This window comes from Streptomyces sp. NPDC001020, assembly GCF_053599115.1.
Map to the genome: position 1 here is coordinate 1 of NZ_JBSFLQ010000042.1, position 56992 is coordinate 56992.

The window sequence follows — 56992 nt, forward strand, 5'->3', positions numbered from 1 at the left end:
GAACGTGAAATCGGCCGCCGGACTGGCGGTGACAGCCTGCGGAGCGCCGGTAAGACCAGAACCCGTTCTGGCGCAGCGTGAAGAAACAGGAAGCCAGGGAATCCCACACGGGAACCGTGCCGCGTAGCGGCACGGCAACCCGTGGGACGGCCAGAATCCTCGGGCTTCAGCCCGAGGAGCATGTCAAGCGCTCTTCGGTGCCGCCTGCTGCACGACCTCGAAGGACCACAGGGTGGACCCGCTCGCGGCCGGCTTCGGGTGCTCGCCGCTCGCCGGGCCACCACCCTGGTGGGCCGCCTTCATGGGGCCCTCCATCCACGCGTGGAAGGACTCCTCGTCACGCCACCGCGTGTACACAAGGTAGTTGTCGGTGCCCTCGAGGGGCCTCAGGAGTTCGAACCACTCGAATCCGTCGGAGCTCTCCACGGCATGGGCGCGGGAGGCGAACCGCTTTTCGAGTGTCTCCCGGTGCTCGGCGGGGACGGTCAGTACATTGATCTTGACTACGCTCATGGCCCTATCCTGCCGCACGGCGGTCGGCGGACGGGGAGCGGCTCGTCCGTGACGTGGCCGCTCGGACGCCCGGCCCGGGCCACGACGAACTCAGTTGTGGCATGTCACGTGCAGCCGGGCCCAGGAGGTGTTGGCGTACCCCTTGGGGTTCCACACGGTCGCCGGTGATTCCGGCTGGACGGCTGCGGTGGAGTCCCAGGCCCGGGCGACCAGTTCCGTCCGGCCCGCGGGCAGGGTGAGGGTGGCACGCCAGTGCTGCCACGTCCATGGATTCTCCGGTGCGTCCAGATCGGCGCGGATCCAGGTGGTGCCGCCGTCGCCGGACACGTCCACGCGGGTCACTGTCCGGTCGTCCCCGGCGAAGGCGAAGCCGGTGACGTGGGCGGCCCCTGCCGGCAACTGCGTGCCGTTCTCGGGTTGCAGGATGGCGCAGTGGATGGCGATCGGGCCGAGAGGGATGCCGTCGCCGGGTGTCCTGTTGTGCGGATCGGCGTCGGGGGGCAGGACGCTGTAACCGGTTTGGAAGTAGTTGTCGCTCGGTTGCGCCTGGGCGGTGATGCGCTGGAGCCATTTGACGCTGCGGGCACCGATCCAGCCCGGGACGACCAGGCGAAGGGGGGCACCGTGTGCGGTGGGCAGTGCCTGGTCGTTCATGGCCCAGGCCAGGAGTACCTCTTCGGAGGTGGCTTTCGCCGTCGGGAGGGAGGCGCCGAACGGTTGCGGAGGGTCGGCCTCCTGTGACACGTCGGCGCCGGTGAAGGCGATGTGCGCGGCCCGGTCCTGCAGCCCGGCCTCGGCCAGCACCTTGGCCAGACTCACTCCGCTCCAGCGTGCGGTGGAGGTGGCTCCCGGGCCCCAGGGCTGCTGGCCTGGGATGTCGCGGAACCGCATCAGATCGGCGCGCCGATTGCCTGCGCACTGCAGTGTCGCCACCACGGTCCGCTGGGGGAAGCAACGCTGCAGATCGTCCATCGACAGCTCGAGGGGGCGGTCGACCAGGCCGTCCACCCGCAGCCGCCAACTCGCGGCGTCGATACGGGGGATCGGCCCGTGATTGCGGCCGTAGAAGGTGTCCAGGGGGGTGATGTGGTCCAGGAGCGCGCCCGGAGGTGGTTCGGCGTTGAAGGGATCCACTTCATGGACCACCATGTCGCCTCGTTTTTCCCACATATTCATGAGGCTACTATCTTCGAACTCGCCCGGATCGGCAGTTCTGTCGGCCCGTCATGACACGGCGGGTGGGGACCTCACCCCTCCTCAGCTCTCGGGAACGGTGAGTGCATCGGCAGCAAGAACCTCTTCGTTCGCCTCGTCGACCAGCGAGACGCGAACTGCCGGGCTGGGTGTGGTGTCGATGCTCGCCCTGGGGTCCAGGGCGAACAGCACGCTCACGGGATGGGTGCCGCGAGCGTCCGCGTACGCGCCCGAATAGCGCAGTACACGCCATCCCTCGTCGTCCCAGTGGTCGAGCAGTGCCGAGCGGACCACCGGTCGCGCGGCCTGCCAGGCCAGAGAGTGCTCCAGCAGTTCCACGGTCGCGTCGACCGGCACGTGTGCGGCGGCCGACGACGGCAGTGGGTTGCCGAACACCCTGAGCCTGGCCTTGCGCAAGGGCAGCAGCCACAGGTGGTCCAGGTCGGAGGAGACGGCGAGCAGCAGTGCCGCCGTGGCCAGAAGGAAGACCGAGGATGCGGCCGGGTGTCCCGAGGCCTCCGACCACCAGGCGGTGTCCGCGGTGGCCGCCGCCAGACCGCCGACCACGACGAGCCCGGCCCGGCCGAAGGAGCGCACGCCGATGGGTCCCTCGGTGCGGGCGCTGCACCCGCAGGACGACTCGGGTGCGGTGGTCTTGGCGTAGGCCAGGTAGCCGGTGAATCCGAGGCCGAGCGCCGCGGTGGCGGCTCCGGGAACGGCCGCGGTGGGGGTGACCAGCAGCGCGGTGGCAAGGACGAGTTCGATCCCGCCCAGGATTCGCAGAGCGCGTGTGGCCCGCCGACCGTCGTGGAGCACCCGTACGAGCACTGTGTCCGCGGCCAGCCGGGCGGTATGCCGTCCGAAGAGCTTGCCCGCGCCGGCCGGTGCCAGCAGCAGCCCGCAGACCAACGGCGCGAGGTCGGAGACGACCCGGATCATGGTGGCGCCTCCTTCAGTGCCCGAGGGTCACGCGAGCGACGTCGATGTGGTTGTCCGCGGGTCGCCAGGCGCCGAGTACCTGCGCGGTCTGGCCGATCCGCATCCGCGACAGGTCCGAGGTCAGCGCGCCGCCGTGGTAGGAGGCGGTGGTGATGGCGGGTACGATCCGGCCCACCAGTTCGTGGTCGTTGTGGGCGAGGTGCAGCCGGTCCTTGGCGATGCCACGGATCGTGCAGTAGACGTTCACGATGTTGACCCACACCGCGTCAGCGGCGATCGTTCCGTCGGGCATCGTCACACCGCGGGCGTAGAGCCCGTCACCCACCTCGACCGCCTCAGCGGTGGTGGTGTGCAGCTTCCAGACGCTGGTGGCGTTGGTCAGCTGGATGAGGTGCCGTTCCCCGTGCGAGCCGGCGACGTCCAGCGTGCTGCGGTTGATGGCGACAACGCGTCCCTCGGCGAACGCGGCGGGGATCGCCGGGTCGAGCGAGGGCATCGGCTCGGCGAAGGCCGCGTCGGCGTCGAGGCCGCCCAGTGCGGTCGCGCCGACGATGGTGGCGCCGCCGATGGCGGCCGTGGTGAGGAAACGTCTCCGGTCCAGACGGCGTTCACCGGACTCCTGGCTGTGGTTCATGTTGCCCCTCCTGCTGTGTCTTCTCTCTCTGCGGAGCTGTTCCTGATCCGTTGTGAGGTGCGGGCCGGGATCACTCGTAGATGTAGACGGGCAACTTGCCGGAGCTGAGGCTGCCGATCGCGGAGAACGCGGCCGGGGTCAGGTCGATGACTCGGTTGGTGCGACACGTGCCGTTGCAGCATGCCGCCTCACCGCAGAAGCTCTGGGTGCGCGGACCGCAGTCGGCGAGTGTGACGCAGACCGTGGCGCCGGAGCACTGGTGACGGACGTTCATCACCGAGCCGCATCCGCGGCGCGGCATGTTCTCCCCGCACAGGTCGGGCCGGGTGATGTTCCAGCAGGCCGAGGACAGGTTGGGCCAGGCGGCCATGTTCTTGGCGGACTGGCACGTACTGCACGCGCCGGTGCCGGCGCTGCCGCACGAGCCCCAGGCGTTGCCGCAGCAGAACCAGGTGGCTTCGCCCGCCCAGAGGGAGGTGGATCCGCAAGCCATAACTGTTCCCTTCGCGTTGGCCAGGTCGCTCATGATGGACCTGTGCATGACAATTCAATGTTGTGCGACGGCGCTCACGGCGCTCGAATGTCGCACCGGGTGTCGGGGTGTGGGGGAGTCGCGGCGGTGTCGGGGAGCGACTCCATTTTGCGCGCACATGACAAGCATGTAGCCGTGCCTTTATGGATGGAGCGAGATCGTTCCGTGCTGTGCCATGCCGATGATGCGGTGGACCTTGCGCTGGCGGACAGCCCGGACGGGCCTCTTGCAGCGCCGTGTGCGTCGGAGGAAACGGCAATGCAGGTGGAACACAGCCATGATGCCGTGTCTCTCCACGCGTCCGGAAGTAGGCGTACGAAGCCAATCCGCTCCGGCCGCCGGATCCGTGAACGGCCCAGCACGCGATTGCCCTGCTGCGAGCCTTCGGGTGGCCGGTGATCAGCCCGGCCACCCGCAGACTCCTCACGGTACGTCAGTCGGCTCCCACGGTCGCCTGCGCGTGTGCTCAGCGAAAGGCCGGCTGCCCGGTGACCGCCTGGCCGACGACGAGCGTGTGCATCTCGACGGTTCCCTCGTAGGTCAGCACGGACTCCAGGTTGTTCATGTGCCGGATCACCGGGTACTCCAGGGAGATGCCGTTGGCCCCGAGGACGGTACGCGCGGTGCGGCAGATGTCCAGCGCCTCGCGGACGTTGTTGAGCTTGCCCAGGCTCACCTGCTCGGGCCGCAGCGTACCGGCGTCCTTGCGCCGACCCAGGTGGAGAGCCAGCAGCACACCCTTGGTGTACTCGAGATACATGTCGGCGAGTTTCTGCTGGGTCAGCTGGAACGCCCCGATCGGCTTGCCGAACTGGGTTCGCTCGACGGCGTAGGACTGGGCGGCGTACAGCGACGACCGGGCCGCGCCCATCGCTCCCCAGACGATGCCGTAACGGGCCTCGTTGAGGCAGCTGAGAGGGCCCTTGAGGCCGCGGACCTCGGGAAGGGCGGCGTCCGCGGGAAGGCGTACCGCGTCGAGGACCAACTCGCTGGTGACGGACGCGCGCAGGGACAGCTTGTGCTTGATCTCCGGGGCCGAGAAGCCCGGAGTGTCGGTGGGTACCACGAAGCCACGTACGCCCTCATCGGTCTGTGCCCACACCACGGCAACGTCGGCCACACTGCCGTTGGTGATCCACATCTTGCGGCCGTCGAGGACCCAGTCGTCGCCGTCGCGCCGCGCGCGGGTGCGCATGCTGCCAGGATCGGAGCCGACGTCGGGCTCGGTGAGGCCGAAGCAACCGATCGCCTCGCCGGCGGCCATGGACGGAAGCCAGCGCTGCTTGTGCTCCTCGCTGCCCCACTTCCAGATCGCGAACATCGCCAGCGATCCCTGCACCGAGACCAGGGAGCGGATGCCGGAGTCGGAGGCCTCCAGTTCCAGGCAGGCCACCCCGTATTCGGTGGCCGACATGCCGGCACAGCCGTAGCCCTCCAGGTGCATACCGAACACGCCCAGCGCCCCGAGCTCCTTGGCCAGACCGCGGATGTCGGGGATGGTTCCCCGTTCGAACCAGTCGGCCACGTAGGGGTCGATCGACTGGGCGCACAGTTGCCGTACCGAGGCGGCGACGGCCTTCTCGTCAGGGGTGAGCAGGTCGTCCAGGCCTGCGGGGTCGCGGGGGTCGAGCGGGGGGAGTGCGGCCGGGGAATTCATGAGGTCTCCTCCTGTGACGGCTCGGCGAGCCAGCGGCGGACGTCGGCGCTGTGTTCTCCGAGACGAGGTGGTGGTCGGTAGCTGGTGACCGGGGTTGCCGAATAGGTGATGGGGTGCCGGATCTGACGGGGCGAGGAAGACCCGACCGAGACGGTCGGTTCAAGGCCGAGCGCCTCGGCCAGCGCGATGCCGGAAGCGAGGTCACCGACCCTCCCCGCCGGAACACCGACGGCGGTGAGCCGCTCGGCCCATGCCTCGGCGGTGTCGCGCACGAGGCGTTCCTCGAGCGCTTGGACGAGCTCGCGGCGGTTGGCCACCCGGGCCGGATTGGTCGCGAAGCGTTCGTCATCGGCCAGGCCCGGCGACCCCACCACCTCGGCGAGTCGACCGAACTGCCCGTCGTTCCCGCAGGCGACGGCGAGCAGGTCGTCCTTGCAGCGCAGTGTTTCGTACGGCGCTATCGACGGGTGCCTGTTACCCATCCGCCCGGGGGCCCGACCGGTGGCGAGGTAGGCCGAAGCCTGGTTGGCGAGCGAACCGAGCAGACTGGACAGCAGGTTGACCTCGACACGTTGGCCCTCCCCGGTGCGCTCACGGGCCTGGAGCGCCGCGAGGATGCCGATGGTGGCGTCCTTGGCGGTCAGTACGTCGACCAAGGCCACGCCGGCCTTCGTCGGCTCGGAGCCCTCATCGCCGGTGATGCTCATCAGCCCACCCACGGCCTGGACGAGGAAGTCGTAGCCCGCCAGCGCCGCACCGCCGCGGCTGCCGAATCCGGTCACCGAGCAGTACACGACGCGCGGATTGGTCCGGCGGACGGATTCGTAGCCCAGGCCCCGGCCGGCGAGCGCTCCGTCCTTGAAGTTCTCCACCAGGACGTCGGCACGGTCGGCCAGCGTCCGGGCCAGCCGGAGGTCCCCGGCGTCGTTCAGGTCGAGGGTCACCGACCGCTTCGACCGGTTGGCGCACTCGAAGTAACTGCTGGAGTCGGTGGTCCACGGCGGACCCCACGCGCGGGTGTCGTCGCCGGAACCAGGGCGCTCCACCTTGATGACGGTGGCCCCCAGGTCCGCCAGCATCACTGAGGCGAGCGGGCCGGCCAGAACGCGGCTGAAGTCGGCGACGACGACGCCGTCGAGCGGCAGCGGCATCATCGTCCTCCCCGCTGGTCCTCACGTCGTCCGTCGACGCGTCGCGGTAGGTTCCACGGGTTGTCGGCACGCACCGCGAGGGGCAACCACGCGTCCGGTGCGGACTGGTAGGTCACGGGTCTGACGAAGCGGTCCAGGGCGGCCGCGCCCACGGAGGTGGCCGCGGCGTTCGACGTGGCGGGCCAGGGACCACCGTGGTGCTGGGCCCAGGTGTAGGAGACACCGGTCGGCCAGTCGTTCACGGTCACCCGCCCCACGGTCCTGGTGAGCGCCTCCACCAGCCAGGGGGCGTCGGGGTCGGCGTCGTCGCCGGTCACGACGGTGCCCGCCAGACTGCCCTGGAGCGCGCCGAGCGCTGAGCGCAGTTCCTGGTCGTCGGCGTACTCGACGACCACCGCGACGGCTCCGAAGCACTCCTCCAGGAGCCGACTGCCCGTGCGCAGTGCCGTGATCGGCGCCGAAAGGACCGCGGCCGGCGCGCCCCAGCCAGGTCCCGTGCCGGCGACGCTGCGTACGACAAAGGCGCCTGCCGTCACCATGTCGAGGAGACCACGCTCGACCGAGGCGGCGATCTCCTCGGTCAGCATCAGCGGTTGCGGGGCCGCCTGCGCCAGTGCGTCACCGACGACCCGTGCGGCATCGTGCCCCGCGGGAACCAGCAGCAGACCCGGCTTGGTGCAGAACTGTCCGGAGCCCATCGTGAACGACCCCACGAAGCCGCCCGCGACGTCCTCGATGCGTGCGGCGGCGGCTGGGGTGACCACGACGGGGTTCACCGTGCCCATCTCGGCGTAGACAGGGATCACTCGCTCGCGTTCGTTCGCCAGCCGCCACAGTGCCAGTCCGCCTGCCTGTGAGCCGGTGAACGCCACCGCGGCGATGCCCTCCGCGCGCACCAGGTCCACCCCCGCCTGGCGCCCGGCTACCAGTGCGAAGGTGCCCTCGGGAGCGCCGGCCTCGAGGAGCGCCTGCTCAGCGATCTGCGCCAGTCGCACGCTGAGCGTCACGTGTGCCGGGTGCGCCTTCACCACGACCGGGCAGCCCGCCGCGAGAGCGGAGGCGGTGTCGTTGCCGAGTACGGAGAAGGCGAACGGGAAGTTGCTCGCCCCGAACACGGCGACCGACCCGACCGGGTGGTTGACCCGGACGAGACGAGGGGACGTCGCGGTGGCCTCGTCGACGGCGACCCCCAGATACGATCCCTCCGCCGCCACGTCGCCGTAGAAGCGAAGCTGGCCTGCGGTGCGCGCCACCTCCGATGTCAGCCGGGCCGCCCCGAGTCCGGTCTCCTCGTCGGCAAGCGCCACCAGTTCCTCGGCGTGGCTCTCCAAACCGTCCGCGACAGCACGCAACCATGTGCGCCGCCGAGCAGGCGCCGCACCGGCCACCGCCGGTGCCGCTCCGGCCGCTTGATCCACCACGGCGCGTACGACCTCCGGGGGCGTGTCCGCGACCGTGCCGACCGGCCGGCCGTCGTAGGGCCGAAAGCTCGTGGTCGTGTTCATCGCACGTCCTTCCCTTCCTGCTCGAGGACGGCCAGCGCGCCGCCCGGTCCTGAGGGTGCGCCCTTGCCCGACGGCATGATCTTCTCCGTTCGCTCGGGACGGCACGACGGTACGGAGAACGCACGCATCCCTCACTGGATAAAATGCACTTTCACAGTCCTCGATTGGATAGATTGCACAGGAGGGGGTCATGGCGGTCCCGACGGTTGCCTCGCTGTGCCGGACTCTGGGAACGGACCTCACTGCGGCTCCCGGATTCACCGTGTCAGCGCGGGAGGTGTCCGCCGTCCACATCAGCGAGCTGCTCGACCCGGCCGGCTACCTGACGGGCGGAGAGCTGCTGCTGACAACGGGCCTGTCGCTTCCCAAGAACAAGCTCGGCTGCGAACGCTATGTCGGCCGTCTGGTGCAGGCGGGACTGAGCGCGCTGGCCCTCGGGCTGGGCCCCGTGCACACCGAGATTCCGGCGCCTCTCCTGGCCGCCTGCCGAAAGCTCGGTCTCCCTCTGCTCATGGTCCCGGCGCCCACGCCGTTTCTTCGCATCACGAAGGCCTACTGGGCCGCCGTGTCCCGCTCGGCCGAGCAACGTCTCAAGGACGTCCTGGCGACACAGCGCGCGCTCGTCGACGCGGCTGCGTCCGCGGATCCGGTCACCACGGTGCTGCGCACCCTGAGCCGTTCCCTCGACGCGTGGGCAGCGGCGTTCTCGTCGACCGGTGAGGTCGACCAGGTGGTCCCCGCCTCAGCCGCTGCGGAGGCCGAGCGGGTGAGGAGGGAGATCGTGCGGCTGGAGGGCGCGAGTGCGCACTCCGCGGCCTCGTTCTCCACCGGCTCGGCGGCAGTGATCGTGTTCCCGCTGGCTGTGCAGGAGCGAGCCGCCGGGTTCCTCGCGGTCGGCACCTCCGCACCGCTGGATCCCGCGCGGCGAAGGGCCGTGCTGACGGCGTCGGCCCTGCTGAGCCTGGATGCCGTGCGACGCTCCCGCGCCGAGTCCGTGGCCGACGAAGGGCAGCGCTGCGTCGGACTGCTGGTCGACTTCGGATTCGTGGAGGCGGCGCGGCGGCTCGCTGCCGCGGTGCGGGCACCGAGCCCACCGGACCACGTGCGTCTCCTCGCACTGCGCGGCCGGGAGAGCGACATCCTCACCAGTGTGGTGCGCAATTGGTGTTCCGAGACGATCGCCCTCCAGACCGACCGTCACACCGCCTGGTTCCTGATCCCCGCGGACCACCCGCCGACCACGCGCCTGGAGAAGGCCGTGGGGCGGGCCGATCCCGAGACGGCGGCTGTCCTGTCGGAAGTGGTCCCGGTCGAGCAGACATCAGCGGTCCGAGCCGTCGTCGCCACGACGTTGGGAGGCCTCGCATCGGGGACGCGGCTGCTGGCGTCCGTGTCCGCGGGACCGTACAACGCCGATCTCGCCGCACGCCTGGCCGACGCCTCCGACCGACTGACCGATGTCCTGCGCCAGACCCTCATCGGTTACCTGCGTCACCACGGCCAGTGGGAGGCGGCCTCCCGCTCGCTCGGCGTCCATCGCAACACGCTCCGGCATCGCATCGCCCGGTGCGAAGCCCTGCTGGAGGCAGATCTCACCAACCCGGACGTCACAGCCGAGTTGTGGCTGCTGCTTCGCCGGCGCGGGGTGGCGTAGAGGGCCCGATCTCGCCCGAGGTCGTCAGGAACACCGTGCTCGGCGGGCGGCAGCCGGGTGCGCCAGGAGCTGCACGTCGACGCACACGTGGTCGGCATCCCCCTCTCGTACCGGCGTGGGCGCCGCCGTGCCGACGCCGGGCCACCTCGGTCGCGTCAGGAAGGCCTGACCGAGTCGAGATGGGCGAACACCACCACGTTGGCCTCGTAGTCGTGGACGCTGCGGTTGTAGTTTCCGCCGCAAGTGATCAACCGCAGTTGAGGGGTGCGAGCGTTGCCGTAGACCCGAGCGTCGGGGAAGGAGGCCTTGTTGAAGGTTTCGACGGAATCGACGATGAAACCGGCGACGGAGCCGTCCGCGCGGGTGATGTCCACCTTGCTGCCCGGCCTGAGGGTGCGGAGGAAAACGAACACCGCTGGTCCGGTCTTGGTGTCGACATGACCCACCACGATGGACGTCCCCGGCTCACCGGGGGAGGCACCGTCCTTGTACCAGCCCACCAGGTTGGCGTTTTTCACGGGCGGCGCGTTCAACTGCCCCGAGGCGCTCAGAGAGAGTGGGGTGAACGGCGCATTCACCGCGATCTGTGGAATAACGATCCTCTTCGGTGCAGACCGCGGCAGACGCTTTCTCGTAGCGGGTTCCGGCGTGTTCGACCCTGGCTTCGACGGAGCGACGGCCGCGGGAGGTACGAAGGCTGCGGGCGGGGCCGGTGGCGTGGGATCCGCCGGGCCTGCCAGCGAGTTGTGGATGAGCAGAGCACCCAGCCCAACGGCTGCGGCCGGCCATACCAGAGCACGGCTGACAACACGGAACACCGGTCTGCTCGGGGGCTGATTCGGTGGGACCGGTTGTGAGAGGGCCATCGGACAACGCCTTTCATCGACTGGGCGGCGGTCAGACTTCAGCGGGTTGAGAAACAGCCGGCGCCGGCTGCGCGGTCGCGGCCGCCGGCGCCCTTTCCAGGGCGACAGCGGCCGCGACCGCACAGCAACCGGCGAGCGTCGACCGATCAGGCGGTCGCACCCTTCGACGTGCTCCGGCGGCGCAACATGTAGGCACCCGCCCCGAGACCGCCGAGCAACAGCACCGAACCCGCGGCCAGCCCGTTGCCGGACTCCGCCAGCCCGCCGCCGCCGGCGTGCACGCCACCGTGGGGGTGGTTGTGCCTCTTCCCGTGGTGCTCTCGGTGGTGACGGCCGTGTCCTTCCTCGCCGCCTGCCTGCTCGTCTTCGTCGGCGCGCTCCTGGCTGTCCTCCTCGCTCGAGTCATCGCCGTCTTCGGTCTTGGCCATGGCCAGGGCGCCGCCGCCGGCGTGCACGCCACCGTGGGGGTGGTTGTGCCTCTTCCCGTGGTGCTCTCGGTGGTGACGGCCGTGTCCTTCCTCGCCGCCGGACTGCTCCTCCTGGGCGGCGCTCTCCTGGCTGTCCTCCTCGCTCGACTCGTCGCCGTCTTCGGTCTTGGCCATGGCCAGGGCGCCGCCGCCGGCGTGCACGCCACCGTGGGGGTGGTGCCTCTTCCCGTGGTGCTCGTGACGGCCGTGCTCTTCCTCGCTGACGGATCGCTGGTCGTGGTCGGCGTGCTGCCCACCCTTGTGCCTGTCGTGCCCTTCGTTGACGTAGGAAGTACCGCCGTTCGAAGCCCGAAGCTCAGCCACCGACAGGGCGTGCGCGGCGGGAGCGGAAAGCGCGACGGCCGCGGCAACCGCCGCGGAGGCGAAAATGGTCCGGGTCACTCGCATCAGAGGTAGTCCTTTCGCCGCCGCCGCGAAGGCCGGCACCACGCCGGCACAGCGGAATCGCGGCAGCAACGTCATTACTTCAACCTGATCATCAGCTCAAACCACCGTAAGACACGACATATGCCTCAGCTCGTACTCCCTCCGAGTGCCTCCAGGCCGAAAAGTAACCCGGTCGGCAGCACCCCATCCGCACCAGCGGCACGAGGTCCGTCGCCTTACAAGCGTGCTCTCGTGAAAGGCCGCGTGACGCGCCCAAACGTGGACATGACGAGGCGTCAGGTCTGCTCTGCTCCTGCTATCGGCCTCGTGTGACACAGGTTGGCGAGCCTTGCGCAAGGCGGGTGGCAACCAGCTGCCGTCTGAGCCCTAGTGACTGTGCGTCTGCTCCGCAGTTCGCATCCCATCGCCGCACACGAGCTACGCGGTGATTGCAGGGGAGTTGATGCAGCGCGCGCATGGCTGCCACGAGTGGAGAGTGACCGACGAGCCGGTGGATGGGTGGCGCAGGGGCGGTCCGCGCGTAGTGGCGGTGCAAGGTATGCCCACGCATGGCTGACGTCAGCCTCTGCTGGGGAGTTGACGGTGAGCGCAAAGCGTCACGTGATGGCGAGCGTCAATTTCTGCGGGAAAACCAGCATTACGTGTGCGGCCCCCACTGCCCCTACGAGCTCAATGCCGAGTGCTCGCCCTCGTCACCATCGACGCGACCCTCATCGGCTACCGGAGGCTCCGCAGCCGAGCCGGCGTCCGATGCGACGGGAACGAGTTTCACCATGGGGAACTTGCGTGACGTCTTGCTCTCGTACTGCGCACTGGCAGGCCAGTACTCCGACCAGATCCCGTAGAGACGCTCCCACTCGGGCGATGTGTGCGTCACGACGGTAGGCGTCGCGCTGAGGACGCGCTCGCCCACCTCGATCGTCACCTCGGACATCTCGGCGACATTGCTCACCCACGCCGGATCCTTCTCCGCGCCGCGCGAGGAGCCGCAGACGAGAAAACTCTCACCGTCGGCCGCATACACCAGAGGGTTCACCCTCTGCTGGCCGGTGCGGCGGCCGACCGTGTGCAGGAGCAGCAGTTGCTTGCCTTCGAAGTGGCCACCCACGACCCCGCCCTGTGCCCGGAACTGGCCGATGACCCGCGCGTTCACCTCGTTCACGTCGCCCATGTCCGCCTCGTTCCGCCGAAGACCTGAATGCCTATTAGCTAACCAGTGAGTCACGCGGCTGCGCCGAGCCACGCCGGACCAGTGCGAAGGACGTCCTTCTGACTGGCGTACGGCACCAGGGCGTGCTCTCGGGGTTCCAGGGTGTCAACCCAGGCGGCTCGGGTCACCCGCAGGACCGCACCGCTGGATCCTGGCCGGTCCTACGGCACCTTGTACGTCTCCCCGTAGACCTTCCACACGAGGGGCGTCTTGAGGTCCATGTTGCCGTCGTACAGCCACTGCCGCTGGGCAGTGTCGACACGGGTGGTGTCGATGTCCGGCTTCTTCTCCCGCATCGCCTTGAGACGGATGTCGAGGAAGAGGTCCAGGTACTTCTTCTCGCTGCCGCCCTGGGACGGGCTGTGCGCCTCGTTCAGTGTGCGTTCACGCAGACCGTAGAAGCCTTCCGCGTCGGTGCCGGGACCATGGAAGACCATCGCGTCGTAGTAGATGAACTGGCCGAGTGTGCCTAGGCCGTCGAGCTTGGCGAGGCGGACCGCAGGGTTGAAATAGACGCGGTCGCGCTCCTCGACCTGCGCCTTGCGGAAGGCCGGCACCTTCGCCTCCGCCTTCCAGGCTGCCGGGAAGCCGCCCAGGCCCTCGTGGGAGTCGGTGCCGTCCACTTTGCGCAGCGCGGGCAGATAGCGGGCCAGGCCGTTGTCCGGGTGGGCCTTCGTATAGCGCTCGACCAGGGTGAGCAGGTCGTGGGTGCCGGTGCAGAAGCCGACGATGCCGGCGGTGTAGCCCTGGCCGTCGCCGATGTCCTCGATGTAGCCGAATGCGCTGCTCCAGTCGAGGGTGGAGTTCTCGGCGCTGGCCACGATCTGCTGCGCCAACTCCTTCTTGGCGGGGGCCGCGAGGCCTGGAGGCAGGTCAGCGATCACCTTGTCGTCCTCGGCCCGCTCGGCCCGTACCTTGGCCTCCTCGCGGGAGAGCCGGGAGGCGGACGTGGGCTGCTTGCCGTCCGAACCGTCCTCATGGGCGGGCGCGAAGACATAGAACGCCGCGGTGACGACGACGGGAATGGCCGCGAATGAGAGACAACCGGCTCGGTTCATGCCGCACAGAGTACGGTCGTGACCAAGGCCGATGTGGCGGGTTTGCCGTCTGATGCCCGCCGATGCCGGCCCGTGCCGGAATTTTCAGGGCTTGACGGCGATCGCCCGAACCTCAGAGCAGCCCTGGTGCGTCGCTCCCGGCCCCTTCCCTGCCGACCGGGCCCGCGTCACGGTCGGTGGGGGCTGTGGCGGAAGGTCTCGGCCACCGCTGTGTTCACCACGATGACGACCGCCATGACCCGCGCCGCGATGGGGTGCCCGACTCCGTACAGAGCAGCAGCACCACCGCCGAGCACGACCGCCTTGACGACGAGCACGAGCGGTAGGCTCGGCCTGTACTTCGCCTTCGGTGCGGCGAACAGCGCCCACAGCACGATGGCCAGGAGAGGCGTTCCGGCGGCCGGCAGTATGCGGAGGACATCGTTGTGGCCTACGGTAGACCCCCACCACCCCAGGCACACGAGCGCGGCGAGCTCAAGCAGGAACGCCAGGACCTCGTTGGCGGCATACCAAGGCCGATCACTGTCCAAGGCCGTGCTGTTGGCATCCCCCACCATGACACCTCCCGCTGTGTGGGGCGCCAATCATGGCACAGGGCCATTGGTGTGATCGGGCGCCAGGTGAACTCACGCAGGAGGAACGTGATCCGGCAGCCGCTGCCGGCCGACAGCGGCTGCCGGACGGTCCAACAACGTGAGGACCGGACCGGCTGCCGCCGCAAGGGCAGCGCGCTGCTCAACGGTCCTACTCGCCCTGCCCCGACTGCGACTCGCCCTTGGCCGATGCAGCCGTGCGACCGGCCGCGTCGGAGGCGGCGTAGAAGACGGCCGCGCCCTGCTTGGTGCGCTGAGCCTTGTTCTTGGCCACGAGACCTTCGAGGGTGTTGCGCACGACGGTGGTCTTGATGCCGCGCTCGGGATGAGCCGTGCCGAGCACGGTCGCGACTTCCGCGGCGGAGCGCGGTTCACCCTGCTCGATGAGGTGGTCGCGGACCAGTTCGACCAGCGTGGGCTTGGTGTTCTTCGCGGCTGCGACCTTGGCCGCGGGCTTCTTGCCGACCGGCTTCTTGCCGGCCGGCTTCCGGGCTGCCGAGCGCCCCTGCGCGGTAGCGGCCTTCTTCACTCGCGTCCGCTTGCCCGTGCCGGTCTCGGCGACGGCCTCCTTACGGGGAGCGGGCACGGTGGCGCCGTCCGGGGCCGGTACGGGTGAAGCACCCAGTGCCTGTTGCACGTTGACGAGCACGGAGTGGTCGTGCCGCAGGGCTGCGAGCCGTTCCTGCAGTGCGGCGATCTCCGCGCTGACGCGGTCCTGCTCCTTGGCGTTGCGTTCGAGGTCGCTGATCACCTGGGCGGCGTACTGCGATGTCAGTTCAGTGGTGGCGGTCGTGCTCTGCGACATGGTGTCGTCCTCTCTTCGGTTTCGTGGCCGCTGTACAGCGGCTTGGCACAGGCATGAGATATCCGGGCGCATGCCTTCTCGGGCTCGACGGAGTGGCGGATTTGGTGACCACCGCGAGCGGCCCGGGATAAAGATGGTACGGATGTGTGGAGTCTGTTGCTCTTCTCGAGTTATGTCTTGCGCTCAACCGGAGCTTTAGAGTGTTGATGTGCCAGGCACCTGTGACGCACTTCGGAGTGGGTTGGTGTGCACTCGTGGGGAGCTGCCACAGGGCGTCGTCGGTGTCTCGATTGCGCTGACCGGCGGTCAGGAGGCGGAAACGGCCGACGGCCAGGTCGGCAAGTCTAACGGTCCGATGGAATGAGCTTCCGCCCGGGTCTGGAACATGCCTTCTGCCGGGAGATCTCTCGTACACGTACTCGTTCTGCCGTCAATTCACCTTGACCCGCCATGTGCCCGAGAGTGCCGACGGGCCACCTCACGCCACACCAGTGCGAGCACTGCCTGACAAGCACTGGACTACCTTTCGTTTTCTTGAGGCGTTCGTGTTCACAGCGGTGGGTTCCGTGCCATGGACGCATCCCGGAGACCGGCCACTGCCGAGAAACCGCGCGGTGTCGGCCTGCGACTGACGGCCGCCGACGTCGCTGCTCGAGATGCTGTCGTCGCCGACGTGGACTGCTCCATCGGCGGCGCCCCATGCCCGACCGCCTCCGACGACCGCGGCTTCTCATCCAGCGTGAGTTCAACTCGGGTGCCAAGAACGGCTCTCTGACCGACCTGATCGTGCTCGGCGGCAGTGCGGCCGTCGAAAAGGCGGCCAACGACGTCGGACACGACGTCGAGGTCCCCTTCGTCCCGGGCCGCGTCGACGCGACCGAGGAGCTCACCGACACGGCGTCGTTCGCCGCGCTGGAGCCGACCGCCGATGGGTTCCGCAACTACGTCGGCAAAGGACACCGCTTACCGGCCGAGTACCTGCGGCTCGGCCGGGTGAACCTGCTTACGCTGAGCGCCCCACCTCGACCGGCTCGACCTCGTCTGATCACGATGGCCAGGCCGGCCCGTGCCTGCCGGCCTGGCCGTCCTCGGGCCCGAAAACACGACGGCATCGTCCGCCATTCGGCGGTGACGTCTCCGTCAGGCGCTACTCCCCGGGCGCCACGGCGGGCGGAGCCGTCTTCGGCCGCGCCCTGAAGCCACGGCGGCTGCGGAGCAGCAGGCGCCTCGCGGGACGTTCCACCGTCTCGTACAGAACCCAGGACAGGCCGAGGGACACGGCGAACATGACACCGGTGGCGGTCAGGCCCATCAGTAGGCCGAATCGAGGGGAGGTGCCGAGCAGATGGGTGGCGGCCTGCAGCACCAGCAAGTGGATCATGTAGAAGGCGAACGAGAGTTCCCCCAACCGGATCAGTCGGCGCCGCCGCCACATCGAGGGCAGGCCGTGCAGGTCCGCGACGGCCGCCGCCGCGACGAGCAGGGCGAAGCCGATGATGGTGCAGGTCGTGGCCGGGTACCCGGCGGTGACCTGCGGAACCAGGAAGTAGCCGACGACCGCCAGGGCAAGGGAGGCCTCCAGGCCGGGCCCGCGCCACCGGTCGAGGAGTACCAGCCGGGCGACGGCGGCGCCGAGGACGAACTCGGGCAGGCGTGCGGCGGGGAACGAATTCATCGTCTCGTTCAGCCAGTGGTGCGCGTCCACCCAGCCAAGCACCAGGACCGCAAGGACCGACGCCCCGGCAAGCGCTGCTGACCCTCGGACACCGAGACGGCGCAGCACGAGTGCCAGCAGGGGAAAGGCCGCGTAGAAGAACGCCTCGCAGGCCAATGACCAGCTGACCGGGTTCAGCGTCTGCCACCACGGGTGCCACCAGGAATGCACCAGTAGGACATTGGCAAGTGCCTGGGAGGGTGTCGGCTTCGGCTGACGGGCCAGTGTGTAGGCCATGAGCAGCGCGATCGCGGCGGTGACCAGATGGACGGGAAAGATGCGGGCGAAGCGCCGTCGCCAGAAGGTGAGGACGCGGTCGTGTGGCCGCGTGGACCATGCAAGTACGAACCCGGACAGAACGAAGAAGAACGACACTCCATTCGCGCCGGATCCGAACGCCCATGTCGCGATGCGGTCGCCGGTGCCTGTGAAATAGCCGAAGTTGCGCACGTGCAGTCCGAAGACCAGTAGCGCTGCCGCCCACCGAAGTCCCGTGAGAGATGGCAGCAATGACGGCGAAGCCGGCGCGAGGACCTTGGCGGCGGTTGTGGTCGAGGTGGCGGTGGAGGTGGCGGACGGCGTCCGGAGCGCCGTGGTCGCCGTCGTCATCGTGTCACCTTTCGGGGGGCGTTCCAGGGGGGCATGAAGGGGAACGTTGCCCGTTTATCGCCTTTCAGTCCAGTTCCTCAGGCAACCTCACACCGGCGCCGAAGAGCACTGCTGGTCACGGGTCCGGTACGGCTGGGAGTTCACTCGAATGGTCGACCAGTGTTCCGATCCCGCAGGCGCCCTCGGCCGGGGCTGCGCCCCTGGACGCCGACGCGCGCCCCGTGAGGGCACGCCATGGTGGCGTGCCCTCACGGGGCGTTGCCCTTTCAGTCCTGTCCCCGCCCCTTGCCCAGACGCTCCAGTACGGCATGGGCCATGACGTCCTCACCCTTGGCGTTCGGGTGTGCGGGGGCCGCGGGCGAGGTCGGCTGCAAGGGTTCGATCCAGCGGTCCGCGGGCGCCTTGCACATGTCGTGGCCGACGGTGGGCCCGTAGGTGTCGACGTACTCCGCATGATTCTGCTTGGCCACCTGGCGAAGCATCGTGTTGAGTTGCTTCTCGGTGTCCCGCAGATACGGGAAGTCATTCGAGGCGAACGGCACCACGGGGAAGCAGCCGCTGCCGTCGTCCGGCAGGAGGTCCGGGTAGCCGACGACGAGCACCCGGGCCTGGGGGGCCTTGGCCCGCACGGCCTGCAGTACCCGGCCGACCTTCGGTGCGGTCTGCGCGATGTTGACCTTCAACTGGTCGACCCCGGACGAGGTGTAGTGGCGCTGACACGGGTTCCCCGTCGGTTCCTGGATGCCCAGGCCGGCGCAGGTGGCGATGATGGAGCCGAACCCCATGTCGTTGCCGCCGATCTGGACCGTCACCAGATCGGTGTCTCGCTCCACCGCGTTCAGCTGAGGACCATTGGTCCCCTGTGACGTCCACATGTGCTCGGTCGTCGCTCCGCTGCAACTCACGTCCTTGAATGCGGCCGCTCTCCGCTCCGCAGCCACGATCGAGGGGTAATTGTGGTCGGAACGTGCACAGTTCGCGTCCACCTGCTGCGGAATGAGGGGGCCCGAGGTGTAGGAGTCCCCGAGTGACACGTAGTGCAGGGCGCGGCCGGGGCCCCCGGGGTGCGCTGCGGCAGGCACGGTGGAAGCGGCGAGGAGGGTGCAACCACCGAGCGTCGCCGCTACGGTGACCGACCATCGGCGACCGTTCGCCGCTTTACCCGTATGCCTGTCATTCGCCATGAAAGCCCTCCACCTGAGTACGGGATGTCGCGCGGGTCCTGCACCGTGGGGTGCTCGCGCGTTCGACTGGGCTTGTATACCGCCCGGTATGTCTTGAGGGCCAGAGGCGGGAGCCGAGCAGCTGCCGAGCGCGGGCCTCTGCGTAGAGGGCGGTCATTGCTCGGCGATGAGGGAGGGGAGCTTGCGCATGTCGTGGAAGACGGTGGTACCAGGACCTTCGAGCCGTTCGGCCGGGGTGAGTCCACCGGCGTAGCCGAAGGCGCGCATGCCGGCTGCACGGGCCGCCTGGACGCCGGGCCGGCTGTCCTCGACCACCACGCATGCTGCGGGATCGACCCCCATCTCCCGGGCGGCGTACAGGAACAGGTCAGGGGCGGGTTTGCCGCGTGCCACTTCGGTGGCGCTGTAGATGCGCCCGGCGAAGCGTTCGTAGAGGCCGGTGCGGCCGAGCGTGTGGCGCATCTTGTCATGTGATCCGCTCGAGGCCACGCACGTCGGCAGCGCGATGGCGTCGAGCGCCTCCGGCAGTCCCTCGACGGGGGCGAGCCCGGCGTTCACTGCCTCCCGGTGGAGCTGCTCGAACCGCGCCGACCACAGCGAGGCGGTCTCCTCACCGAGTCGGGCGGACACCTGTTCGCGGATCGAGGCGCTGGAGCGGCCGATGAACCGGGCGATGACCTCGTTCTCGGTGAGCGGCCAGCCCAGTTCCGCACCGATGGTGACCTGGACGCGGGCTGCGATGCGTTCACTGTCGACCAGCACGCCGTCGCAGTCGAATATGACGAGTTCAACAGGATTGATCATCTCGGCAGAATAGGCTCTGCCTGGTCATGCCGCTGTGGGATTCCCTTAGTTCTCTGTCGGGACTCGGCAGCGGTCAGTGGCCTGCCGGGATTGGACACCACGCCGGCCGTCGCGGACGGAAGACTCCCCTCTTGGCCGACGGCGTGGCCGCCGCCTCTCCAAGTCCCCGGCGGGTCGGCGCTGGCGCCGGGACCGCATCAGCGCCCGCGCCCCGCCCACCGGGTGATTGTCAGTGCCTCCTCCTACGGTTTGAGCAGTGGGACCCGCCGGACAAGCCACGGGTCCGCCCTGGGGAGAGGTCTGTCATGTCTACCGGGTCCACGGCGTCGACGACGTATCTGGAGCTGTCGCAGGAAGGCGGCGGCGCGCACAAGTTCTACGAGGTGACGGTCGACGGCCAGGTGGTGACGGTGCGGTACGGGCGGATCGGCGCCGGCGGGCAGACGCAGACGACGACGTTCCCGACCGCGGAGAAGGCGCGGACCGCCGCCGCGAAGAAGGTCGGGGAGAAGGTTCGTAAGGGATACGCGCCGGCCATTCCGGGGCAGCGCGCCCCGCGCCCGGTGACTCGACGTCAGGTGACGTCGGCTCCGTCGACCGCGCGCGCTGTGGCACCCGTGCTGTGGCGGTTCCGCACCGGCTCCGCGGCGTTCGGTATCCATGTCGACGACGAGCACTGCTGGGTCGGCAACCAGGCAGGCGATGTCTACACCCTGGATCACGACGGCGGCGTCCTCGCCCGCTTCAATCTGCCGGACGGAGTGAAGTGCCTCGTCGCCGATGACTTCTGGATCTACGCGGGCTGTGACGACGGCAGGGTCTACGACCTGTCCTCGAAGTTGCCGTTCGCCGCGTACGACATCGCGGCGGACGTCGACATCTTCTGGCTGGACATCCACGAGGGCATCCTGAACGTCTCGGACCGCGACGGCCGACTCACTGTCATCGACCACGAGGACGAGCACCAGTGGGCCCGCCGCAGCCAGGGCGAGCACGCCTGGATGATCCGCGCCGACGACCGGGCCGTCTACCACGGCCACCACCGGGGCGTCACCGCCTACGCGCCCGACGGCAGCGGCGAGCTGTGGCACACACCCACGAAGGGTCAAGTCCTGTTCGGCTGGCAGGAGGACGACACCGTGTACGCGGGAACCGCGCACCGCGTGGTCCAGCGGTTGTCGAAGGCGACCGGAGCGATCGAGGCCACCTACGCGTGTGACAGCTCGGTGTACTCCTGTGCCAGCTCACCCAATGGACGGTTCGTCTTCGCCGGTGACGCGGCATCGTCCGTCTACTGCTTCGACCGGGACGGCACCCGCCTGTGGAAGCTCGGCACGGGCGGTGGCTCAGCGCTGTCGATGCAGTACCACGACGAGCGGCTGTACTTGGTGACCACGGACGGCTCACTGGTGTGCGTGGACGCGAGTGAGGCGGCCATCTCCGCGGCGCAGCAGGGCACGGTGCCAGTGGCGCGGGACGTCAAACTCGCCGCCGCGCTGCCGACCTATGCACCCGCCACGGCCGCGGGCGCGGTAGCCACCGTCGCCCACGTTCCCACCGGGGCGGTCATAGTCGAGTGCGCCCAAGAGCGGGGGCGCATGCGCGTGCACGTGGTGTCCGAGGGCTACGACTCCTCGTGGAACGTCCAGTTCCCGCGCGCGATACGGGAGCCCGGGGCCCGCTATGTCGTGGACGCCCTGCACCCGGCGGCCGGCGGCTTCTACCGAGTCCGGGGTGAGATCCGGCGGTTGCTGTGACAGGGGCGGGCGCATTCGTCCGCAGTCTCCGACGAGACCAAGCCCGGACTCGTCCGGCGTGTAGAGATCCGGCAGGGTGAGCTGTTCGACGATCAGCCATTTCAGGGTCGTGTGCAGCAGTTTGAGTTGTCGACCGGTCAGGAGGACGTCAGGAAATAAGCGCTTGCACCCTCGCATCCTGGATGGCTAGGTTCATTCGGGCTGTCCGCGATAGCGGCAGGTCCATCGGCGAGGAGGAGGTGTGCAGCACATGCGCACGAGTGCTGAGCTGTCAAACCCCGGTTCCGACATTCGTCACCTCTCGATGGAGCTTTCGTGTCCCTTCGCATCACCCCGCTGATCGACCCCGAGCACGGCCCTTCCAGCCACCGCCTTGCTTGGCTGGCGTCCGACACCAGCGGAGTCCCTGTCGGGTCAGTGTTTCTGCGGCTGTTCACCAAGCCTGGGCAGGATCACCTTGCCGAGCTCGAACTGCACGTCCACCCGGCCGAGCGCAGAAAAACGGCACCGGAACGCGGCTGTTGAACGCCGCGGTGAACGCAGCCCGTGAGGATGGCCGCCGCTCACTCATCGCACAGGCCGAGCCCGGATCCCCCGGTGCCGGATTTCTGGCGGCGAGGGGCTTTCGCAAGGTCTTGACCTTGAATTTCAGTCGGCTACCCCTGGCCAGCGCGAATGTCGCGGCACTCACGGAGATCACCGAGCAGTCGCATCCCGGCTATCGGTTGTCGTCATGGGACGGCACCGTCCCTGACAGCCTCGCCGAGACGTTCGCGCTGTCACGCCGCGCCATGGACGACATGCCGATGGGGGACACCGACTACGGCACGGTGACCTGGGACGTGGGCCGCGTCCGGGCAGCGGCTGCGGCCATTGCCCAGCGCGGTGATCTGCTGTACACCGTCGTCGTCATCGACGAGGCCGACGGCTCGATCGTCGGATTCACTGAGCTGGTCGTCCCCGGTGACGGCAAGGGAGACGGGCAGCATTACGGCACCGGTGTCCTGCCCGAGCATCGCGGAAACGGTCTGGGGCGCTGGATGAAGGCAGCGGCGATCAGGCAGGTCCGCGAGTGTCACCCCGACCTCGGCGGGCTGCTCACCGACACCGCCGACAGCAACCTCCACATGCGAGCGATCAACGATGAGTTGGGCTATGCACCGACGCATCAAACGATCGAGCATCAACTCGATCTCGCATCACTGTAGTTACTGCGGTTGAACTCGTGGTGTCGTAGAGGTGGTGACGGCTGGTCGTCCGCTCCGCTGTCATCGGGGCGTGCGGTACCCACAAGGGGGGCCAAGGATCTGCGAATCGATGTCCGGTCGGTGCAGCAGTGGCGGCAGAGGTGGAATGAGGGCGGCCCGCGAGGTCTTCGATCACAAGGGTCGGCGTCGCCGCCGCGGCTGAGTGGGGGAGCGCATGGACGGCTGTCTCACCGAGATCGGCCTGACCATCAGATCCCCCTGAACAGTCACACACGACACCATGAGTTCGACCTCATAAGCGCAACATGTGGATGGGCGAGACAACCACCCCGGTGCGGTCAGCGGATCGGCCTCGGCCCCGGACCCCGGGATGACCCGGATCCGACCCGGATCCGACCCGGAAACGCCCCTGGGCGCAATCCAGCTGACGGCGGGCATCGCTAAGGTGGCAGATCGTGAACCGACGAAACTTCCTCGCTCTCGCGGCGTTTTCCGGTCTGCTCGGCACGTCGGGCCTGGTCTCCGGCTGCAGCCCCGGCTCAGGCCGCCGTTCCTTACCGCCGCCCGAACTCGATCTGTCCGCTCCGCTGCGCATTCCGCCGCTGCTGCACCCGAAGCGGGACGCCGACGGGGTTCGGCACTTTGAACTCACGATGCTGAGCGGCCGGTCCGAGATCCTGCCGGGCAAGAAGACCGACACCTGGGGCTTCAACGGGCCCTTCCTCGGCCCCACCCTCCGGGCGAGCCGCGGCGACCGCGTCGCGATGACCGTCCGCAACACCCTCCCCGAGGCCAGCACCGTCCACTGGCACGGCATGCGCCTGCCCGCCGCCATGGACGGCGGCCCGCACCAGATGGTCGCGCCGGGGGCCACCTGGACTCCCTCGTGGACGGTCGACCAGCCCGCCACCAGCTCCTGGTACCACCCCCATCCCCATGGGGCCACCGCTCAGCACGTCTACCGCGGCCTGGCCGGGATGTTCATCATCGACGACGACCAGGACCCCGGGCTGCCCTCACGCTACGGGGTCGACGACATCCCGCTGATCCTGCAGGACAAGAAGTTCGCCGACGACGGTTCCCTCGACGGCAACCCGCTCAAGGGCACCTTCGGCATCCTCGGTGACCGCATCCTTGTCAACGGCACCTACAATCCGCGCTTCGACGTCACCACCGAGCGGGTCCGCCTGCGCGTCCTCAACGGCTCCAACGCCCGCATGTACAACCTCGCCTTCGCCGACCGCCGCCGTTTCCACGTCATCGGCAACGACGGCGGCCTGCTGGCCGCTCCGGTCGAGACCGAAACGGTCGTCCTCACCCCCGGTGAACGCGCCGAGATCGTCGTCGCCTTCACCCCGGGCGACAACGTCGTCCTGCGCAGCCTCGACAACGGCGTGGACATCGCCGAGGGGGACTTCGATCTGATCCGGTTCACCGCCGCCGCGCGATTGCAGCCCTCACCGGCGCTGCCCGCACACCCTGCCGTGCTGCCGCCGATCACCCCGCCGGCCGGTGCCCGGGAGCGCCGCTTCAGGCTCAACGGTCACGACGCCATCAACGGCAAGGGCATGGACATGAACCGGATAGACGAGGTCGTCCCCGCAGGCGCCGTCGAGATCTGGGAGATCGAGAACCACGTCTACTCCCACAACTTCCACATCCACGAAGTCGCTTTCCAGGTCCTTGAGATGGACGGCCACGCCCCGCCCGCGTACGCAGCCGGCTACAAGGACACCGTATTCGTCCCCGGCAAGTCCAAGGTCAAGTTGGCCGTCCAGTTCGGCACGCACACCGACCCGGCTTCGCCGTACATGTACCACTGCCACATCCTCCGGCACGAGGACTCCGGCATGATGGGCCAGTTCGTCATCGTCCGACCCGGCACCGAGAACCAGACGCCTCGCACCCTCACTGCGTCGACCGGCACCACCGCGCACCACCACTGACCGGGGTGGGGGAACCGGTGACCGGACAGGTCAGGAATGGAGAAGCGCGGGGCACGGAGCCGCGGCTAGCGTGAGATTCATGGCCGTCGCCGATCACAGGATGCTCCTCCCGCATGACGCCGCTCGCCGCACTTGCGACGTGTCCATGCGGGGGGAAGCCGAAGTTCTCGAGACGGGCGTGCCGAGGCAGGAGGAGGGTGACCGGTTCGTCGCGCACACCGGACTCCGGCCCGCGTGCGCCGGCTGCGGACGCCGGCGGCTCCGCCTGCCCCGGGTCGCTTCCGGGCTCGGCGCGAGGTGAAGGAGATGCGCTGCCGCGAGTAGCTGTGCGACGGCCGTCGGCTGGTCGGAGGTCTCTGCCGGGAGGCCACCCGGCGTCCACCACCGGTCGACTACCGTAGCCGGAGCCGCCGACGAATGACAGACGGACATATCGCTCGAAGTTGGTCAGATCGGGCTGGGCGATATCGGTGGAGACCGCGAAGGCGGTCCCGCCTCACGGATGGAGACACGATGAGTTTGGCCACGACGACGGACACGCAGCCGCCCGCGCCGCACGTTGCCGACAGTCATGATCTGATCCGCGTGCACGGCGCGCGCGAGAACAACCTCAAGGACGTCAGCATCGAGATCCCGAAGCGCCGGCTGACGGTCTTCACCGGTGTGTCCGGCTCGGGCAAGAGCTCCCTGGTGTTCGGCACGATCGCTGCGGAGTCGCAGCGGCTGATCAACGAGACCTACAGTGCCTTCGTCCAGGGCTTCATGCCGACGCTGGCGCGGCCCGAGGTCGACGTACTCGAAGGGCTGACGACCGCGATCATCGTGGACCAGCAGCGGCTGGGTGCCGACCCCCGCTCCACGGTCGGCACCGCCACCGACGCCAACGCCATGCTGCGTATCCTCTTCAGCCGGCTCGGACAGCCGTACATCGGCTCGCCCAAGGCGTTCTCCTTCAACGTCGCCTCGATCAGCGGAGCGGGCGCCGTCACCTTCGAACGCGGCGGGAAGACCGTGAAGGAGCGGCGCGACTTCAGCATCACCGGCGGTATGTGTCCGCGCTGCGAAGGCCGGGGCAAGGTCACCGACATCGACCTCACCCAGCTCTTCGACGAGAGCAAGTCACTCAACGAGGGCGCGCTCACCATCCCCGGCTACAAGGCGGGCGGCTGGAACTACCGGCTCTACACAGAGTCCGGCTTCTACGACCCGGACAAGCCGATCCGCGACTACACCGAGAAGGAACTGCACGACTTCCTCCACCGCGAGCCGACCAGAATGAAGATCGCGGGCATCAACATGACCTACGAGGGACTGATCCTCCGGGTCCAGAAGTCGATGCTGTCCAAGGACAAGGAGGCGCTGCAGCCGCACATCAAGGCGTTCGTGGACCGGGCGGTCGCCTTCACTGCCTGCCCCGACTGCGACGGCACCCGGCTCAGCGAGGCGGCCCGGTCATCGAAGATCAAGGGGGTCAGTATCGCCGATGCGTGCGCGATGCAGATCAGCGACCTGGCCGACTGGGTCCGCAGCCTCGGTGCGCCGTCAGTAGCGCCGCTGCTCACCACGCTGCAGCACACCCTTGACTCGTTCGTGGAGATCGGTCTGGGCTACCTCTCGCTCGACCGGCCGTCGGGCACGCTGTCGGGTGGCGAGGCACAGCGCGTCAAGATGATCCGCCACCTCGGTTCCTCGCTCACCGACGTCACCTACGTCTTCGACGAGCCCACCACGGGACTGCACCCGCATGACATCCAGCGGATGAACGACCTGCTCCTGCGGCTGCGGGACAAGGGCAACACCGTGTTGGTCGTGGAGCACAAGCCGGAGGTGATCGCGATCGCCGACCACGTCGTCGACCTCGGTCCCGGCGCGGGGACGGCGGGCGGCACCGTCTGCTTCGAGGGCACCGTCGAGGGGCTGCGAGCCGCGGACACCGTTACCGGCCGCCACCTCGACGACCGGGCCGCGCTCAAGGAGACGGTGCGCAAGCCCACCGGCACGCTCGAGATCCGCGGTGCTGGGACGCACAACCTGCGCAGCGTCGACGTCGACGTTCCGCTCGGTGTGCTGACTGTCGTCACCGGTGTCGCCGGCTCCGGCAAGAGTTCGCTCGTGCACGGGTCGATCCCTGCCGGCGCGGGAGTGGTGTCGGTCGATCAGGGCGCGATCCGTGGCTCCCGGCGGAGCAACCCGGCGACGTACACGGGACTGCTCGACCCGATCCGCAAGGCGTTCGCGAAGGCTGGCGGTGTGAAGCCGGCGCTGTTCAGTGCCAACTCCGAGGGTGCCTGCGCCACCTGCAACGGCGCCGGTGTCATCTACACCGACCTGGCGATGGTGGCGGGCGTGGCCACCGTCTGCGAGGACTGCGAGGGGAAGCGGTTCCAGGCGTCGGTGCTGGAGTACCGCCTCGGCGGTCGCGACATCAGCGAGGTGCTGGCGATGTCGGTGACCGAGGCCGAGGAATTCTTCGGCGCAGGCGAGGCGCGGACACCGGCCGCGCACCGTATCCTCGGCCGGCTCGCCGACGTCGGGCTCGGCTACCTCAGCCTCGGCCAGCCGCTCACCACGCTGTCCGGCGGCGAAAGGCAGCGGCTCAAGCTGGCCACCCACATGGCCGAGAAGGGCGGCGTCTACGTCCTCGACGAGCCGACCGCCGGTCTGCATCTCGCCGACGTCGAGCAGTTGCTCGGCCTGCTCGACCGGCTTGTCGACTCCGGCAAGTCGGTCATCGTCGTCGAGCACCACCAGGCGGTCATGGCACACGCCGACTGGATCATCGACCTCGGCCCCGGAGCCGGTCACGACGGTGGCCGGATCGTCTTCGAAGGCACACCGGCCGACCTCGTCGCCGCCCGCTCCACTCTCACCGGCGAGCACCTCGCGGCGTACGTCGGCGCCTGACCGAGGCCTCGCGGAGTCCATCAGACGAGGCGGTGGTATCACCTACGTACCGGCGCGAGCCAGGAGCAGCGGCTGGAAGAAGCCTGTCTCCTGCGGCATCCGCCACACGGGACCGGCAAATCCCGCGTCGGCCACGAGACCGGTCAACCGGTCCTGACCGAGTGCCCAGTAGGTGGTCCGGCAACCTTGACGCGCCATTCTCCGCCTGCCGGCAGGAGCTGGAAGTGCTCGTTGTCGTAGTGCTCGCCGTCCTCGTGCCAGCGCCAGAGCTGGAAGGTGACGGTCCGTTCCCCGCCGTCCGCGGGCCGGTGGACCTGTGGTGGGGTCGAGGTGGGGCGGTTGCGCAGCAGGTCGTCGTAGGGGCGTGTGCTGATCAGCAGCAGGCCGGTGGGGCGCAGCACGCGGCGCATCTCCGTCAGGGCGGCGTGGACGTCCTGCTCCGTCAGAAGATGGGGCAGGGCGTTGTCGGCGCAGACCACGGCGTCGAACCGGGCCTCGGGAAACGGGAGACGTCGCATGTCGGCGGTGGCCGTGCGCAGCGTCACGTTCCGGTGGGCGGCCTCACGGGCGGCGCGGGCGACTGCGCGGGGGCTGAGATCCGTCCCGGTGACGTGGTGGCCGTGCAGGGCCAGGCCGATGGCCTGGGTGCCGATGCCGCAGGAGCAGTCGAGTACCGACGCGCGGTCCAGGCCCATCAGGGCGTCCAGGGCGTTTCCCTGGCGGCGTATGCCCGCATCCCAGTCTGCTTAGATCAGGTGGTAGTCGTCGGCCAGGTCGTCGTAAAAACGCGTCACCGAGGTCTCCATGGCGCGAGGCTACTGTGCCTGGTCCCCGAAGGGACCAGTGCCGTGCGCTTGTGCGGCGTGCCCGCGGTGCGGGGCACGCCGCACCGCCGTCAGGACGCCGTGCGCTGTCGCCTGATCGGTTCCCCCACCCGGTGCAGGTGTGTGAGGGCCTCGCGATAGGACTGGATCAGCCCGGTTTCGTGGTAGGGCACGCCGATCTCCGCGCAGTACTCGCGCACGATGACCTGGGCCTGCCGCAGATGGGGTGTGGGCATGCTCGGGAACAGGTGGTGTTCGATCTGATAGTTGAGCCCGCCGAGCATCACGTCGGTGAACCGGCCGCCGCGCACGTTACGGGAGGTGAGCACCTGGCGCCGCAGGAAGTCGGGTCGCTCGTCACCGCTCAACGTGGGCATGCCCTTGTGGTTCGGCGCGAAGGTGCAGCCGAGGTAGACGCCGAAGAGGCACTGGTGGACGGCGAGGAACGCCACCGCCTTGCCGGGGGAGAGCACCACGAACAGCGCGGACAGGTAGGCCACGATGTGCAGGAACAGCAGGGAACCCTCCAGCAGCCGGTTCTTCATCGACGGTGAGCGCAGTGCCCGCACGCTCGAGACGTGCAGGTTGAATCCCTCCAGCGTCAGCAGCGGGAAGAACAGCACCGCCTGGTGGCCACCGATGAGGCGGGCCGGACCGCGGCTGTTGCGGGCCTGGTCGGTGGACCACACGAGGATGTCCGGGGCGACATCGGGGTCGAGATCCTCGTGGTTGGGGTTGGCGTGGTGGCGGGTGTGCTTGTTCATCCACCAGCCGTAGCTCATGCCGATGCCGAGATTGCCGAAAAGCCTGCCCCATGTTTCGCTCGGCCGACGCCGTCGGAAGACCTGACGGTGTGCCAGATCATGAGCAGCCAAGGCGACCTGTCCGAAGGACAACGCGAGGAAGGCGGCGACCACGAGCTGCCACCAGGTGTCGCCGAGCGCGAAGAAGGTGCCCCAGCCCGCTGCCAGCAACGCGATCACCGCACCGAGCCGCACCGTGTAGTAACCGGGGCGTCGCTCCAGCAGACCGGCCTCGGTGATGCGTTGGGACAGTCTGGCGAAGTCGCTGCCGGCGCCGGAGCCGGACGTACGTGGACGGGCGGCAGGCGCTGTGGCTGCGACGGGAGTGTCGGTGGAAATCGTCATGCGTCGAGTCTCGGGATGGCCGTCCGGCCAGGACAGCCTGCCAGTCACCGTACGGGTGGGGGGCTGCCCGCATGCCGCAGCAGGGGGATGTCCCCACCCTGTGCTGATGACTTAGCCGGGTCAAGCGGATCATGGCGCTCGGCGGTACGGGCCGTGATGGTGTCGCCGGAAGGCCCTCGAGAGCCGTGAGGACCTCGACATCAGCGAGGAGTCGCGGAGCGGACGATTCCCGGGACATGGTGATCGCCGCGCGGCACAATGGCGGTGACTGCACCGATGAACCGTATGCATGACGAGACGAACCAGGAGCGCAGACGTGAGCGAGAGCCGCACCCCGTCGGCCGGGGCGCCGAGGCCGAACACCGGTGTGGCGCACAACGCCCGCGTGTGGAACTACTGGGTGGGTGGGAAGGACCACTACGAGGTCGACCAACAGGTTGGTGAGCAGGTGGCCGGGATGTTCCCGGTGATCCGCGAAGTCGCCCGCGCGGACCGCGAGTTCCTCGGGCGGGCGGTCCGCTTCCTGGCCGCCGAATGCGGGGTGCGCCAGTTCCTTGACATCGGCACCGGGCTTCCGACGGTCGACAACACCCACGAGACAGCGCAGCGGATCGCTCCCGCGTCGAAGGTCGTGTACGTGGACAACGACCCGATCGTCCTGGCCCACGCCCGATCCCTGCTCACCAGCTCTCCTGAGGGCGTCACCGACTACATCGACGCGGACGTGTGCGACCCGGACGTCATCATCGAACGTGCTGCCGTCACCCTGGACTTCGAACGGCCGGTCGCGGTCATGATGCTCGGCATCATGAACTTCGTCCTGGACACCGGCACCGCACGCGACATCGTCCGCTGTGTCATGGGCGCGGCCCCCTCCGGCAGCTTCCTGGCACTGACCCACCCCACCTTCGACGCCGACCTCGGCGGCGAGGGCAATGTTCCGGCCATGACGTTCTGGAATGAGAACGCCACCCCGCCGATCACCGCCCGCCCGCGCGCCGCGGTCGCTGCCTTCTTCGAAGGCCTTGAACTGGTGGAGCCAGGGCTGGTGCCCTGTTCGCAGTGGCGGCCCGACGCAGGCTCGCCCGCCGCCGTTCCTCAGTTCGGTGCCGTGGCCATGAAACCCTGATCCAAGGGGGCGCACGCCACCGGCTCCGGCGACTGTGTGAGTCCCCAGGCGAGGTCTGGTACTCGTACGAATGGGCCGGGAGGTGCTGGGATGCGGTGGTGGACCGCAGGGTGGATGGTCATCGGGGCGGTCGTCCTTTCGGCCTGTAGCACGTCGACGGGCGGTGGATCGGTGGGAGGGCCGCCCGGGAACAGTCCGGCCGGGCCGTCGACCGGTGCGCCGACGCGCCCCACCGCGACGGGGGGCCCGTCCGGCGAGGGCCCGCCGGTGCCGCCCACCACGCCCTTCGCGGTCGGCTGTGCCGCCGGGCATGCGGAGGTCATTGTCAGCCCCGGTACCGCGGTCGTCCAGCGGTTGTGCGTGCGGCCCGGGACCGTGGTGTCTCTCGTCCTCGAGCCCCGGATGGATGACAAGCGGTGGAGGTCCGTGCGGAGTTCAGCACCGGTTTTCGTTCTGCCGACGGGATGGCGGGTGGACGCGGACGGCAGCGCTCGCGCCTCGCTGAGATGCGCCGGCACCCGGGCCGGAACGGCCAAGGTCACCGTGCTGGCGAAGGCGCCCGACGTGGCGGGCGCGGCACGTGTCGCCTTCACGCTCGAAGTGACCGTGGTCCCGTACCCGCGGGAGGGGTGACCCCGAATACCGGGATCACCCCTCCGACTCGCTGTCGGTCAACGGGTGCGTCTCAGCCGAGGCTGCCGACCTTGATGGTGTAGATGCCACGGCCGTGGGTGGCCGCGTACAGGGCGCTGCCGTCCGGGCCGAGCTTCAGCTGGAGCACGGCGACGGCCGGGAGGTCGCCGACGCGCTGCCACGTCGTGCGGCCCGGTGCGCGGTAGACGACGCCGAGGTCGGTGGCGACGGCGAGGCCGCCGTTCGGCGTCACGACCGCGGAGCTGGTCGGTACGTCCGGGAGGTTCGCCGAGACGTCGTTCCAGGTGGTGCCGCCGTCCTTGGACTCGAAGACGTGACCGACGCCGGCGCCGGGCCCTTCGGTCCAGTGCCGGGAGAAGCCGTTGACCGCGAGGTAGACGTGGTCGGCGTTCTTGGGGTCGATGGCGAAGCCGCTGAGGTAGCGGTTGGGCACCGTCCCGGTGACCGGGAGGGTGATGTCGTGCCATCCGGTGCCGTCCGCGTTGCCGACGGAGATGCCGCGGGCGAAGCCCTTGATGTCGCAGGGCCCGCACCAGGCCGCGTACACCTTGCCGCCCGACGCCGCGACGGCGGTCGCCGTGCGGCCGGCGCCGAAGTCGTGCACGCTGGTCCATTCCGAGCCGCTGCGGATGGCGTAGCCGTGGGTCTGCACCCACACATGGCGGCCGCCGGCGACCCAGGTCGAGCTGTTCTTCATGTCGGCCGCGAGCGGGGCGATGAAGCGGGCCTCGCCGGTGTCGTTGTCGGCCGGAGCGACGTTGTACGACGTGATCTTGCTGGGGTCGGTGGTCCAGGAGCCGTCGTTGACGGCGCAGTTCTGGGTCACCTGGATGGCGAGGTAGACGTACTCCTCGGCGATGTTGCAGCCGTTGGCCGGGTCGGTGAGGGTGTCACCGCCGTCGCCGCCGAAGTTGGAGCCCATCACCTTGTCGTTGCTGCGCAGGATCGACTGACCGTTGTCCTGCAGGCCGCCGGTGACGGAGACACCACCGTGGGCCAGGTCCTTGCCGATGCCCACCGAGTAGTACTGGAGGGTGTCGATGGTGCCGTCATTGAGCGAGGTCCAGTCGGTGGCGTGCCCGGAGGAGTCCTGGGAGCCGTTGACCGGGCGCTTGTAGACACCGCCGTCGTTGCCCACGTACACATAGCTCTTGCCATGGTGGCGGCCGATGGCGACACCGTGCTGGTCGGAGTGGCTGGTCTGGTTGCAGTCACCCGTCTGCTTGGCGGGGTCGATGCTCCAGCAGTCGAAGCCGAAGTTCCAGTACGGGCCCACCGTCGACCAGGTGCTGCCGCCGTCCTTGCTCTCGTAGACCTCTTCGAGCCCCGCGTACACGTGCTGCGGGTCGCTCGGGTCGACCGTCAGGAACTGGTTGTACCAGGCCTGGATGCCGGGCATATAGCCGCTGTCGGTCAGTGCCGAGCCGGAGGCGGCCAGCCCCTTGTAGTCAGCGATCTTCGTCCACGGGCCCATGGGAGAACCGGACTTGGAGACGTAGATGCCCTCAAGGCCGGTGTCCGGGTTGGTCTCCATCTGCTCAGGCGACTGGTCGATCGCGTAGTAGCGCGAGCCGTCGGCGGAGCGGGCGAAGGTGACGTTGCCGACGCCGTCCGCGTCGTCCGGCAGATCACCCAGGCCACTGGTGATCCGCGTCCAGGTGCCCTTCACCTTGGTGTAGAAGCCGTTGTAGTCGTCACCGCTGCGCCAGCCGACGGCAAGGACCACCTTGGAGGGGTCCTTCGGGTCGATCGCAATGTCGTTGGCGATGTTCTTGTACGTGGCCGAAGGGTCCTTCCCCAGTGAACCGTTCGGCAGGTACTCGGGGTTGGGTGCGAACTCCAGCTTCCAGGCGCCGCTGAGCTGCTTCGTGGAGTGGCTCCACACGCCCTCACTGGTCGCCGCCCACACCCTGTCGCCGGCGAAGCGCAGTTGGTGAATGGTGGTGCTCTCCAACTCCTTGCCGCCGACCCGGCTGCGCGTGGAGAACGTGCCGTGGTGCGGCTCGGAAAGGAGGTAGACGCCGCTGCCCAGGTACGCGTCCGAGTTGGTCGTCGCCTCGCCTGTGCCCAGCCACAGCCGCCCGGCCCCGTCCAGCGCGAGCGCGCCGGTGGACTGCGTGGGCAGTTGGTCGCTGATGGGCTTCCAGTGGCCCCCACCGGTGTGCGATCGCCACACCCCGCCGCCCGCACTGCCCGCGTACACATAGCCGTCGTCATCGGCGGCCATCGCGGCCATCCGCCCGGTGACGTTGCCCGAGCCGCCGCTGGAGTTGGAGTCGTAGTCGCGGTAGCGCGAGTCATCGGAGTTGTACGGCAGATCGGTGACGTGCCGCCAGTTGCCGCCGGTGCCGGACAGACCGGTCAGGCTGCGCCAGGCCGCGCCGTACGCACCCGGCGCGACAACGCCGGGCGCGGTGCGAGCCTCGGCGTACTGGGCCGCGCCCTCGGCGATCTCCTCGGCCTCGTTGCCGTCGGATCCGTCGCCCGTCAGCGTCTTGGTGGTGACGCCCTTCGTCGACTGCGCATGTTCTGCGGCGAGTTGGTCGAGGGTGCGGACCCCGAAGGGGGTGCCACCCCCGCCCGGCGCGGCGCCCGCGGGTATCGTGACGAGTGCGGCGGACGCGGTGATGGCACAGATCGTGAGCCATCGTCTCTTACGGGTTGGTATTGACACCAGAACCTCCCAAACGGTCCTCGGCAGAGCCGTTGGAGGAGACCCGATCACGAACGGGTCAGTGCGTCCGGCGTTTGGGTAAATCTTTGACCAGAACCTGTCACCATCAGTGCTCGACGTGCTGCACGACGGTCGCGACGTGGTCAGCGAGACGGTGGACTATGGCGGGGAGCTGCGGGATTCCTCAACTGGGCGCTCTGCAACGCCGATTGATGGGCAGTGCATCGGCCGGGCCGAACTCTCCTGCCGTCACTGCGGATTCGGGACCCACCGGGCCGCGCACCCTGCCTCCATGCCATGGGCCGGCCGCCGCCCGGCTATCGGGTAGCGTCCGACCGATCTGAGCGGGCGCGTGTTTTCAGGCGTGCTCTCAAGCGGGATCGCTCCGCTGGCGGGTGTAGTGACGGGACGCCTTGGCGCGGTTGCCGCAGATCGCCATCGAGCACCAGCGGCGGGTGCCGTTCCTGGAGGTGTCGTAGAAGTGCAGGACGCAGTCACGGTGGGCGCAGCCGCGGATCCGGTCGGGTGCCTCGTCGAGCAGGGTCAGGTAGTTCTCCGCAGCGAGCCAACTGGGTAGTGCGGCGCTCTCATCGAGCTCCAGCGTGCGGTCCGGCCCGCCGGCGCCCAAAGTGAGCCGGAGTCGACCGTGCGCCAGGACGTCGTTGAACGCCTTCCGCGTGGCGTCGTCCACCTGGCCGTCGACCAGGTGGGCGATGGCCTCGCGTGCCGCTCGCAGCATGCGCAGTGTTGCCTCGTCCGCCCGGCAACGGTCGGCGAGACCCGCGCTGGAGAGCCAGATGGCCAGTCCGTCCACCGATGCCAGCAGGTCCTGAGGCTCGCCGTCGTGCACCCATCGGGTGTTGAGCAGGTCGAGTGCCAGGGGTTCGCCGATCAGCGGTCGTGGGTCCGTCGCGGGGGTGCTCTGGAGCGCCTGCTCTGTGGTCGTCATGTCTCGTGCCTCTTCCTGACTGAGTCTCCCGAATTCTACTGAGCGGATTCGGCTCTAACCAGCTAAAGCCCTTTGAGTGGTTGACGAGGCTCGAAGCTAACCCTTAAAGTAACTTTTACCGGTTAGTTCGGGAAGGGCCCGGACACCGTCCCCGGAGGTTTGTGATGACAACGGCCACTGCCCTGAAGACGCTTCAGACCGGACACATCGGGCTGAACGTGACGGACCTGGACCGCTCGCGCGACTTCTACCAGCAGGTTTTCGGCTTCGAGGTCCTGTCGGAGGGCAAGGAGGGAGAGCAGCGCTGGGCCTTCCTCGGTCGTCAGGGCAAGCTGCTGGTGACCCTCTGGCAGCAGAGTGAGGGTGGCTTCGCCGCCGACCGGGCGGGCTTGCACCATCTGTCGTTCCAGGTCGACACCATCGAGGAGGTCCGGTCCGCCGAGCAGGTGCTGCGCGGGCTGAACGCGACCTTCGCCTACGACGGCGTAGTCCCGCACGGCGAGGGCGCCGCCTCGGGCGGGATCTTCTTCACCGACCCCGACGGGATCCGGCTGGAGATCTATGCCCCGACCGGTGCCGACGCCGCCCCCGCTCCCGGCGGCGCGGCGCCCACCTGCGGCTTTTTCTAAGAACCGAGCGTCGGGCCGATCGTCACGGGGCGATCGGCCCGGTATCCGAGTGACATCACCGAACAGCAGTCCGGAAGGGGCGACAGATGGCAACGACCTATCACTCCGGCGAGGCCGCCGTGCAGCAGCGGGCCGGCCTGGCGCAAGAGGCCGACTCCTCCCGCAGGGCCATCAGGGACACGATCCCGCCCGTCGCTGCCGAATTCCTCGCCGAGCAGCCCCTGGTGGTGATCGGAGGCACCGACCACGACGGCCGGATCTGGTCGACGATGCTCACCGGACCGGCCGGCTTCCTACGGGTGCCGGACGAACGCACACTGTCCATAGCGGCACTGCCCGGACCGGGTGATCCGCTGTCGGAACTGCTCGCCGGGCCGGCCAAGGTAGGGACGATCGCGATCGAGCCGGCCACCCGCCGCCGGATGCGGATGAACGGCATCGCGCGGCCGGACGACGACGGGCTGAGGGTCCGTCTCGACCAGGTCATCGCCAACTGCCCCAAATATCTCCAGAAGCGAGCTCTCACGGTACCGGCAGCCGGTGCCGGACCAGCCGGGAAAACCATCGTGAACCGGCGGGCCTACCTCACCGCGGCCCAGCAGTCGCAGGTCGAGGCGGCTGACACCTTCTTCGTGGCCACCGCCGACGACGACGGCAACGCCGACTCCTCGCACCGGGGCGGCAACCCCGGATTCCTGAAGGTGCTCTCTCCCACCCGGCTGTGCTGGCCCGACTACGTCGGCAACGCCATGTTCCTGACGCTCGGCAACCTGACGGTCAACCCCAGGGCGGGGCTGCTGATCCCGGACTGGGAATCCGGCTCGTTCCTGCACCTGACCGGAACCGCCTGGATCGACTGGGACCCGCAGCACGCGGCTCGGATCCCGGGCGCACAGCGGTTGGTGGAGTTCGACATCGCCGAGGTCGTGGAGGTCACCGCGGCCAGCCCGCTGCGCTGGGGCCCACCCGCCTACTCGCGCTTCAATCCGGCTGTCCAGAGCGCCCAGGCGAGCTGACCCGCCCCGCCGCCCTAAGCCCCCCCTTTTCACTGACCCGCCCCTTACTCCTGACCCCTGAGAGGAACGCTGCCGTGAACATCAAGGTTGACATGGACCTGTGCGACAGCCATGGCCAGTGCGTCTTTGCGGCCCCCGAGGTGTTCTCCTTCGACGATGAGGACTACCTGGTCTACGACGCGACGCCCGACGACCGTCATCGCGAGGCGGTCCTCAAGGCGGTCGCGGCCTGCCCGGTGCGGGCCATCCAGATCCTCAAGGACTGATCGCGGTGCACAGTCCGGACACCTCAGGCATCGTCGTGGTGGGGGCCTCGCTGGCCGGCCTGCGGGCGTGCGAAGCGCTCCGCTCCCGCGGTTACTGGGGACGGCTCACCCTCGTGGGTGATGAGCCGCACGTTCCGTACGACCGACCACCACTCTCCAAAGCTCTCCTCGCCGGAACCACCGACCCAGAGGCACTCAAGTTCCCGCTCGATGCGGGTCTCGGTATTCAACTGCGGCTCGGCGTACCGGCAGTACGACTCGACCTCGCCGCTCGGGAGGTCGAACTGGCCGACTCCACCCGACTGCCCTTCGACGGCCTGGTGATCGCCACCGGCTCATCCGCCCGTACCTGGCCCGATGACACGCCACCCGGAGTGCATGTCCTGCGCGGGAGGGACGACGCGCTCGCGCTGCGCGCCGAACTTGACGCCGAGGCACGACTGGTGGTCGTCGGAGGGGGCTTCATCGGTAGCGAGGTGGCCGCCACCGCGCGGCAACTCGGTGCCCACGTCACCTTGATCGAAGCCGAAGCCCAGCCACTGCGGCGGGCGATGGGAGAGGCGGCAGGCCGCTTCCTGTCCCGGATCCACACGGCTGCCGGGGTCGACCTCAGGACCGGAACCACGGTCAACGGCTTCACCGGAACCGACCGCCTGACCGGGATCGCCCTTTCCGACGGGTCCTGGATCGAAGCGACCGTCGCCGTCGTCGCCCTCGGCGCCGTACCCAACACGCGCTGGCTGGACGACTCGGGTCTCCTGCTCGATCGGGGAGTGGTCTGCGACGCGTACTGCCGGGCCCTGCTGGCTGACGGCAGCCCCGCACCCGCCGTGGTGGCGGCCGGGGACGTGGCCCGATGGCCGCACCCCTTCGCTGACGGCGACACGGTCGCGCTCGGCCACTGGAGCAACGCGGTCGAGCAGGCCGAGGCCGCCGCCGACACACTCACCGCCCAGGAGGCCGGACCGCACCGTTACCTGCCGATCCCGTCCTTCTGGTCCGACCAGTACGACGTCAGGTTCCGCTCGGTGGGCCTGCCGTCCCTGGCCGACGAGGCGCGAGTGCTGGAGAGCGAGTCAGCCGACCGCCGCCTGGAGGTGGCCTACTACCGCCAGGGCCGACTGATCGGTGCACTGACCGCCAACCGGATCGGTCGCATAGCCACCTACCGAAGCCGCCTGGCCGCTGAACTGTCCGCCGGTCAATAAGGAAGCACGTACTCATGCCCGTCGGGCCCCGCCGCCTCCGCTCGGGATGCGCTTCATCAGCCGGATGGTGGGCCGGGCATTCCTGTCCGTGAACGCGCCCCCTTCAGGGGAAGCTCAGGGGCCAAGCGAGCGACTTGGCACCGATGCACCCCAGGCACCTCGGCATGCTGGATATCCATGGGTTCCGTCGATCTCATCAGTACCGGCGGAGGAATTCCATATGGCACAGCAGATGTCGAACCGTCGCCCTCGGGCTACGATCCGGCGACTCTCGGCGGTAGCGACGGCGCTTGGCGTCTTCGCGACCGTCAGCACAGGGTCGTCCATCGCCGCAGGGCGGACAACACCCATTCCACCACGCGCGGACCACGGCTTCACCGAGACCAATCTCGTGTCCGACCTTCCGGGTCGAGCGCAGGTGACCGACCCGAACCTGGTCAACCCTTGGGGCCTGTCCATCCGCAAGGGGGTGCTGTGGGTCTCGGACAACGGTTCCAACAAGGCGACGAACTACACAGGAGCCACCCCTGGGAAGCCGGTGCGCGTTCTGTCGCGTGTGGTCTCGATCCCGCCGGCGGGCGCTCCGACCGGCAACGTCCGCAATGACACCAACGCCTTCAGGTTCAGCGGCTTCGGCAAGGCCAGCACCGCCCAGATCATCTTCTCGGGCGAAGAGGGCGACCTCTTCGCGTGGAGCCCGAAGGTGTCCCAGACGAACGCTGTCCGGGTGGCCCACACCGAGACCGGCGGCCTCACGTCGGTCTACAAGGGCCTGACCGTGATCCCCTCCATCCACACACGAGCGGGCGGCCAGAGCCACGGTACGAGTGAGCCGGAGTTGCTTGCCGCGAACTTCCGCTTCGCCCGCATCGACGTCTTCGACGGAAAGTTCCGGCTCAAGCCGTCGAACGGGCGCTTCACCGACCCGAACATCCCGGCGGGCTTCGCGCCCTTCAACGTCAAGCGGTTCGGCAATTCGGTCGTCGTGACCTACGCCAAGCAGCTTCCGCCCGACAACCACGACGACCAGGCCGGTCCCGGTAACGGGTTCGTCGACGTCTTCAGCCTGGACGGGCGCCTGGTCAAGCGCCTGGCAAGCAGAGGCGTGCTCAATTCGCCATGGGGCCTGGAGCTGGCCCCCGCCCGCTTCGGGAAGTTCTCCGGCGACCTGCTCGTCGGCAGCTTCGGCGACGGCACCATTCACGCCTTCAACCTGCGTACCGGCAGATTCGAAGGCACCGTGAGCGACAGAAACGGCAACGCGATCGTGATCCCCGGGGTGTGGGGACTGCAGCGCGGCACCCGGCAGGTGGGCGGGGCGGACGCACTCTGGTTCGCCGCCGGCATCGAGGACGAGCAACATGGCCTTCTCGGTGTTCTGCGAGCCAACCAGTGACGGGCTGACCGCCAAGACGGTGTGAGCGCAGGTCCCGGCTTCGTGCCGGGACCTACGCCACTCCCGGACGGGCCTCACGTCGTAACCCGGCCCGCCGGTGATCAGCGGGGCGGGGTCGGGAAACAGCTAGCGAGGAGGCGAAGGCCGTCGGTGATGTCGGCGGTGGCGATGGCGCCGTAGCCGAGGACCAGGCCGGGCTGAGGCGGCCGATCCTCGGTGCAGTAGACAGCCAGGCTTTCGACCGCGACGCCCGAGGCGCGGGCTCTGTCCCGCACGGCGTCGATGTCAACGGCCGCGTCCGGCTTGAGCCTTGTGGCCAGATGCAGGCCGGCTGCGGAGGGCACCGTGTCGAGCCAGTCGGCGAAGTCGGTGCGCAGCGCCACCTCGATGTGATCGCGCCGTTCGGCGTAGACGCGGGTGGCCCGCCGGACGTGCCGCGACAGCTCGCCGGAGTCGATGAAGCGGGCGAGGGCCGCCTGCCCGACATGTTCGCCGTGCCAGTCGGTGAGCTGCCTGGCCGAGCACAGTGCCGTTCGCAGGGAGGCCGGCGCGATGAGGAAGCCGAGCCGCAGCATCGGCAGCAGGGTCTTGGAGAACGTGCCCACGTAGATCACCCGGCCGGTGCGGTCGAGGCTCTGGAGGGGCTCCAGGGGGCGGTCGCCGTAGCGGAACTCGCTGTCGTAGTCGTCCTCGACGATCACGGCACCATGACGCGAGGCCCAGGCGAGCAGTGCCGCTCGCCGCGCCGGTGACATCCGCAGGCCCAGCGGGAACTGGTGGGAAGGAGTGACGTACACCAGCCGGGCGGTGGCCGGGAGCGCGCTGACGACCAGGCCCTCGTCGTCCACGGGTACCGTCACGACCCTGGCGCCCTGCGAGCGGAACAGCAACCGGGCCGCCGGATAGCCGGGTTCCTCGACGGCGACGACATCGCCTGGTTCGATCACGACGCGGCCGATGAGGTCGAGCGCCTGCTGGGCGCCCTGCGTGATCAGCACGTCCTCGGCACGGGCGCGGACGGACCGGGAGACCCCGATATAGCGGGCGACGGCCTCGCGCAGGCCGACGTGCCCGGCTGCTTCGGCGTACCCGGCACTGGTACGGAGCGCGGAGGCCCGCAGCTCCCCGGCGACCAGGCGACGCCATGTGCCGAGGGGGAACAGGCCGGGGTCGGGCGTGCCGACGCGGAAGTCGTAAGCGGACGGCGGGCCGGCTGTGGCCGGGGTGACGGCCTGCCAGATCGCACGGGCCTGTACGCCGCGTCCGGGTGGTGAGGCCTCGAGGCGAGACCGGGGTCGAGCTACCGGTGGCGTGACCGGCTCGGTACCGACGAAGGTACCGGCCCCGACGCGGGCGACGACGAAGCCCTCCGCCGCCAGCCGGTCGTAGGCGACCGAGACCGTGTTGCGGGAGACGGCGAGTCGGCGGGCGAACTCCCGGGTGGGCGGAAGGCGCTCCCCCGGACGCAGCCGACCGTCCACTATCGCGTCACGTAGCTGACGGTAGATACGGGAGGCGAGGTCGCCCGGGCCCGCGAGCGAGACATGCACATCCACGGCAGGTTCCACGGCAGGACCCTACATTGGCCCATTCGTTCGACGGGAAATTGGTTCTTCTGCGAGCCAATCTGCGAGCGTTGAATGGTTTCGCACGAGCGTAAAGAGCGATCGAGGAGTTCCCCCGGTGACAGTTATCGACATGTGGTTCGACCCGAAGTGCCCCTGGGCGTGGAACGCCTCGCGATGGCTGCTAGAGGTGGAGCAGGTCCGCGATGTCGACGTGCGCTTCCACGTGATGAGTCTGTGGCTGCTCAACGAGGGCCGAGAGGACCTGGAGGAGTGGTACGAGAGCTGGCTGGGCGACACGCTGGGCCCGGTCCGGGTACTCATCGCCGCCGAGCAGAAGTACGGCACGCCCGTACTGCGCGACCTCTACACGGCAATCGGCAACCGAATCCACCACGAGAAGGCGACGATCGGTCCCGCGCTGTACGCCGACGCCCTGGCGGAGGTGGGCCTGGCCGGGGAACTCGCGGACGCGGCCGAGACCACGGACCTGGACGAGGCCCTGCGCGTCAGCCACCGCGCAGGCCTCGATGCGGTCGGCGAGGACCTGGGCACCCCGGCCCTCCATGTCACGGGACCCGACGGCACACGCCACGCCTTCTTCGGGCCCGTGATCAGCCGCGTACCTCGTGGCGACGTGGCCGGCCGGCTCTGGGACGGCGTGGTGAACGTCGCCGCGACCCCCGGGTTCTTCGAACTCAAGCGCGGCCGCACCGAGTCACCCCGGGCGGTCTGAGCGGCCGGGGCTGATGCCGGGGGAGAATCCGGGTACCGTCATCCCGGCCGCGGGACGGAGTCCTGTCAGGCCGGGTACGGGGTCGCTTCGCGTGCCGTGCTCAGTGCGGCGGACCACCAGGCGAGTTGGTCCAGCAGTGTCTTGGCGTACCCGGATGCCTCGGGGTCGAGAGGCTGCCCGTCCTGCCATGCGGTGAAGTAGTTCGGGAACGCCAGACCGTCGCGGATGGTCACCGCGTGCAGTTCGGTCAGGACGTTCTCCAAGTGGAGGACGGCATGACGACCTCCGGCTGCACCGCCATAGCTGACGAAGGCCACGGGCTTGGCCGTCCACTGGGTGAAGTGCCAGTCGATGGCGGCCTTCAAGGAGGCGGGGTAGCTGTGGTTGTACTCCGGCGTGACGAAGATGAACGCCTCCGCTTCCTCCAGACGGGACGTCAGCGGCGCCATGGCTTCGGGGCGCGGATAGGCGTCGCCGGCGAACTTCGGCGACACCGCCGGCAACGACAGCGGGATCTCGAAGTCGGCGAGGTCGACGACCTCGATATCGAACCCACCGTGCAGGCGCGCCTGCTCGGCGAGCCAGGAGGCGACGACGGGCCCGAACCGGCCCTCGCGGACGCTCCCGACGACGATGACCAGCTTGTGCTTCTTCTGCTTCTCGTTCATGTGCTTCACAGTCCACTGCTGCGAGAGCGATAACCAGGCCGGGCGCAGGCTAGCCCTCACAGGGCCATCCTGGGGCATTCGAACGCACCCGCACTCTCACTAGAGTGTGGCCATGAGCACGCCACTGGGCGATTTCGTCCGCGCCAAGCGCGACAGCATCCAGCCCGAGTCGTTCGGGCTTCCCGACCGCGGCCGCCGACGCTCCCCGGGGCTGCGACGCTCAGACCTGGCGACGCGCGCCGGGATCAGCGTCGAGTACCTCACTCGCATCGAGCAGGGACGGGACCGCAATCCGTCCCCTGCCGTGGTCAACGCTCTCGCCGACGCCTTGAGCCTGGATGCCGCCGAACGCGACCATCTGCGCTACCTCGCCAAAATCACCGGTGGCTCCTGCGCCGGGCACAGGCGGCCGGTGCCTCCCAGCCGCCACGTCCGCCCCGCCGTGCTCACGACCCTCCAACTTCTCGAGCCCGCTGCCGCGTTCGTCACCAACCGCGTCGGCGACGTACTCGCGCACACCAGCGGGTTCGAGTTGGTGATGCGTGGAAGCGGGCTGTTGGAGAGTCAGGAACCCAACCTGACACGCTATGTGTTCACCGATCCGCGGGCCCGGACGTTCTTCGCCGACTGGGACCAGGTGGCCGACGAGCAGGCCTTCGACCTGTGGCTCGGACCATCCGCGGAGGTCTTCGAGTGGTTCACCGCCGAGCTCGCCCCCCTCGCCGGGCAGGAGTTCACCCGGCGGCTCAACCGTCACCTTCCTCCGCCACAGGTCCCGCTCAGGCTCAACCACCCCAGCGCGCACGAGCTGCGGTGGCAGCGAGAACGGCTGGAGCTGCCACGCGCCGACGCGCAGGAGCTGGTCGTCCTCCTGCCCGCCGACGAGACGACGGCGCAGGCCATGGAGAGTCTGCGCCGCCAACCCGGCGGCATCCTTCGCGCGATCGGCTGACGCGGCCCAGCAGCACGACGCCGGATGCCCTGTCGTATGTGGCCGACAGGGCACCAAGCGGTGGCGAGCACTGAGGTTGCGGCATACGGTGAAGAGAGCACCCCCGCGGGGCCCTCGATGTGATCAGCGCCTGTGCGCGAGTTCGGGCCCGCACGAGGCCGGAGGCGGCATCGCCGTCCTCACACATGTGCGTCGCTGCTCGGGTACACCTCCTTGCCGTTGTTGCCCGTCCGTCACCGCCAGAAGAGGTGCGTCGCATGCGTGCACACTCCCAGGAGCCGGTGCCCCAGTCGGTGCTGTCCCCGCTGACGCGCGCGGCCATCTTCCTGGTCGTGACGGCTGATCAGGGCGGCGAGCCGGTCGTACGGCAGGTTCTGTCGGACCTGACCGGGCTGCAGCGTGCCGTCGGCTTCCGGGCGATGCCGGAGGGGAAGCTGAGCGTGGTCGTGGGTATCGGCTCGGAGGCGTGGGATCGACTGTTCACCGGTCCCCGCCCGGCGGACCTGCATCGCTTCCGTGAACTGGCAGGAGCCCGGCATCGCGCGGTCTCGACGCCCGGTGACCTGCTGTTCCACATCCGCGCGACTCGTCTGGACCTCTGCTTCGCGTTGGGTGCCGAGATCATGGACCGGCTCCGCGGCGTCGTCACCGTGCGTGACGAGGTGCATGGGTTCAAGTACCTCGACACGCGTGACCTGCTCGGGTTCGTGGACGGCACGGAGAACCCGACGGGACCGGCGGCGGGCGCGGCGGTTCTGATCGGCGACGAGGACCCCCCGTTCAGTGGAGGCAGCTATGTGATCGTGCAGAAGTACCTGCACGATCTCGACGCGTGGAACGCGCTTCCGGTCGAGGCGCAGGAAATGGTGATCGGCCGCGGGAAACTGTCCGACATCGAGCTCGACGACGCCGTCAAGCCGCCTGACTCCCACGTGGCGCTGACCATGATCGAGGACCCGGACGGGACGAAGCACGAGATCCTGCGCGACAACATGCCGTTCGGCACCATAGGCAAGGGTGAGTTCGGCACCTACTTCATCGGCTACGCCCGCACACCGACCGTGACGGAGCGGATGCTGGAGCGCATGTTCCTGGGCGCGTCGCCGGCCTCGCACGACCGGATCCTGGACTTCTCCACCCCAGTGACGGGGTCACTGTTCTACGTGCCCACCAGCGACTTTCTGGACAACCTACCCGATCCACCGGCCGCCCCCGAGAGCGAGGAGACCGATGGCACCCACGAGGCCGACGCCGTGCCCGCGGCGGTCCGGTTCTCGGCTGCGGACGGCTCCCTGGGGATCGGTGACCTGAGGCTGTGACAGAAGGCGAGCATCGCGATGGACAATCTGCACCGTGAACTGGCGCCCATCTCCGCCGCAGCGTGGGCCGATCTGGAGAACGAGGCGCGGCGTACGTTCACGCGGCACGTCGCGGCTCGCCGGATCGTCGACGTGCCCGAGCCCGGTGGTCTTGAACTGGCGGGTGTGGGGAGCGGGCACCTGCAGGACGTGGAGGCACCGGCCGAAGGCGTCGTCGCTCGCGTGCGCCGGTTCCAGCCGCTGGTCGAGCTGCGTGTGCCGTTCACCGTCGACCGGCAGCAGGTCGACGATGTGGCCCGAGGCGCCAAGGACGCGGACTGGCAGGCGGTCAAGGACGCCGCCCGGAAGATGGCCGTTGCCGAAGACCGTGCGGTGTTCGAGGGTTACGCGGCCGCGGGCATCTCAGGCCTGCGAGAGAGTTCGTCCAACTCCGCCCTGTTGTTGCCGGCTGAGGTGCGCGCTTACCCGGATGTCGTCAGCAAGGCCTTGACCGCGCTGCGGCTCGCCGGTGTCGGCGGCCCGTACGCGCTGGCGCTGAGCGCCGAGGCGTACACCGCTGTCAGCGAGACGTCCGACTACGGGTACCCGATCATCAATCACATCGCGCGGGTCCTGGACGGCGACATCGTCTGGGCGCCCGCCATCGACGGCGCCTTCCTGCTGTCGAAACGGGGCGGCGACTACGAACTGCGCCTCGGCCAGGACGTGTCCGTCGGGTACCTGTCGCATGACGAGCACAGCATCCGGCTGTACTTCCAGGAAACGCTGACCTTCCTCGTGTACACCAGCGAAGCCGTCGTGCACGTGGAGGTGGAGCCGCCATGGCCGATGGACGTGGAACCGTTGGACGCCGAGACATGAAGTCCTGACCGGGGCCGCAGCGCACCCGCGCACCTGGCCGGCCGGCCCTCCCCGGTCAGGAGGCATCCACGCGACCGTGCGGCATCCACGCGACCGTGCGGCGGGACCACCGATCTCGTAAGGCTTGGTCTTCACGCGGATCCCGACTGCTCGGGGACGGTGTCCTCTGGCGGCGGTGGGGATTGAGGCGGAGGGAACAGGAGGTCTTCCAGGGCGTCCATCGCGAACATGAGCAGCATCAGTGCTACGGGGAGGAGCAGGGCTATGACGATCACGTGGCCTCCCGAGGGAGTGGTGATCAGGCCTGTGGTGTGTATGGCGACTGGGCCGGTTTCAGCATGCGGCCGGATGGGTGACCGCGCACACCGGAGCGCGGTGACGTGTAGGCCGTTCGGGTGGCGTGTGGCCGTCCGGATGCGCGTCCGGGTGCTCCGGGTGATCCTGGGCCACGGGACGGTCGGCCTCCAGCGCCCCCATGACGGAGGCCGACCGTGCCAAGCATCGTGACACCGGGGCGGGGTGCTGCCGACGCTACCGCCGGATCCGCTCGGAAGCAGGCTTACCGCGGTCCACGGGAAAACGGACCTGGTGTTCGCCCCCTGTGTGGGCACACACCGCCCCGCCCACCCGAGGCGGTTCGTGGACGCGTTTCGTCACTCTGACAGCACTCCTTGCCGAGCCGTTCGCAGCGGTCGGCCGATCTCCGGGTGCCGGTGCGTCGCAACGCCGGCTTGGCCCGGGCATGACTGTCCGAGGGGCAGAGCTGTTCGGCAGGGGCCATCAGAGTGGTTCGCGGCACCAGAGGATCAGACCCGCACCGCTGGTGGAATACGGCTCGGGGCAGCCATCCCGACCGTACGACGATCCGTATGGCGAGGCACAGCTAAGGAGTGAATGTTCATGGCAGTGTGCGAGGTCTGCAGCAACGACTACGACATGGCGTTCGAGGTACGGGCGGCGGGTGCCGTCCACATTTTCGACAGTCTGGAATGTGCGGCCCAGATGATGGCCCCGTCCTGTGACAACTGCCAGTGCCGCATTCTCGGCCATGGCTTGCAGGCCGACGGCCAGTTCTTCTGCTGTGCCCACTGTGCACGTCAGCGCGGACACGCACAGCTGGTCGACCACGCCTGAGCGCGCCGGCCCATCCCGGGCCTTCATGCGCGCTCGACCTGGGAGGAGCCCCTCCTGGGTCCGTGTGACCACTACCGGCGCGGTGTACGCCTTGGTAGCGTGCGCTCCCCGGCGCGGCCGAGCCGCGCCGGGGGCGGTAAGGGGGCGACCGATGGATCAGCGCACCTTCGTCGACGAACCGGCATCGGCCAACGACGCGTCGCCGTAAGGCAACCCGTGGTGTGCGAGACTGCGGTGCTCGACAGCACGGTTCGGTCTTTCGGTCTACTCGCACGACGGAGTTCGTCATGACGTTAGGCAACCCCAGCCCTCCGCAGATCGACACCAGCAAGGCGCATCCCGCGCGGGTGTACGACTGGCTCTTGGGCGGCAAGGACAACTACCCCGTGGACGAAGCGGTGGGCCTTGGACTGCCGTCCGAAGCGCGGGACGGCGCCCGGCAGAACCGCCAGTTCATGCACCGGGCCGCCACCTGGCTCGCCGGGCAGGGCATCGACCAGTTCCTCGACATCGGAACGGGCATTCCCACCGAGCCGAACCTGCACCAGATCGTCCAGCGTGCCGTGCCGCACGCGAAGATCGTCTACGCCGACAACGACCCGATCGTACTGAGGCACGCCGAGGCACTGCTGGCGAGTCGCCCCGAGGGGCTCACCGACTACATCGAGGCCGATGTACGCCGGCCAGGAGAAATCATCGAACACGCCCGGGGCGTACTCGACTTCGAGCGCCCGGTAGCGCTGTCCCTGATCGCGCTCATGCATTTCATCCCCGACGAGCAGGACGCGTACCGAATCGTCGGCGACCTGCTTGCCTCGCTGCCGCCGGGCAGTTACCTCGTTCTGTCGCACGCCGCGTCCGACCTCGACCCGGAGCTGGCGGAACAGGCCGCCGCCGAGTACGCCAAGGGTGGCATCCGCCTCGGTTTCCGCACATGGGCCGAGGTCGCTCACTTCTTCGACGGCCTGGAGCTCGTCGAACCCGGTCTGGTGACGGCCCCGGAGTGGTTCAAGACGTCCCCGGCGCCGACGCCCGAGGGCAGCGGCATCTATACCGGAGTGGCCCGCATTCCCTGACCGGGACCAGGCATTTCCCCCCGGTGGGGTCCCGCATCGAGGATCTGACGTACGTCCTCGACGGCCGGCGTGTGGTCACTGACGACCCCCTGCGCCGCCTCGTACAGCCGACCTCCTTCGGCGACCGCGTGCCGCTCCTCAGCTGCCGGTGGCCGACTTCCAGGCGTCGACGTACGAGGTGAGGTCCTGGCCGATGGTGTCCCAGCCGGGCTCGAAGACCTCGACGCCGTCCATGAGCTTGCTCAGGGCGATCGCGTTGGCGTCGGTGGCCTTGACGTCCCGGCGGGCGGCAAAGCCACCGCCGATCTCGCTGACCTGCGCTTGCGCCGTCCGGCCGAGCATGTAGTCGAGGAGCTTCCTGCCGTTCTCGCTGTGCGGGGCCTTGGTGACCAAGCCGGCGGCGTAGGGCAGGGCGAAGGTGGTGGGCTTGCCGCCCGCGCGGGCCGGGAACCAGATGCCGAGGTTCGGCATGGTCTTGGACTGGGCGAAGTTCATCTGCACGTCGCCGTTGGCGACCAGCAGCTCGCCCTTGTCGACCTTGGGGGCGAGCTTGCCGGTGGAGGCGGAAGGGCCGACGTTGTTGTCCTGGAGCTTGTGGAGGTACTCCATCGCTGACTTCTCGTCGCCGAAGTCGTGCAGGGCCTTGATCAGGACGGCGGTGCCGTCGCCTGCGACACCGGGCGTGGAGTACTGGAGCTTGTTCTTGTAGGTGCCCTGGAGCAGTTCCTCCCAGGTGGTCGGTGCCTGCTTCAGCTCCTTCTTGTTGTAGACGAACCCGAAGTAGTTGTTGACGACGGCGGTCCAGGTGCCGTCGGCCGCCTTGTCGGCGCCGTCGATCTGGGCGGCACCCTTCGGGGTGTACTTCTGCAGCAGGCCCTTGCCGTCTGCCTGCTGGATGAACGGAGGGAGGGTGACGAGCACATCGGCCTGTGGGTTGTTCTTCTCGCGCAGGGTGCGCTGCACCATCTCCCCGGAGCCGCCCTCGACGTACTTGACCTTGATCCCGGTCTTCTTCTCGAAGTCCTTGAAGACCTGGTCGTACCAGCCGTCACCGTTCTCACCCTTGAGGCCGTCGGCGCTGTAGACGGTGACGACCTTCTGGTCCGAGGCGGCGGAGGAGCCGCCGCAGGCGGACAGCGCGGGAGCGGCGAGGACGGTCAGGGCGATCGCGAGCTTGAGCGTGTTCCTGGGCATGACGAAGTGAACTCCTTGCGGGGAAAGGGAGATTGTTCGGGAGAGGCGCTACCGGGCTACCGGTACGAGGCCTTGGTGCGGATGCGGGAGACGGCGAGAAGGACCAGAAGAGTCGCCGTCATGAGAAGCACGGCGAGTGCGGAGCCGGCGAACAGGGAGCCACGGTCGGTGGCCGCGTAGATCAGGACCGGAAGCGGTGTCCAGTCGGGCGGATAGAGCATCATCGTGGCGCTCAACTCGCCCATGGACAGGGCGAAACAGAGCCCGGCCGCCGCGGTCAGAGACGGCAGCAGGAGCGGCAGCTTGACGCGACACAGGACGTAACCGGGCCGGGCGCCGAGGGAGGCGGCGGCTTGTTCGTACGCCGGGTCGAGGCGCACGATCGCGGCGGACACCGACTGGTAGGCGAAGGCGGTGACCAGCACGGTGTGCGCGGCGATCACGATCCAACGGGTGCCGTTGAGCAGCATCGGCGGCTTGGAAAAGGCCACGAGGATCGCGAGTCCCACGACGACGGAGGGCACGGCGACGGGCAGGACGAAAAGTGTGTCGAGCAGCCTGCGCAACCGCTTGGGCAGCGCGGCCGACGCGAGTGCCGCCCAGCCGCCCGCGGCCAGCGCGATCAGGCTCGCGGCGGCCGCCGTGACCAGGCTGGTGGTCAAGGCATGGAGGGCCTCGCCGTGGGTGGCGGCGCTGTAATGGGCGGTGGTCGCGCCGGAGGGCAGGACGCTCGACCAGTGGGTGGCGAACGAGGCGGCGAGGACGACGAGCAGAGGCAGGGCGAACAGGGGGACGAAGAGGACGAGGAACAGGGCCCGGACGGCCCACCTCGCCCCGCGGCTATGCACCAGCACGACGGCTCACCACCCGGTAGAGGCCGTACAGCCCCACGGAGATCAGGACATTGACGACGGCGACCACGCAGGCGCCCGGGTAGTCGGATTCCAGGATCGCCTTGCCGTACACGAGCATCGGGAGCGTCGTGACGCCCTTGGCCCCGGTGAACAGCACGATGCCGAACTCGTTCAGGCACAGCACCAGGACGAGACTCCCGCCGGCCGCGAGTGCGGGCAGCGCCTCGGGCAGGATCACCTGCCGGATGATGCGGGGCGCACGGGCGCCCAGCGAACTGGCCGCCTCCAACTGCGCGGTGTCCAGGTGCGAGAAGGCGGCGAGCAGCGGCCGCATCACGAACGGCGTGAAGTAGGTGATCTCGGCGAGCAGCACGCCCCAGGGCGTGGTGAGGAACTGGAAGGGCCCCTCGGCCGCACCCGTGACGTCCGTCCACATTCCGTTGGCCATGCCGACCGTGCCGTAGATGAACAGCAGGGCCAGTGTGATCAGGAAGGACGGGAAGGACAGGAAGACATCGATGAACTTGGCGACGACCCGCGCCCCGGGAAACGGTACGAAGGCGATGACGAGGGCCAGGAAGAATCCGAGGACCAGACATCCGGCCGTGGCCGCCGGTGCCAGCCAGACCGTCGTCCACAGGGCCTCGCGGAAGGCGCCGGAGGCGAAGACGTCGGCGTACGGCTGGAACGAGGTGCCGCCGGTGTCCGGCTGGAGGGACTGCTGGACGACGAGGAGGAGCGGGTAGAGGAAGAAAACAACGAGGAGAGCGACGGGGGGCAGCGCCCAAAGCAGTCAGATCGTCGCAGACACGGAAACCGATTCATGCCTGCGCTCCGGGCGAGCGTATGGCGGCGCGCGCCCGGAGCGGGTTTTACCTGAGAGCCGCCTGCCCAGGCCGGCCCGTGCGGCAGATCAGTTGAAGTCGTCGGGGTGGGGGCCGGTGCGCAGGCCCCGGTCCGTCGCGCTGATCGCGGTCATCTCCTCGTCGGTCAGCTCGAAGTCGAAGACGTCGAGGTTCTCGCGGATGCGGGCCGGGGTGACCGACTTGGGAATGACGATGTTGCCGAGCTGCAGGTGCCAGCGGAGCGCCACCTGTGCCGGGGACTTGCCGCTACGGGTGGCGATCTCGGTCAGTGCGGGGTCGCCCAGGACCGCACCTTGGGCCAGCGGGCTCCATGCTTCGGTGGCGATTCCGTGCTTGGCGTGGAAGGCGCGCAGTTCGGCCTGCTGCAGCCCGGGGTGCAGCTCGATCTGGTTGACCGCCGGAACCAGCGCGCTGTGGTCCAGCAGTCGCTGCAGGTGGGTGGACTGGAAGTTGGATACGCCCGCGGCTCGGATGCGGCCCTCTTGCGTCAGGCGTTCGATGGCGCGCCAGGTCTCCAGGTACAGGTCACGGGCAGGAGTGGGCCAGTGGATGAGGTAGAGGTCGACGTAGTCGAGGCCCAGCTTGGCCAGGCTGTCGTCGAAGGCGTGCAGGGTGGCGTCGTAGCCCTGCTCCGCGTTCCACAGCTTGGTGGTCAGGAACAGTTCCTCGCGGGGTAGCCCGGAAGCGGCGAGGGCCTGGCCCACGCCGGTCTCGTTTCCGTAGATCGCGGCGGTGTCGATGCTGCGGTAGCCGGCCTCAAGGGCGGTGGTGACGGCCGCGGCGGTCTGATCGTCGGGTACCTGGAAGACGCCGAAGCCGAGCCGGGGGATCTCGACGCCGTTGTTGAGCAGGACGGTGGGGATGGCGGGGGTGGTCATGGTGGTTCGGTCCTTCAGTAACTGAGCTGAGTGAGGGTGTGGCGGATGGCCTGGGCGCTGAGATGCGCTCGGGCTCGGGTCAGTGATGGACGGGGGCCTGCGGCATGGGGGCGCTTGCAGGGGTGACGGCCGTGCTGGACGTGCGGCGCTCGAGGGCGGCGGACCAGAAGGCGAGGCCGAGGGCGGCGGTGGCGAGGATGGCTCCGACCCAGTTCGGGGCGGTGTATCCGAAGCCGGCGGAGATGACGATGCCGCCGAGCCAGGCGGAGAGCGCGTTGCCGAGGTTGAACGCGCCGATGTTGACGGCGGAGGCCAGCGTGGGTGCGCCATGGGCCTGGTCCAGTACGCGCTTCTGGAGCGGGGGAACGGTGGCGAAGCCGAGGGCGCCGATGAGCAGGATCGTGACCGCCGCGAGGATCTTGTTGTGGGCGGTGAGGGTGAACAACGCCAGCACGACGGCGAGGCCGCCGAGGGTGGCATACAGCATGGGCATCAGCGCACGGTCGGCGTAACGGCCGCCGATCAGGTTGCCGAGGAACATACCGACGCCGAACAGCACCAGGAGCCAGGTGACCGCGCCGTCGGAGTAGCCGGCGACATGGGTCATCATCGGGGCGATGTAGGTGATCGCGGCGAAGACGCCGCCGAAGCCGAGCACCGTCATCGCCATGGCCAGGACGACCTGGGCGTTGCGGAAGGCGGCCAGTTCCCGGCGCAGGTTGGCGCCCTCGGGGCGGGGCACGGCTGGGACGAGCTTGGCGACGCCGAGCAGCCCGATGACGCCGAGCGCCGCGACGCCTGCGAAGGTGATCCGCCAGCCGACGGCCTGGCCGATGAAGGTTCCGAGCGGCACTCCGAGGATGTTGGCGACGGTCAGCCCGGTGAACATGGTGGCGATGGCGCCGGCCCTCTTGTGCGGGGCGACCAGGTCGGCGGCGACGACGGAGCCGATGCCGAAGAAGGCGCCGTGGGCCAGGGAGGTCACGATGCGGCCGGTGAGCATCAGGGGGAAGCTCGGCGCGAGCCCGGAGAGCAGATTGCCCATCACGAACAGGCCCATGAGGAGCATGAGCATGTTCTTCCGGCTGACCTTGGTGCCGAGCACGGTCATCAGGGGGGCGCCGGCGACGACGCCGAGCGCGTAGCCGGTGACCAGGAGGCCCGCGGTGGGGATGGAGACGTCGTAGTCTCCGGCGATCTCTGGCAGCAGGCCCATGATCACGAACTCGGTGGTTCCGATCCCGAAGGCACCGATGGCCAGGGCGAGGAGCGCGAGAGGCATGACGCAACCTCCATATGATTGCTTGTGCGTCTTACGAGCTCCGACAATAATTGCAGACGCCGCCTAATTGCAAACACAACGATTGCGGGCGCTGTATATTTGCAAGCGCCGCAAGAAGCGGCAGCGTCGCGGAAGGAGAGGCCATGACCGCCACTGACTCGGCCACCATCGGGCTCGCCCACGGCTGGTACGCCCTCTCACTCCTGCACGGCCGTATCGAGACGCACATCGAACGCGCCTTGCAGAGCGGCCACGACCTGAGCGTGCGCGAGTACTCCCTCCTGGACGTTCTCAGTCACCAGCACAGCGGCGAGGGCGGTCACCTGCGCATGAACCAGGTCGCCGAAGCCGTCGTACTCAGCCAGAGCGCCACCACCCGCCTGGTCACTCGCCTCGAGGACCGCGGCCTGCTGTCCCGCTACCTGTGCGCGACCGACCGCCGCGGCATCTACACCGACGTCACCACCGCCGGGCTCACCCTTCTGGCCGAAGCCCGCCCCACCCACGACACGGCCCTGCGCGAAGCACTCGACAGCGCGAGCGCCGACCCGCGCCTCGCGCCCCTCGTCGACACCGTCGAAGCGCTCAACCGCTCGACGACCGGCTGAACCCCGATGCCACGACGGGGGCACGCCGAAGGCGAGCCCCCCGTACGCGAACCAGGCTGACGTGATCCCGGTCGACGCCCCGATCCATGACCGACGGCGTCGAGGCCCGCCCTTCAGGCGACGCCTTTCGTGTGGTGGCCGAGGTGCTCGTCGGCCAGTGCCGCAACCTGTTCGGCGAGCGCCGCCAGTCGAGGTTGCGGCGCGCCGCCGTCCGGGCCAGGCGCTCGATGTCCTCTTTCCACGCTCCGGTGGCCGAGTCGGCTTCGCCGACGCCGGCGAAACCGCGGTTCACGAGCCCGCGAGCGTCAGCTGCTCGGTGCCTGGCCACGGCCTCGACGGCGCCGACCGCGTTGGCCAGCGCACTGGCCGGCCGTGACCACTCGCCCTCGCGGGCCCGCGCCCCGGGATTCGCCCGGTCGTAGTCCGCGTCGTCGGCGATGGACAGCGCTCGCACCGACAGATCGAGTCGCCAGAACAGCGGCACCTCCTCGAAACGGACGAACAACAAGCGGCGCCGATCGGAATGAAGGAAGTCCGGGTCGCTGCGGACTTCGGCCACGGGCTGCACCGTGTGCAGAACGGTTCCGACCCGCGCCACACACGCGGCGAACAGGTCGTCGGGCACCAGCCACTCGACGTCGATATCACTGAAGGCGTCCGCGTTGCCCGCCGCGAGCGACCCCAGCAACACCGTCCGCGACCCAGGGAAGTTCCGTTCCAGGGCGGCTCGCGCGCCGGCTGCCAGACTCTCGCGGTCACCTCGGAACTTCATGCGGGACACCATAGAGCCGGCGTGCGTTCCACGAGAACGGGCGGCACCCCCGTGGGGGGTGCCGCCCGGCGATCGGTGGCTGTGGCCTGGTACTACCGCACGTCGTACGCCCGGGTCACGGTCTGGGTGACGGAGTTGCCGTTCGTGTCCGTCAGTTCGACCTTCAGCGTGACCTGCTTACCGGAGGCGCCCGCGTGGTTCACCGTCGCGGTCCAGGTCCCCTCATGTTCGGCGGTCGCCGCCTTGGACCAGGTGGTGCCGCCGTCGTAGGAGTACGAGAGCTTCGCGGCCCGCAGGGCGCCCGGCTGATAACCGGCATGGCCGGTGACGCCGAGGGTGATGCTCTGCCCGTCAGTCGCGGCCAGCGTCTTCAGCCCGTCCTCGGGCAGTTGGTACTGCGGGAAGAGGAGAGGCAGCCCCTGCGAGTACACGTTCTCGTCGAGCTTCGAGCGGAACGACCAGGTGGTCTCGGTCGACGTGGACCGCTTCCACACCTGCGCAGGCTGTCCGAACTTGGCGGTGTGCAGGGTCAGTTCGTACGCCGAGTCGGCCGCCGGGACCTCGAATACACCGGAGGGGAAGGGACTGGAGCCGGCCTCCTGACCGTTGATGCGCAGCGTCATCGCGCCGGTGTCGCCGAACGAACCCTGTATCCCGGCGTGTTCGCTGTCACCCCAGAAGCCGGGAGCGACGCCGATGAGGTTGCCCTGCCGTTCGGCGGCGAGTTGCTCCTTGCCCGAGGCGTCACGCGGGGTGGTCGGGCCTACGACGCCGCCGTACCAGCTTTCGGTGCGCTGCGCTCCGGCCTTGTAGGTGTGGGCGGTGCCCACCATGTACTCGCCCCAGGGGAAGCTGCTGGAGAGCGCCTGTGAGAAGCCGGTGTCGCCCGCCGAGTAGTACTCGGTGCGCTTGCCGGGCACCGCGACCTGGTCGAAGAAGCCGGTCACGGGGACATCGGCGTTCGGCCGGTGCGCAGTGACCATGTCCAGGTAGTCGCCGGCCACACCCATGCCATGGTACGTGGCCTCGGTGCTGCCGAGTTCGGTGTCCCGGACGCGGTAGGCGCGGTCGGAGTTGATGGGGCCGTTCTCCGGGAAGGCGAGGTTGTACACGTACGGACTCGCGGCGGTGGCCTGCCAGTCGAGGGTGACCGGGCCGGAGGACAGCCGGTCCAGGACCGTCTTCGCCTCGTCAGCGGGAAGCGCGAGCACCGGCACGAAACCGCCGGTGTAGCCGACGCTGGGGTACCAACGCGCGGCGGAGTCATGGTAGACGACGAGCGCGACGGCTCCGGCCGCCTGAGCGTCCCTGGCCTGCTGCAGGACGGAGGTGCTGTCGTCCGGGACACGAACCAGTGCGATCTTGCCCTTGACCTGGGCCGAGGCGAGTTCCGCGGCGGTGCCGGCACCCGCGTCGACGACCGCGGCCTTGCCGGTGCCGTCGAGGTTGACGGAGCCGGTGCTGCCGGTGACCGGGTGCAGGCGCGGCCCGTCCACGACCCCGAAGTCGGTGATCTGCGGGGCGTACCGGCGCCAGTAGCTACCGAACTCGAAGTCGCCTTCCTTGGCGCGGCCTTCGACATCGGCGTAGTAGCCCTTGACCGAGCGTCCGCCGCTCAGCGAGCCCGCGTGCTGCCAAGTGCCGCCCCAGGAGCGGGAGAAGGCCAGCGTGGCGTCGCCGTTCTCGGTGGGCCGGTCGGTGCGCACGGACAGCCGGTGCGCCTGACGCGCATCGAGGACGACAGTGGTGTCCTTGGCGATCTCCAGCTGCGGACGGGCCGCGTACGCCACGGAGTTCACCAGGTTGCTGTCACTGTCCGGCGTGGTGATGAAGGAAGAGAGGAAGTAGCTGCCGGGACGCACCTGGTACGTCTGCTCGGCGGCGCCGTCGTTGTAACGCCGCTCGCCGGTCGCGTCGTCCGTGCCGATGAGGTCCAGGGACGAGGAGCCGGCGGCAGGCTTGCCGCTGCGGTCGACCACCTTGACGCGGAGGCTGACGGTCTGCGGCTGGACGTACAGCGAGAACGGCGTGGAGACGGAGGCTTTGCCGTCCGTGGCGATGACGCGGCCGGTGATGTCGCCGTACTGGCTCGCCTTGAGCGAGGCGGACGGGTCCAGTCGGAGCGGCACCTTGACGGTGGCGCCCGCCGGCACGGCCACCGACTTCTCGCCCAGCTTGGCGAGGGCCGAGTGGACGGCGGACCCGTCGTTGCCGGTGACGCCCTGCACGCTGAGGTTCAGCGTGACCGGCTTGTCGCTGTTGTTGGTGTAGGGCACGTCGACCGTGGTGCGGTCTGCCTTGCCCTGTGGCCAGTTGAAGCTGCCGCCCTGCACTGCGGGGGCGCTGAGTACGCTCTGGTCGATCGCGGCCTTCACATCGAGGCGTCCGCCACCGGTCTCGCGGACGTCGCCCGGGATGGCGCTGTCCGCGGAGGACACGAGTGCGGCCTTGATCTGCTGCGCGGTCCAGCCGGGGTGCCGCTGCTTGACGATGGCGGCCGCTCCCGCGACATGCGGGGTCGCCATCGACGTGCCGCTCATGCTCTGGTACGCGTAGACGCCTCGGCCGCCCGCGGCGGCGGCGGAGATGTCCACGCCGGGCGCGGCGATCTCGGGCTTGAGGGTGTGCGAGTCATAGGCGGGGCCACGGCTGGAGAACCACGCGGTGGAATCGTCCCGGTCGACGGCGCCCACGGTGAGCACGCTCGGCGCACAGCCCGGCGAGGACACCGAGTTGAGCGACGGCCCCGTGTTCCCCGCCGCGATGACGAACAGGGTGTTCTTGCTGGTGCGGGCCAACTCCTCGGTGGCTGTGGCCATCGGGTCGGAGCAGTCGGTGCGGGCCGGGTTGCCGAGACTCATGGAGACGACGTCGGCGCCCTGGTCGACCGCCCACTGCATGCCGGCGATGATCCATGAAGTGGCACCGGAACCGGAGTCGTTGAGCACCTTGCCCACGAGAAGCTCGGTACCCGGCGCGACGCCCCGCTTCTTGCCGTCGCTCGCCGCTCCGGTGCCGCCGA

Annotated in this window: 49 protein-coding genes and 4 pseudogenes (1 of these 53 cut by a window edge); 21 read left to right on the plus strand and 32 right to left on the minus strand. The window is 68.8% G+C overall.

Annotation, left to right across the window (positions count from 1 at the left end; genetic code table 11):
* Positions 1-183: 183 nt before the first annotated feature.
* From ACWDEX_RS30580 to ACWDEX_RS30620, 9 genes are all read right to left on the minus strand, one after another.
* Complete coding sequence (locus ACWDEX_RS30580; protein ID WP_450467705.1) at positions 184-513, minus strand: antibiotic biosynthesis monooxygenase family protein; 330 nt, start codon at positions 511-513, stop codon at positions 184-186.
* A gap of 90 nt (positions 514-603) precedes the next feature.
* Positions 604-1683, minus strand: a complete 1080-nt coding sequence (locus ACWDEX_RS30585) for a sulfite oxidase (RefSeq protein ID WP_450467707.1) — start codon at positions 1681-1683, stop codon at positions 604-606.
* Between the two features lie 87 nt (positions 1684-1770).
* Positions 1771-2646: a MauE/DoxX family redox-associated membrane protein gene (locus tag ACWDEX_RS30590; protein ID WP_450467708.1), complete on the minus strand. Its 876-nt coding sequence runs from the start codon at positions 2644-2646 to the stop codon at positions 1771-1773.
* A 13-nt stretch (positions 2647-2659) separates the two neighbouring features.
* Positions 2660-3280, minus strand: coding sequence for a twin-arginine translocation signal domain-containing protein (locus ACWDEX_RS30595; RefSeq protein ID WP_450467710.1), 621 nt, complete (start codon positions 3278-3280; stop codon positions 2660-2662).
* Positions 3281-3350: 70 nt separating this feature from the next.
* The gene (locus tag ACWDEX_RS30600; protein ID WP_450467712.1) at positions 3351-3821 is read right to left on the minus strand and encodes a hypothetical protein; all 471 of its coding nucleotides are present in this window, start codon (positions 3819-3821) and stop codon (positions 3351-3353) included.
* 457 nt (positions 3822-4278) lie between these two features.
* Positions 4279-5469, minus strand: a complete 1191-nt coding sequence (locus ACWDEX_RS30605) for an acyl-CoA dehydrogenase family protein (protein WP_450467713.1) — start codon at positions 5467-5469, stop codon at positions 4279-4281.
* On the minus strand, positions 5466-6620 hold the full coding sequence (locus ACWDEX_RS30610) for a CaiB/BaiF CoA transferase family protein (protein WP_450467760.1): 1155 nt from the start codon (positions 6618-6620) through the stop codon (positions 5466-5468). The genes ACWDEX_RS30605 and ACWDEX_RS30610 overlap by 4 nt, the downstream gene beginning before the upstream one ends.
* Positions 6620-8125 (minus strand): aldehyde dehydrogenase family protein, encoded by a 1506-nt coding sequence (locus ACWDEX_RS30615; protein WP_450467715.1) that lies wholly within the window; start codon positions 8123-8125, stop codon positions 6620-6622. Before ACWDEX_RS30615 ends, ACWDEX_RS30610 begins: the two co-directional genes overlap by 1 nt.
* Entirely contained in the window at positions 8122-8253 is a 132-nt protein-coding gene (locus ACWDEX_RS30620; RefSeq protein WP_450467716.1) for a hypothetical protein, read from the minus strand. The genes ACWDEX_RS30615 and ACWDEX_RS30620 overlap by 4 nt, the downstream gene beginning before the upstream one ends.
* 62 nt (positions 8254-8315) lie before the next feature.
* On the opposite strand from ACWDEX_RS30620, the gene ACWDEX_RS30625 reads away from it, so the two are divergent.
* Positions 8316-9779, plus strand: a complete 1464-nt coding sequence (locus ACWDEX_RS30625; protein WP_450467717.1) for a PucR family transcriptional regulator — start codon at positions 8316-8318, stop codon at positions 9777-9779.
* A gap of 155 nt (positions 9780-9934) precedes the next feature.
* On the opposite strand, the gene ACWDEX_RS30630 is transcribed toward ACWDEX_RS30625, so the two are convergent.
* From ACWDEX_RS30630 to ACWDEX_RS30655, 6 genes are all read right to left on the minus strand, one after another.
* The gene (locus ACWDEX_RS30630; protein WP_450467761.1) at positions 9935-10645 is read right to left on the minus strand and encodes a class F sortase; all 711 of its coding nucleotides are present in this window, start codon (positions 10643-10645) and stop codon (positions 9935-9937) included.
* A gap of 146 nt (positions 10646-10791) precedes the next feature.
* Positions 10792-11520, minus strand: a complete 729-nt coding sequence (locus ACWDEX_RS30635; RefSeq protein WP_450467718.1) for a hypothetical protein — start codon at positions 11518-11520, stop codon at positions 10792-10794.
* 661 nt (positions 11521-12181) lie between these two features.
* Complete coding sequence (locus ACWDEX_RS30640; RefSeq protein WP_450467719.1) at positions 12182-12691, minus strand: nitroreductase/quinone reductase family protein; 510 nt, start codon at positions 12689-12691, stop codon at positions 12182-12184.
* A gap of 200 nt (positions 12692-12891) precedes the next feature.
* Positions 12892-13788: a chitosanase gene (locus ACWDEX_RS30645; protein ID WP_450467720.1), complete on the minus strand. Its 897-nt coding sequence runs from the start codon at positions 13786-13788 to the stop codon at positions 12892-12894.
* Between the two features lie 167 nt (positions 13789-13955).
* Complete coding sequence (locus ACWDEX_RS30650; RefSeq protein WP_450467721.1) at positions 13956-14345, minus strand: YrdB family protein; 390 nt, start codon at positions 14343-14345, stop codon at positions 13956-13958.
* Between the two features lie 187 nt (positions 14346-14532).
* Positions 14533-15186 carry a hypothetical protein gene (locus tag ACWDEX_RS30655; protein WP_450467722.1) on the minus strand — a complete coding sequence of 218 codons (654 nt, stop codon included), beginning with the start codon at positions 15184-15186 and terminating at the stop codon, positions 14533-14535.
* A gap of 732 nt (positions 15187-15918) precedes the next feature.
* On the opposite strand from ACWDEX_RS30655, the pseudogene ACWDEX_RS30660 reads away from it, so the two are divergent.
* Positions 15919-16206 (plus strand): annotated as a pseudogene (locus ACWDEX_RS30660) (catalase/peroxidase HPI); the annotation flags it as partial.
* A gap of 127 nt (positions 16207-16333) precedes the next feature.
* Here ACWDEX_RS30660 and ACWDEX_RS30665 read toward each other — a convergent pair.
* The 3 genes from ACWDEX_RS30665 to ACWDEX_RS30675 form a co-directional block, all read right to left on the minus strand.
* Positions 16334-17509 (minus strand): acyltransferase family protein, encoded by a 1176-nt coding sequence (locus ACWDEX_RS30665; protein ID WP_450467723.1) that lies wholly within the window; start codon positions 17507-17509, stop codon positions 16334-16336.
* A gap of 266 nt (positions 17510-17775) precedes the next feature.
* On the minus strand, positions 17776-18693 hold the full coding sequence (locus tag ACWDEX_RS30670; protein WP_450467724.1) for an SGNH/GDSL hydrolase family protein: 918 nt from the start codon (positions 18691-18693) through the stop codon (positions 17776-17778).
* Positions 18694-18846: 153 nt separating this feature from the next.
* Complete coding sequence (locus ACWDEX_RS30675; protein WP_450467725.1) at positions 18847-19497, minus strand: HAD family hydrolase; 651 nt, start codon at positions 19495-19497, stop codon at positions 18847-18849.
* 305 nt (positions 19498-19802) lie between these two features.
* Between ACWDEX_RS30675 and ACWDEX_RS30680 the strand changes: the two genes are divergently transcribed.
* The 5 genes and pseudogenes from ACWDEX_RS30680 (at position 19803) to ACWDEX_RS30700 (ending at position 27312) form a co-directional block, all read left to right on the plus strand.
* A complete protein-coding gene (locus ACWDEX_RS30680) occupies positions 19803-21254 on the plus strand; it encodes a WGR domain-containing protein (RefSeq protein ID WP_450467726.1) in 1452 nt (483 codons plus the stop codon).
* 315 nt (positions 21255-21569) lie between these two features.
* A pseudogene (locus tag ACWDEX_RS30685) lies at positions 21570-22462 on the plus strand (GNAT family N-acetyltransferase).
* 90 nt (positions 22463-22552) lie between these two features.
* Positions 22553-22666: pseudogene (locus ACWDEX_RS30690) on the plus strand (helix-turn-helix domain-containing protein); the annotation flags it as partial.
* 251 nt (positions 22667-22917) lie between these two features.
* Positions 22918-24408, plus strand: coding sequence for a multicopper oxidase family protein (locus ACWDEX_RS30695; RefSeq protein WP_450467727.1), 1491 nt, complete (start codon positions 22918-22920; stop codon positions 24406-24408).
* A gap of 513 nt (positions 24409-24921) precedes the next feature.
* Positions 24922-27312, plus strand: a complete 2391-nt coding sequence (locus ACWDEX_RS30700; protein ID WP_450467728.1) for an ATP-binding cassette domain-containing protein — start codon at positions 24922-24924, stop codon at positions 27310-27312.
* A gap of 42 nt (positions 27313-27354) precedes the next feature.
* Here ACWDEX_RS30700 and ACWDEX_RS30705 read toward each other — a convergent pair.
* Positions 27355-28118, minus strand: a pseudogene (locus ACWDEX_RS30705) (class I SAM-dependent methyltransferase).
* An 89-nt stretch (positions 28119-28207) separates the two neighbouring features.
* Positions 28208-29284: a fatty acid desaturase family protein gene (locus ACWDEX_RS30710; protein WP_450467729.1), complete on the minus strand. Its 1077-nt coding sequence runs from the start codon at positions 29282-29284 to the stop codon at positions 28208-28210.
* A gap of 316 nt (positions 29285-29600) precedes the next feature.
* Here ACWDEX_RS30710 and ACWDEX_RS30715 point away from each other — a divergent pair, with 316 nt between their 5' ends.
* A complete protein-coding gene (locus ACWDEX_RS30715; protein ID WP_450467730.1) occupies positions 29601-30413 on the plus strand; it encodes an SAM-dependent methyltransferase in 813 nt (270 codons plus the stop codon).
* 267 nt (positions 30414-30680) lie between these two features.
* A complete protein-coding gene (locus tag ACWDEX_RS30720; protein WP_450467731.1) occupies positions 30681-31046 on the plus strand; it encodes an acetyl-CoA synthetase in 366 nt (121 codons plus the stop codon).
* Between the two features lie 52 nt (positions 31047-31098).
* Here the strand turns inward: ACWDEX_RS30720 and ACWDEX_RS30725 are convergent, their stop codons facing one another.
* Together ACWDEX_RS30725 and ACWDEX_RS30730 are read right to left on the minus strand one after the other, a co-directional pair.
* On the minus strand, positions 31099-33741 hold the full coding sequence (locus tag ACWDEX_RS30725) for a glycosyl hydrolase (RefSeq protein ID WP_450467732.1): 2643 nt from the start codon (positions 33739-33741) through the stop codon (positions 31099-31101).
* A 370-nt stretch (positions 33742-34111) separates the two neighbouring features.
* Complete coding sequence (locus ACWDEX_RS30730; protein WP_450467733.1) at positions 34112-34690, minus strand: CGNR zinc finger domain-containing protein; 579 nt, start codon at positions 34688-34690, stop codon at positions 34112-34114.
* Positions 34691-34854: 164 nt separating this feature from the next.
* On the opposite strand from ACWDEX_RS30730, the gene ACWDEX_RS30735 reads away from it, so the two are divergent.
* The 5 genes from ACWDEX_RS30735 (at position 34855) to ACWDEX_RS30755 (ending at position 39205) form a co-directional block, all read left to right on the plus strand.
* Positions 34855-35319: a VOC family protein gene (locus tag ACWDEX_RS30735; RefSeq protein ID WP_450467734.1), complete on the plus strand. Its 465-nt coding sequence runs from the start codon at positions 34855-34857 to the stop codon at positions 35317-35319.
* Between the two features lie 86 nt (positions 35320-35405).
* Positions 35406-36335, plus strand: a complete 930-nt coding sequence (locus tag ACWDEX_RS30740; RefSeq protein WP_450467735.1) for a pyridoxamine 5'-phosphate oxidase family protein — start codon at positions 35406-35408, stop codon at positions 36333-36335.
* A gap of 74 nt (positions 36336-36409) precedes the next feature.
* On the plus strand, positions 36410-36601 hold the full coding sequence (locus ACWDEX_RS30745) for a ferredoxin (RefSeq protein WP_450467736.1): 192 nt from the start codon (positions 36410-36412) through the stop codon (positions 36599-36601).
* A gap of 5 nt (positions 36602-36606) precedes the next feature.
* Positions 36607-37809, plus strand: coding sequence for an NAD(P)/FAD-dependent oxidoreductase (locus ACWDEX_RS30750; protein ID WP_450467737.1), 1203 nt, complete (start codon positions 36607-36609; stop codon positions 37807-37809).
* A 232-nt stretch (positions 37810-38041) separates the two neighbouring features.
* Positions 38042-39205: a TIGR03118 family protein gene (locus ACWDEX_RS30755; protein ID WP_450467762.1), complete on the plus strand. Its 1164-nt coding sequence runs from the start codon at positions 38042-38044 to the stop codon at positions 39203-39205.
* A 101-nt stretch (positions 39206-39306) separates the two neighbouring features.
* Here the strand turns inward: ACWDEX_RS30755 and pdxR are convergent, their stop codons facing one another.
* Complete coding sequence (gene pdxR, locus ACWDEX_RS30760; protein ID WP_450467738.1) at positions 39307-40773, minus strand: MocR-like pyridoxine biosynthesis transcription factor PdxR; 1467 nt, start codon at positions 40771-40773, stop codon at positions 39307-39309.
* A gap of 115 nt (positions 40774-40888) precedes the next feature.
* On the opposite strand from pdxR, the gene ACWDEX_RS30765 reads away from it, so the two are divergent.
* Positions 40889-41506 (plus strand): mycothiol-dependent nitroreductase Rv2466c family protein, encoded by a 618-nt coding sequence (locus ACWDEX_RS30765; RefSeq protein WP_450467739.1) that lies wholly within the window; start codon positions 40889-40891, stop codon positions 41504-41506.
* A 65-nt stretch (positions 41507-41571) separates the two neighbouring features.
* Here ACWDEX_RS30765 and ACWDEX_RS30770 read toward each other — a convergent pair whose 3' ends face one another.
* Positions 41572-42174 carry an NADPH-dependent FMN reductase gene (locus tag ACWDEX_RS30770; protein ID WP_450467740.1) on the minus strand — a complete coding sequence of 201 codons (603 nt, stop codon included), beginning with the start codon at positions 42172-42174 and terminating at the stop codon, positions 41572-41574.
* A gap of 112 nt (positions 42175-42286) precedes the next feature.
* Between ACWDEX_RS30770 and ACWDEX_RS30775 the strand changes: the two genes are divergently transcribed.
* The 3 genes from ACWDEX_RS30775 (at position 42287) to ACWDEX_RS30785 (ending at position 45306) form a co-directional block, all read left to right on the plus strand.
* Entirely contained in the window at positions 42287-43126 is an 840-nt protein-coding gene (locus ACWDEX_RS30775; protein ID WP_450467741.1) for a helix-turn-helix domain-containing protein, read from the plus strand.
* Positions 43127-43383: 257 nt separating this feature from the next.
* On the plus strand, positions 43384-44445 hold the full coding sequence (locus tag ACWDEX_RS30780; RefSeq protein ID WP_450467742.1) for a Dyp-type peroxidase: 1062 nt from the start codon (positions 43384-43386) through the stop codon (positions 44443-44445).
* 18 nt (positions 44446-44463) lie between these two features.
* Positions 44464-45306 (plus strand): family 1 encapsulin nanocompartment shell protein, encoded by an 843-nt coding sequence (locus ACWDEX_RS30785; RefSeq protein ID WP_450467743.1) that lies wholly within the window; start codon positions 44464-44466, stop codon positions 45304-45306.
* Positions 45307-45437: 131 nt separating this feature from the next.
* Here the strand turns inward: ACWDEX_RS30785 and ACWDEX_RS30790 are convergent, their stop codons facing one another.
* Positions 45438-45581: a hypothetical protein gene (locus ACWDEX_RS30790; RefSeq protein ID WP_450467744.1), complete on the minus strand. Its 144-nt coding sequence runs from the start codon at positions 45579-45581 to the stop codon at positions 45438-45440.
* Positions 45582-46206: 625 nt separating this feature from the next.
* Here ACWDEX_RS30790 and ACWDEX_RS30795 point away from each other — a divergent pair.
* Positions 46207-46440, plus strand: coding sequence for a hypothetical protein (locus ACWDEX_RS30795; RefSeq protein WP_450467745.1), 234 nt, complete (start codon positions 46207-46209; stop codon positions 46438-46440).
* 287 nt (positions 46441-46727) lie between these two features.
* Positions 46728-47516, plus strand: a complete 789-nt coding sequence (locus ACWDEX_RS30800) for an SAM-dependent methyltransferase (protein WP_450467746.1) — start codon at positions 46728-46730, stop codon at positions 47514-47516.
* 138 nt (positions 47517-47654) lie between these two features.
* On the opposite strand, the gene ACWDEX_RS30805 is transcribed toward ACWDEX_RS30800, so the two are convergent.
* The 5 genes from ACWDEX_RS30805 to ACWDEX_RS30825 form a co-directional block, all read right to left on the minus strand.
* Complete coding sequence (locus ACWDEX_RS30805; protein ID WP_450467747.1) at positions 47655-48710, minus strand: 2-aminoethylphosphonate ABC transporter substrate-binding protein; 1056 nt, start codon at positions 48708-48710, stop codon at positions 47655-47657.
* 56 nt (positions 48711-48766) lie between these two features.
* Positions 48767-49564, minus strand: a complete 798-nt coding sequence (locus ACWDEX_RS30810; protein WP_450467748.1) for an ABC transporter permease — start codon at positions 49562-49564, stop codon at positions 48767-48769.
* Positions 49551-50357 (minus strand): 2-aminoethylphosphonate ABC transporter permease subunit, encoded by an 807-nt coding sequence (locus ACWDEX_RS30815; RefSeq protein ID WP_450467763.1) that lies wholly within the window; start codon positions 50355-50357, stop codon positions 49551-49553. The genes ACWDEX_RS30810 and ACWDEX_RS30815 overlap by 14 nt, the downstream gene beginning before the upstream one ends.
* Positions 50358-50477: 120 nt before the next feature.
* On the minus strand, positions 50478-51308 hold the full coding sequence (locus ACWDEX_RS30820) for an aldo/keto reductase (protein ID WP_450467749.1): 831 nt from the start codon (positions 51306-51308) through the stop codon (positions 50478-50480).
* Positions 51309-51387: 79 nt separating this feature from the next.
* Positions 51388-52590 (minus strand): MFS transporter, encoded by a 1203-nt coding sequence (locus ACWDEX_RS30825; RefSeq protein WP_450467750.1) that lies wholly within the window; start codon positions 52588-52590, stop codon positions 51388-51390.
* A gap of 143 nt (positions 52591-52733) precedes the next feature.
* On the opposite strand from ACWDEX_RS30825, the gene ACWDEX_RS30830 reads away from it, so the two are divergent.
* Positions 52734-53198 (plus strand): MarR family winged helix-turn-helix transcriptional regulator, encoded by a 465-nt coding sequence (locus tag ACWDEX_RS30830; RefSeq protein WP_450467751.1) that lies wholly within the window; start codon positions 52734-52736, stop codon positions 53196-53198.
* Here ACWDEX_RS30830 and ACWDEX_RS30835 read toward each other — a convergent pair.
* Together ACWDEX_RS30835 and ACWDEX_RS30840 are read right to left on the minus strand one after the other, a co-directional pair.
* On the minus strand, positions 53176-53970 hold the full coding sequence (locus ACWDEX_RS30835; RefSeq protein WP_450467752.1) for a hypothetical protein: 795 nt from the start codon (positions 53968-53970) through the stop codon (positions 53176-53178). The two genes, ACWDEX_RS30830 and ACWDEX_RS30835, sit on opposite strands and share 23 nt — an antisense overlap.
* A gap of 92 nt (positions 53971-54062) precedes the next feature.
* Positions 54063-56992: the 3' portion of a S8 family peptidase gene (locus tag ACWDEX_RS30840; RefSeq protein WP_450467753.1), read on the minus strand. The gene runs 835 nt beyond the window's last position; only the last 2930 of its 3765 coding nucleotides appear in the window; its start codon lies beyond the right edge, outside the window; the stop codon is at positions 54063-54065.

Coding starts and splice junctions, on each gene's coding strand:
- ACWDEX_RS30680 (WP_450467726.1), top strand. CDS start 19,803: ATGTCTACCGGGTCCACGGCGTCGACGACGTATCTGGAGCTGTCGCAG.
- ACWDEX_RS30755 (WP_450467762.1), top strand. CDS start 38,042: ATGTCGAACCGTCGCCCTCGGGCTACGATCCGGCGACTCTCGGCGGTA.
- ACWDEX_RS30600 (WP_450467712.1), bottom strand. CDS start 3,821: ATGCACAGGTCCATCATGAGCGACCTGGCCAACGCGAAGGGAACAGTT.
- ACWDEX_RS30730 (WP_450467733.1), bottom strand. CDS start 34,690: ATGACGACCACAGAGCAGGCGCTCCAGAGCACCCCCGCGACGGACCCA.
- ACWDEX_RS30655 (WP_450467722.1), bottom strand. CDS start 15,186: ATGTCGCAGAGCACGACCGCCACCACTGAACTGACATCGCAGTACGCC.
- ACWDEX_RS30580 (WP_450467705.1), bottom strand. CDS start 513: ATGAGCGTAGTCAAGATCAATGTACTGACCGTCCCCGCCGAGCACCGG.
- ACWDEX_RS30710 (WP_450467729.1), bottom strand. CDS start 29,284: ATGACGATTTCCACCGACACTCCCGTCGCAGCCACAGCGCCTGCCGCC.
- ACWDEX_RS30620 (WP_450467716.1), bottom strand. CDS start 8,253: ATGCGTGCGTTCTCCGTACCGTCGTGCCGTCCCGAGCGAACGGAGAAG.
- ACWDEX_RS30650 (WP_450467721.1), bottom strand. CDS start 14,345: ATGGTGGGGGATGCCAACAGCACGGCCTTGGACAGTGATCGGCCTTGG.
- ACWDEX_RS30825 (WP_450467750.1), bottom strand. CDS start 52,590: ATGCCTCTCGCGCTCCTCGCCCTGGCCATCGGTGCCTTCGGGATCGGA.
- ACWDEX_RS30625 (WP_450467717.1), top strand. CDS start 8,316: ATGGCGGTCCCGACGGTTGCCTCGCTGTGCCGGACTCTGGGAACGGAC.
- ACWDEX_RS30795 (WP_450467745.1), top strand. CDS start 46,207: ATGGCAGTGTGCGAGGTCTGCAGCAACGACTACGACATGGCGTTCGAG.
- ACWDEX_RS30800 (WP_450467746.1), top strand. CDS start 46,728: ATGACGTTAGGCAACCCCAGCCCTCCGCAGATCGACACCAGCAAGGCG.
- ACWDEX_RS30635 (WP_450467718.1), bottom strand. CDS start 11,520: ATGCGAGTGACCCGGACCATTTTCGCCTCCGCGGCGGTTGCCGCGGCC.
- ACWDEX_RS30805 (WP_450467747.1), bottom strand. CDS start 48,710: ATGCCCAGGAACACGCTCAAGCTCGCGATCGCCCTGACCGTCCTCGCC.
- ACWDEX_RS30675 (WP_450467725.1), bottom strand. CDS start 19,497: ATGATCAATCCTGTTGAACTCGTCATATTCGACTGCGACGGCGTGCTG.
- ACWDEX_RS30830 (WP_450467751.1), top strand. CDS start 52,734: ATGACCGCCACTGACTCGGCCACCATCGGGCTCGCCCACGGCTGGTAC.
- ACWDEX_RS30780 (WP_450467742.1), top strand. CDS start 43,384: ATGCGTGCACACTCCCAGGAGCCGGTGCCCCAGTCGGTGCTGTCCCCG.
- ACWDEX_RS30630 (WP_450467761.1), bottom strand. CDS start 10,645: ATGGCCCTCTCACAACCGGTCCCACCGAATCAGCCCCCGAGCAGACCG.
- ACWDEX_RS30610 (WP_450467760.1), bottom strand. CDS start 6,620: ATGCCGCTGCCGCTCGACGGCGTCGTCGTCGCCGACTTCAGCCGCGTT.
- ACWDEX_RS30770 (WP_450467740.1), bottom strand. CDS start 42,174: ATGAACGAGAAGCAGAAGAAGCACAAGCTGGTCATCGTCGTCGGGAGC.
- ACWDEX_RS30590 (WP_450467708.1), bottom strand. CDS start 2,646: ATGATCCGGGTCGTCTCCGACCTCGCGCCGTTGGTCTGCGGGCTGCTG.
- ACWDEX_RS30595 (WP_450467710.1), bottom strand. CDS start 3,280: ATGAACCACAGCCAGGAGTCCGGTGAACGCCGTCTGGACCGGAGACGT.
- ACWDEX_RS30700 (WP_450467728.1), top strand. CDS start 24,922: ATGAGTTTGGCCACGACGACGGACACGCAGCCGCCCGCGCCGCACGTT.
- ACWDEX_RS30605 (WP_450467713.1), bottom strand. CDS start 5,469: ATGAATTCCCCGGCCGCACTCCCCCCGCTCGACCCCCGCGACCCCGCA.
- ACWDEX_RS30645 (WP_450467720.1), bottom strand. CDS start 13,788: ATGAACCGAGCCGGTTGTCTCTCATTCGCGGCCATTCCCGTCGTCGTC.
- ACWDEX_RS30585 (WP_450467707.1), bottom strand. CDS start 1,683: ATGTGGGAAAAACGAGGCGACATGGTGGTCCATGAAGTGGATCCCTTC.
- ACWDEX_RS30615 (WP_450467715.1), bottom strand. CDS start 8,125: ATGAACACGACCACGAGCTTTCGGCCCTACGACGGCCGGCCGGTCGGC.
- ACWDEX_RS30785 (WP_450467743.1), top strand. CDS start 44,464: ATGGACAATCTGCACCGTGAACTGGCGCCCATCTCCGCCGCAGCGTGG.
- ACWDEX_RS30665 (WP_450467723.1), bottom strand. CDS start 17,509: ATGACGACGGCGACCACGGCGCTCCGGACGCCGTCCGCCACCTCCACC.
- ACWDEX_RS30735 (WP_450467734.1), top strand. CDS start 34,855: ATGACAACGGCCACTGCCCTGAAGACGCTTCAGACCGGACACATCGGG.
- ACWDEX_RS30640 (WP_450467719.1), bottom strand. CDS start 12,691: ATGGGCGACGTGAACGAGGTGAACGCGCGGGTCATCGGCCAGTTCCGG.
- ACWDEX_RS30775 (WP_450467741.1), top strand. CDS start 42,287: ATGAGCACGCCACTGGGCGATTTCGTCCGCGCCAAGCGCGACAGCATC.
- ACWDEX_RS30740 (WP_450467735.1), top strand. CDS start 35,406: ATGGCAACGACCTATCACTCCGGCGAGGCCGCCGTGCAGCAGCGGGCC.
- ACWDEX_RS30820 (WP_450467749.1), bottom strand. CDS start 51,308: ATGACCACCCCCGCCATCCCCACCGTCCTGCTCAACAACGGCGTCGAG.
- ACWDEX_RS30670 (WP_450467724.1), bottom strand. CDS start 18,693: ATGGCGAATGACAGGCATACGGGTAAAGCGGCGAACGGTCGCCGATGG.
- ACWDEX_RS30835 (WP_450467752.1), bottom strand. CDS start 53,970: ATGAAGTTCCGAGGTGACCGCGAGAGTCTGGCAGCCGGCGCGCGAGCC.